Source organism: Allobosea sp. GW821-FHT03A12, assembly GCF_058986765.1.
Window position 1 is genome coordinate 442,936 of record NZ_JBYSVZ010000005.1, and the last position, 56,107, is coordinate 499,042.

The 56,107-nt window shown below is 67.8% G+C and carries 51 protein-coding genes and 1 pseudogene (2 of these 52 running past the window's edge); 28 read left to right on the forward strand and 24 right to left on the reverse strand.

The window, feature by feature from the left end:
* The 5 genes in view from AC3WLC_RS20780 to AC3WLC_RS20800 are tightly spaced (at most 21 nt apart) and all read right to left on the reverse strand, a layout consistent with a single transcriptional unit that may run on beyond the window.
* Window positions 1-1,106: the 5' portion of an ABC transporter substrate-binding protein gene (locus tag AC3WLC_RS20780; RefSeq protein WP_493685811.1), read on the reverse strand. It extends 121 nt beyond the left edge of the window; only the first 1,106 of its 1,227 coding nucleotides appear in the window; its start codon is at window positions 1,104-1,106; the stop codon falls past the left edge of the window.
* A gap of 21 nt (window positions 1,107-1,127) precedes the next feature.
* Entirely contained in the window at window positions 1,128-1,937 is an 810-nt protein-coding gene (locus AC3WLC_RS20785; protein ID WP_493685812.1) for an ABC transporter ATP-binding protein, read from the reverse strand.
* A gap of 11 nt (window positions 1,938-1,948) precedes the next feature.
* Window positions 1,949-2,701, reverse strand: coding sequence for an ABC transporter permease (locus tag AC3WLC_RS20790; RefSeq protein ID WP_493685813.1), 753 nt, complete (start codon window positions 2,699-2,701; stop codon window positions 1,949-1,951).
* Window positions 2,698-3,477: an ABC transporter permease gene (locus tag AC3WLC_RS20795; protein ID WP_493685814.1), complete on the reverse strand. Its 780-nt coding sequence runs from the start codon at window positions 3,475-3,477 to the stop codon at window positions 2,698-2,700. The genes AC3WLC_RS20790 and AC3WLC_RS20795 overlap by 4 nt, the downstream gene beginning before the upstream one ends.
* An 11-nt stretch (window positions 3,478-3,488) precedes the next feature.
* The gene (locus AC3WLC_RS20800; protein WP_493685815.1) at window positions 3,489-4,646 is read right to left on the reverse strand and encodes a UxaA family hydrolase; all 1,158 of its coding nucleotides are present in this window, start codon (window positions 4,644-4,646) and stop codon (window positions 3,489-3,491) included.
* A 162-nt stretch (window positions 4,647-4,808) separates the two neighbouring features.
* Between AC3WLC_RS20800 and AC3WLC_RS20805 the strand changes: the two genes are divergently transcribed.
* Both AC3WLC_RS20805 and AC3WLC_RS20810 read left to right on the forward strand, forming a co-directional pair.
* The gene (locus AC3WLC_RS20805) at window positions 4,809-5,489 is read left to right on the forward strand and encodes a GntR family transcriptional regulator (RefSeq protein WP_493685816.1); all 681 of its coding nucleotides are present in this window, start codon (window positions 4,809-4,811) and stop codon (window positions 5,487-5,489) included.
* Window positions 5,486-6,364, forward strand: a complete 879-nt coding sequence (locus AC3WLC_RS20810; RefSeq protein WP_493685817.1) for an SMP-30/gluconolactonase/LRE family protein — start codon at window positions 5,486-5,488, stop codon at window positions 6,362-6,364. Before AC3WLC_RS20805 ends, AC3WLC_RS20810 begins: the two co-directional genes overlap by 4 nt.
* A 21-nt stretch (window positions 6,365-6,385) precedes the next feature.
* Here AC3WLC_RS20810 and AC3WLC_RS20815 read toward each other — a convergent pair whose 3' ends face one another.
* Window positions 6,386-7,219 (reverse strand): SDR family NAD(P)-dependent oxidoreductase, encoded by an 834-nt coding sequence (locus AC3WLC_RS20815; RefSeq protein ID WP_493685818.1) that lies wholly within the window; start codon window positions 7,217-7,219, stop codon window positions 6,386-6,388.
* A gap of 114 nt (window positions 7,220-7,333) precedes the next feature.
* On the opposite strand from AC3WLC_RS20815, the gene AC3WLC_RS20820 reads away from it, so the two are divergent.
* The 3 genes from AC3WLC_RS20820 (at window position 7,334) to AC3WLC_RS20830 (ending at window position 10,990) form a co-directional block, all read left to right on the forward strand.
* Complete coding sequence (locus tag AC3WLC_RS20820; protein WP_493685819.1) at window positions 7,334-8,785, forward strand: sulfatase family protein; 1,452 nt, start codon at window positions 7,334-7,336, stop codon at window positions 8,783-8,785.
* Window positions 8,782-10,212, forward strand: coding sequence for a sulfatase family protein (locus AC3WLC_RS20825; RefSeq protein ID WP_493685821.1), 1,431 nt, complete (start codon window positions 8,782-8,784; stop codon window positions 10,210-10,212). Before AC3WLC_RS20820 ends, AC3WLC_RS20825 begins: the two co-directional genes overlap by 4 nt.
* A gap of 103 nt (window positions 10,213-10,315) precedes the next feature.
* Entirely contained in the window at window positions 10,316-10,990 is a 675-nt protein-coding gene (locus AC3WLC_RS20830) for a hypothetical protein (RefSeq protein ID WP_493685822.1), read from the forward strand.
* A 37-nt stretch (window positions 10,991-11,027) separates the two neighbouring features.
* On the opposite strand, the gene AC3WLC_RS20835 is transcribed toward AC3WLC_RS20830, so the two are convergent.
* Complete coding sequence (locus AC3WLC_RS20835; RefSeq protein ID WP_493685823.1) at window positions 11,028-11,624, reverse strand: histidine phosphatase family protein; 597 nt, start codon at window positions 11,622-11,624, stop codon at window positions 11,028-11,030.
* A gap of 215 nt (window positions 11,625-11,839) precedes the next feature.
* Window positions 11,840-13,174, reverse strand: coding sequence for a dicarboxylate/amino acid:cation symporter (locus AC3WLC_RS20840; RefSeq protein WP_493685824.1), 1,335 nt, complete (start codon window positions 13,172-13,174; stop codon window positions 11,840-11,842).
* Between the two features lie 211 nt (window positions 13,175-13,385).
* Between AC3WLC_RS20840 and AC3WLC_RS20845 the strand changes: the two genes are divergently transcribed.
* The gene (locus AC3WLC_RS20845) at window positions 13,386-15,209 is read left to right on the forward strand and encodes a sensor histidine kinase (RefSeq protein ID WP_493685825.1); all 1,824 of its coding nucleotides are present in this window, start codon (window positions 13,386-13,388) and stop codon (window positions 15,207-15,209) included.
* Window positions 15,206-16,573: a sigma-54-dependent transcriptional regulator gene (locus AC3WLC_RS20850; RefSeq protein WP_493685826.1), complete on the forward strand. Its 1,368-nt coding sequence runs from the start codon at window positions 15,206-15,208 to the stop codon at window positions 16,571-16,573. Before AC3WLC_RS20845 ends, AC3WLC_RS20850 begins: the two co-directional genes overlap by 4 nt.
* Before the next feature lie 49 nt (window positions 16,574-16,622).
* Here AC3WLC_RS20850 and purU read toward each other — a convergent pair whose 3' ends face one another.
* The 5 genes from purU to AC3WLC_RS20875 form a co-directional block, all read right to left on the reverse strand.
* Window positions 16,623-17,486, reverse strand: coding sequence for a formyltetrahydrofolate deformylase (gene purU / locus AC3WLC_RS20855; protein WP_493685827.1), 864 nt, complete (start codon window positions 17,484-17,486; stop codon window positions 16,623-16,625).
* An 87-nt stretch (window positions 17,487-17,573) separates the two neighbouring features.
* Window positions 17,574-18,194, reverse strand: a complete 621-nt coding sequence (locus AC3WLC_RS20860; RefSeq protein WP_493685828.1) for a sarcosine oxidase subunit gamma — start codon at window positions 18,192-18,194, stop codon at window positions 17,574-17,576.
* Window positions 18,187-21,168 (reverse strand): sarcosine oxidase subunit alpha family protein, encoded by a 2,982-nt coding sequence (locus tag AC3WLC_RS20865; RefSeq protein WP_493685829.1) that lies wholly within the window; start codon window positions 21,166-21,168, stop codon window positions 18,187-18,189. The genes AC3WLC_RS20860 and AC3WLC_RS20865 overlap by 8 nt, the downstream gene beginning before the upstream one ends.
* Window positions 21,165-21,440 carry a sarcosine oxidase subunit delta gene (locus AC3WLC_RS20870; RefSeq protein WP_493686100.1) on the reverse strand — a complete coding sequence of 92 codons (276 nt, stop codon included), beginning with the start codon at window positions 21,438-21,440 and terminating at the stop codon, window positions 21,165-21,167. The genes AC3WLC_RS20865 and AC3WLC_RS20870 overlap by 4 nt, the downstream gene beginning before the upstream one ends.
* Before the next feature lie 159 nt (window positions 21,441-21,599).
* Window positions 21,600-22,850 (reverse strand): sarcosine oxidase subunit beta family protein, encoded by a 1,251-nt coding sequence (locus AC3WLC_RS20875; RefSeq protein WP_493685830.1) that lies wholly within the window; start codon window positions 22,848-22,850, stop codon window positions 21,600-21,602.
* Between the two features lie 55 nt (window positions 22,851-22,905).
* Between AC3WLC_RS20875 and AC3WLC_RS20880 the strand changes: the two genes are divergently transcribed.
* The 8 genes from AC3WLC_RS20880 to AC3WLC_RS20915 all read left to right on the forward strand — a co-directional run bounded on the left by AC3WLC_RS20880 (window position 22,906) and on the right by AC3WLC_RS20915 (window position 31,831).
* The gene (locus AC3WLC_RS20880; RefSeq protein WP_493685831.1) at window positions 22,906-23,907 is read left to right on the forward strand and encodes a GlxA family transcriptional regulator; all 1,002 of its coding nucleotides are present in this window, start codon (window positions 22,906-22,908) and stop codon (window positions 23,905-23,907) included.
* Window positions 23,908-23,995: 88 nt separating this feature from the next.
* Window positions 23,996-24,817, forward strand: coding sequence for a transporter substrate-binding domain-containing protein (locus tag AC3WLC_RS20885; RefSeq protein ID WP_493685832.1), 822 nt, complete (start codon window positions 23,996-23,998; stop codon window positions 24,815-24,817).
* Between the two features lie 109 nt (window positions 24,818-24,926).
* Complete coding sequence (locus AC3WLC_RS20890; RefSeq protein WP_493685833.1) at window positions 24,927-25,676, forward strand: amino acid ABC transporter permease; 750 nt, start codon at window positions 24,927-24,929, stop codon at window positions 25,674-25,676.
* Window positions 25,673-26,524, forward strand: a complete 852-nt coding sequence (locus tag AC3WLC_RS20895; protein WP_493685834.1) for an amino acid ABC transporter permease — start codon at window positions 25,673-25,675, stop codon at window positions 26,522-26,524. Before AC3WLC_RS20890 ends, AC3WLC_RS20895 begins: the two co-directional genes overlap by 4 nt.
* A gap of 2 nt (window positions 26,525-26,526) precedes the next feature.
* Window positions 26,527-27,279, forward strand: coding sequence for an amino acid ABC transporter ATP-binding protein (locus tag AC3WLC_RS20900; protein WP_493685835.1), 753 nt, complete (start codon window positions 26,527-26,529; stop codon window positions 27,277-27,279).
* 96 nt (window positions 27,280-27,375) lie between these two features.
* Window positions 27,376-28,986 (forward strand): FAD-dependent oxidoreductase, encoded by a 1,611-nt coding sequence (locus AC3WLC_RS20905; RefSeq protein ID WP_493685836.1) that lies wholly within the window; start codon window positions 27,376-27,378, stop codon window positions 28,984-28,986.
* 8 nt (window positions 28,987-28,994) lie between these two features.
* The gene (locus AC3WLC_RS20910) at window positions 28,995-30,161 is read left to right on the forward strand and encodes an NAD(P)/FAD-dependent oxidoreductase (RefSeq protein WP_493685837.1); all 1,167 of its coding nucleotides are present in this window, start codon (window positions 28,995-28,997) and stop codon (window positions 30,159-30,161) included.
* A gap of 338 nt (window positions 30,162-30,499) precedes the next feature.
* Window positions 30,500-31,831, forward strand: coding sequence for an MFS transporter (locus tag AC3WLC_RS20915; protein ID WP_493685838.1), 1,332 nt, complete (start codon window positions 30,500-30,502; stop codon window positions 31,829-31,831).
* Between the two features lie 352 nt (window positions 31,832-32,183).
* Here AC3WLC_RS20915 and AC3WLC_RS20920 read toward each other — a convergent pair whose 3' ends face one another.
* Window positions 32,184-33,119 carry a LysR family transcriptional regulator gene (locus tag AC3WLC_RS20920; protein ID WP_493685839.1) on the reverse strand — a complete coding sequence of 312 codons (936 nt, stop codon included), beginning with the start codon at window positions 33,117-33,119 and terminating at the stop codon, window positions 32,184-32,186.
* A 180-nt stretch (window positions 33,120-33,299) separates the two neighbouring features.
* On the opposite strand from AC3WLC_RS20920, the gene uraD reads away from it, so the two are divergent.
* The 5 genes and pseudogenes from uraD to AC3WLC_RS20945 form a co-directional block, all read left to right on the forward strand.
* Complete coding sequence (uraD, locus tag AC3WLC_RS20925; RefSeq protein ID WP_152012513.1) at window positions 33,300-33,860, forward strand: 2-oxo-4-hydroxy-4-carboxy-5-ureidoimidazoline decarboxylase; 561 nt, start codon at window positions 33,300-33,302, stop codon at window positions 33,858-33,860.
* A gap of 33 nt (window positions 33,861-33,893) precedes the next feature.
* Window positions 33,894-34,394, forward strand: a complete 501-nt coding sequence (gene uraH / locus AC3WLC_RS20930; RefSeq protein ID WP_493685840.1) for a hydroxyisourate hydrolase — start codon at window positions 33,894-33,896, stop codon at window positions 34,392-34,394.
* An 11-nt stretch (window positions 34,395-34,405) separates the two neighbouring features.
* A complete protein-coding gene (uraH, locus tag AC3WLC_RS20935; RefSeq protein WP_493685841.1) occupies window positions 34,406-34,759 on the forward strand; it encodes a hydroxyisourate hydrolase in 354 nt (117 codons plus the stop codon).
* Between the two features lie 117 nt (window positions 34,760-34,876).
* Window positions 34,877-35,926 (forward strand): ABC transporter substrate-binding protein, encoded by a 1,050-nt coding sequence (locus AC3WLC_RS20940; protein WP_493685842.1) that lies wholly within the window; start codon window positions 34,877-34,879, stop codon window positions 35,924-35,926.
* Window positions 35,927-36,220: 294 nt separating this feature from the next.
* Window positions 36,221-36,463: pseudogene (locus AC3WLC_RS20945) on the forward strand (allantoinase PuuE); the annotation flags it as partial.
* On the opposite strand, the gene AC3WLC_RS20950 reads toward AC3WLC_RS20945, so the two are convergent.
* Window positions 36,442-37,332, reverse strand: coding sequence for a LysR substrate-binding domain-containing protein (locus AC3WLC_RS20950; protein ID WP_493685843.1), 891 nt, complete (start codon window positions 37,330-37,332; stop codon window positions 36,442-36,444). The pseudogene AC3WLC_RS20945 and the gene AC3WLC_RS20950 overlap by 22 nt on opposite strands.
* Before the next feature lie 143 nt (window positions 37,333-37,475).
* On the opposite strand from AC3WLC_RS20950, the gene gcl reads away from it, so the two are divergent.
* From gcl to AC3WLC_RS20975, 5 genes are all read left to right on the forward strand, one after another.
* Window positions 37,476-39,251 carry a glyoxylate carboligase gene (gene gcl, locus AC3WLC_RS20955; RefSeq protein WP_493685844.1) on the forward strand — a complete coding sequence of 592 codons (1,776 nt, stop codon included), beginning with the start codon at window positions 37,476-37,478 and terminating at the stop codon, window positions 39,249-39,251.
* A gap of 23 nt (window positions 39,252-39,274) precedes the next feature.
* Window positions 39,275-40,054: a hydroxypyruvate isomerase gene (gene hyi / locus AC3WLC_RS20960; RefSeq protein ID WP_493685845.1), complete on the forward strand. Its 780-nt coding sequence runs from the start codon at window positions 39,275-39,277 to the stop codon at window positions 40,052-40,054.
* Window positions 40,055-40,243: 189 nt separating this feature from the next.
* Complete coding sequence (gene glxR, locus AC3WLC_RS20965) at window positions 40,244-41,137, forward strand: 2-hydroxy-3-oxopropionate reductase (protein ID WP_493685846.1); 894 nt, start codon at window positions 40,244-40,246, stop codon at window positions 41,135-41,137.
* A 39-nt stretch (window positions 41,138-41,176) separates the two neighbouring features.
* Window positions 41,177-42,457, forward strand: a complete 1,281-nt coding sequence (locus AC3WLC_RS20970) for an allantoate amidohydrolase (RefSeq protein ID WP_493685847.1) — start codon at window positions 41,177-41,179, stop codon at window positions 42,455-42,457.
* A 14-nt stretch (window positions 42,458-42,471) separates the two neighbouring features.
* Window positions 42,472-44,100 carry an HAL/PAL/TAL family ammonia-lyase gene (locus tag AC3WLC_RS20975; RefSeq protein ID WP_493685848.1) on the forward strand — a complete coding sequence of 543 codons (1,629 nt, stop codon included), beginning with the start codon at window positions 42,472-42,474 and terminating at the stop codon, window positions 44,098-44,100.
* A 48-nt stretch (window positions 44,101-44,148) separates the two neighbouring features.
* Here the strand turns inward: AC3WLC_RS20975 and AC3WLC_RS20980 are convergent, their stop codons facing one another.
* On the reverse strand, window positions 44,149-44,994 hold the full coding sequence (locus AC3WLC_RS20980; RefSeq protein ID WP_493685849.1) for a MurR/RpiR family transcriptional regulator: 846 nt from the start codon (window positions 44,992-44,994) through the stop codon (window positions 44,149-44,151).
* Window positions 44,995-45,394: 400 nt separating this feature from the next.
* Between AC3WLC_RS20980 and AC3WLC_RS20985 the strand changes: the two genes are divergently transcribed.
* The 3 genes from AC3WLC_RS20985 (at window position 45,395) to AC3WLC_RS20995 (ending at window position 48,740) form a co-directional block, all read left to right on the forward strand.
* Window positions 45,395-46,729, forward strand: a complete 1,335-nt coding sequence (locus AC3WLC_RS20985; protein ID WP_493685850.1) for an MFS transporter — start codon at window positions 45,395-45,397, stop codon at window positions 46,727-46,729.
* 119 nt (window positions 46,730-46,848) lie between these two features.
* Window positions 46,849-47,901 (forward strand): DUF6282 family protein, encoded by a 1,053-nt coding sequence (locus tag AC3WLC_RS20990; RefSeq protein ID WP_493685851.1) that lies wholly within the window; start codon window positions 46,849-46,851, stop codon window positions 47,899-47,901.
* A 98-nt stretch (window positions 47,902-47,999) separates the two neighbouring features.
* On the forward strand, window positions 48,000-48,740 hold the full coding sequence (locus AC3WLC_RS20995) for an aspartate/glutamate racemase family protein (RefSeq protein WP_493685852.1): 741 nt from the start codon (window positions 48,000-48,002) through the stop codon (window positions 48,738-48,740).
* A gap of 21 nt (window positions 48,741-48,761) precedes the next feature.
* Here AC3WLC_RS20995 and AC3WLC_RS21000 read toward each other — a convergent pair whose 3' ends face one another.
* The 8 genes from AC3WLC_RS21000 to AC3WLC_RS21035 form a co-directional block, all read right to left on the reverse strand.
* A complete protein-coding gene (locus AC3WLC_RS21000; RefSeq protein WP_493685853.1) occupies window positions 48,762-49,823 on the reverse strand; it encodes an NAD(P)H-dependent flavin oxidoreductase in 1,062 nt (353 codons plus the stop codon).
* 110 nt (window positions 49,824-49,933) lie between these two features.
* Window positions 49,934-50,164, reverse strand: coding sequence for a tautomerase family protein (locus tag AC3WLC_RS21005; protein WP_493685854.1), 231 nt, complete (start codon window positions 50,162-50,164; stop codon window positions 49,934-49,936).
* Between the two features lie 29 nt (window positions 50,165-50,193).
* Window positions 50,194-50,904 (reverse strand): SDR family NAD(P)-dependent oxidoreductase, encoded by a 711-nt coding sequence (locus AC3WLC_RS21010; RefSeq protein ID WP_493685855.1) that lies wholly within the window; start codon window positions 50,902-50,904, stop codon window positions 50,194-50,196.
* Between the two features lie 144 nt (window positions 50,905-51,048).
* Window positions 51,049-51,984 carry a LysR family transcriptional regulator gene (locus tag AC3WLC_RS21015; RefSeq protein WP_493685856.1) on the reverse strand — a complete coding sequence of 312 codons (936 nt, stop codon included), beginning with the start codon at window positions 51,982-51,984 and terminating at the stop codon, window positions 51,049-51,051.
* An 82-nt stretch (window positions 51,985-52,066) separates the two neighbouring features.
* A complete protein-coding gene (locus AC3WLC_RS21020) occupies window positions 52,067-53,785 on the reverse strand; it encodes a Na/Pi cotransporter family protein (RefSeq protein WP_493685857.1) in 1,719 nt (572 codons plus the stop codon).
* 438 nt (window positions 53,786-54,223) lie between these two features.
* A complete protein-coding gene (gene bktB, locus AC3WLC_RS21025) occupies window positions 54,224-55,405 on the reverse strand; it encodes a beta-ketothiolase BktB (protein WP_493685858.1) in 1,182 nt (393 codons plus the stop codon).
* Window positions 55,402-56,091, reverse strand: a complete 690-nt coding sequence (locus tag AC3WLC_RS21030; protein ID WP_493685859.1) for a transglutaminase-like domain-containing protein — start codon at window positions 56,089-56,091, stop codon at window positions 55,402-55,404. The genes bktB and AC3WLC_RS21030 overlap by 4 nt, the downstream gene beginning before the upstream one ends.
* Window positions 56,091-56,107 carry the end of a 2-hydroxychromene-2-carboxylate isomerase gene (locus AC3WLC_RS21035; RefSeq protein ID WP_493685860.1) on the reverse strand. It continues 595 nt past the right edge of the window, so only the last 17 of its 612 coding nucleotides appear in the window; its start codon lies off the right edge, out of view; it ends in the stop codon at window positions 56,091-56,093. The genes AC3WLC_RS21030 and AC3WLC_RS21035 overlap by 1 nt, the downstream gene beginning before the upstream one ends.

Genomic DNA, 56,107 nt, shown 5'->3' on the forward strand with positions numbered 1-56,107 from the left:
AGCAGCGGGCTGGCCTTGGCGAAGGCGGACTTGACCTTGTCCCATTCGAGCGGCTTCGGGATCAGCTTGCCCTCGACCATGAACTGCGAGATCTGCGTGATCGCCGCCGCGTCGCCCTCGGTCGGCCAGGCCCAGCCGCGCTGGAACAGCACTTCGTCCTCCACCGCCTTGGCGCCGAGCTCGGGCGGCAGGCCCCAGTATTTCTGGACCGAGGTCGCGACATCCCCGGGCTTCTCCTTGACCAGCTCGGCGATGGCGCGCTGGCTGGCGACCAGGAAGGCCTCGCCGATCGCGGCATCGGCGCCGACGATGCGGTCGCTGCAGATCCAGAAGGAGCGGTGCAGATAGTAGCCGTCGGGGAAGAATTTCGACTTTTGCGCTCCCGGCAGCAGATGGCCCGCTCCCTTGCCGGCCGGGCCGTCATAGCCGGCCTCGCTGTAGCCGAAGGAGTTCATCACGCCGACGATGCCGATCTCGGCCTGGGCCTTGAGGAAGGCCGGGTAGATCACGACGGAGGCATCCATGCCGTCGGGGATCGAGGCGGCCTGCGCCTGCGTCGGCGTGTTGACCACCTTGATGTCGAAGGAGCGGGGATCGGCATTGCCGAGCTCGCAGAGCAGCATCTGCGACAGGGCGTTGTAGGGGTCGCCGCCGACCAGCGCGCCGACCGTCTTGCCCTTGAGATCGGCGATCGACTTGATCGGCGAATCCTTGCGTACCGCGAGCACGAAGCGCAGATGGCCTTCGCCGACCGAGAGCAGGTTGATCGGCTGTCCCTGCGCCAGGAGCCGCACAATCGGGGTGTTCCCCCACATGCCGATGTCGAGATTGCCGGAGATGAAGGCCTCGACCATCGGCAGCGCGCTCGGGTAGTCGCGCCAGTCGACGGTCAGGTCATAGCCGAGATCGGCGGCGGCCTTCTCCAGCATCTTCTCGCCGATCATGCGCTGGGTCACCGGCGAGTTGCCGGCGGCATAGGGCTGGCGGCCGACCGAGACCTTGGCGCTCTTGCGCCCCTGGGCCCGGACGATGGCCGGCATGGCAACAAGGCTCGCGGCGCCAACGACGAGCTGGCGGCGGGTCGGCGTCAGGCTTCCGGTCTTCATGGCGTTCCTCCCTCTTGTTTTTCAGGTCATCGTGGCGCGGTAGGCTTCCTCGCGGATCGACTGCCAGATCGACTGGCAGAGATCGGCGAAGCCCTTGCTGAGGCGGGTGGCGTCGTCGCGCGGCCGCGGCAGGTCGATCTCGACGATGCGCTTCAGGCGCCCCGGATGGCTCGAGAGCACGACCACCCGGTCGGCCAGGAAGACCGCCTCGTCGATGGAATGGGTGATGTAGACCACGGTGCGGCGCTGGGCGGCGGGCTTGTCCTGCCCCCAGATCCGCAGCAATTCGTCCTGCAGGATGATCCGGGTCTGGGCGTCGAGCGCCGCCAGCGGCTCGTCCATCAGCAGGATCTGCGGCTCGTTGGCCATCAACCGCGCGAGCGCGACGCGCTGGCGCATGCCGCCCGAGAGCTGGTGCGGGTACTTCTCCTCGGACCCCGTCAACCCGACGAGCTCGATCACGCGCCTGACGCGCTCCTCGCGCTCCGCCGCCGATAGGCCCGCACCTGCCGGGCCATGGACGAGACCGAAGCCGATATTGCCGCGCACCGTCTTCCACGGGAACAGGGCGTAGTCTTGGAACATCACGCCGCGCTCGGCGCCGGGCCCGCGGATCGGCCGGCCGTCCAGCGTCATCGTGCCGGTGGTCGGGGTCTCGAGCCCGGCCAGCATGTTGAGCACGGTGGTCTTGCCGCAGCCGGAGGGGCCGACGATGGTCAGGAACTCGCCGGGCCGGATGTCGAGCGACAGGTCCTGGACGGCGACGACCGGTGCGGCCGCTGCCCCGAAGGATTTCCCGATGCCGGAGAGGCGGATCTTTGCGTCTGTCATCCTGGCGTCTGTCATGGGGCGCTCCACGGCACGGCGCGGGCGAGGGCGAAGCGCAGCGCGCGGTCGAGCAACAGCGCGACGATCCCGACCGCGACCATGCAGACGACGATGCCGTTGAGCTCGACGCTGTAGGCGTAGAACACGAACATCATCTGGCCGATGCCGCCCTGGCCGCCGGCCTTGGCGCCGACCGCGAGCTCGGCGGCGATGATCGCCGTCCAGGCGACGCCAAGCCCGATGCGCATGCCGACGAGGATGGCGGGCAGCGCCGCCGGCAGCAGTACCACCCGCATACGTGTCACCGTGCCCACGCCCATCGTGTAGGCCGCCCGCATCAGATTGGGCTCGATGCGCTTCACCCCGGCGATCGTGTTGATCAGGATCGGGAAGAAGGCGGCATAGGCGACGATCGCCACCGCCGCCTGCGTGCCGGTGCCGAGCCAGAGGATGATCAGCGGCAACAGCGCGATGGCGGCGATCGGCCGGAAGCTCTCGACCAGCGGATCGAGATTGCGCTCGACCACGGCGACGCTGCCCATGACGATGCCGAGCGGCACCGCGATCGCGGATGCGGTAGCGAAGCCGAGGAAGACCCGCAGCAGGCTCGTCGCCAGCCCGGTGGGCAGGTCGCCGCTGGCGATCATCGCGATGGCCGCCTGCACCACCGTGCTCGGTCGCGGCGCTCGGGCTGAGCCGCTCGCGAGCAGCTCCCAGGCGAGCAGCAGCAGGATCGGCAAAGCGAGCTTCAGCGCCGCGCGGTTCATCGCCGGCCCTCCGCTCGCGCCCAGGGAGCAAGCGCGTCGCCGAGCCAACGCAAGGCACGGTCGGTCAGGAAGCCGAGCAAACCAATGACGGCGATGAAGGCCATCACGGTCGGGGTCGCCAGCATGCTGCGATAATATTCGATGGCGTAGCCGAGGCCGCTCGGCGCGCCGACCAATTCGGCCGCGACCACGGCGGTCCATGACGCCGCCACCGCCAGCCGCAGCGACACCAGCATGGAGGGGAGGGCGGCCGGCACCACCACCTGCCGCATGATCGTACTGCGCGACAGGCCCATGGTGCGCGCCGCCGCGATCAGGCGCCGGTCGACCGATTGCGCCCCCGCCGCCGTGCCGAGCAGCAGCGGGAAGAAGGCCGTGTAGAACATGATGAAGATCGGCAGGCGCTGCCCGATCCCGAAGATGAACAGCGCCAGCGGAATCCAGGCGATGCCGGCGATCGGCCGCAGCAATTCCACTGGCCATTCCAGGAGGTCGCTGATCGTCTTGCTGCGCCCCATGGCGAGGCCGAGCGGGATGGCGAGCACCGCCGCGGCCGCGACGCTGACCAGAAGGCGCAGCAGGCTGATGCCGGCATTGGCGCTCAGCTCGCCGTCGATCCAGCTCTCGCGCAAGGCCTGCGCGACCGCGAGGGGCGACGGCAGCAGCAGCTTGTTCGGCACGGCCTCGGCGGCGAGGTACCAGGCGAGCAGGAACAGGCCCATGGTGCGGGCATAGATCAGCGCCCCGCCAAACCAGCGGACGAGCTCCCAGGGCATGCCGGCTCGGCTCACAGCGACCCCCGGATGCGCGTCGGCACTTCCAGCCCCTCGCCGACGATCTCGCCAAGGGTGAGGGTGCCGTCGGCGACGTCGAGGATCGCTTCGACGAGGCGCTCGCTGCAGGTATCGACTGTTTCGCCGCCGCCGAGAGCGGGGCTGGCGTCGAAATCGATCTGCGTCGGCAGCCGCATCACCGTCTCTGGATGCGCCGAGACCTTGATCGTCGGCGCGATCGCGCTGGCGAAGCTGTTGCCCGGCCCGGTGGTGAACAGCATGAGCGTGGCGCCCGCCGCGGCGAAGCCCGTCATCGAATCCGGCGAGAAGGACGGTCCGTCCATCAAATAGAGCCCCGGCCCGGGCGGGACTTCGGCGACGCCGAGGACGCCCGCGATCGGGCCTGTGCCCGATTTGACGATGGCGCCCAGTGACTTCTCCTCGATGGTCGACAGGCCGCCCTTGATGTTCTCCTCGCCGGGATTGTTGCCGGTCAGGCTGCGTCCGGAGGCGATTGCGATCTCCTCGCGGCGGGCCACGGCCTCCCGGATCCGGGCAGCGACATCCGCATTGGCGGCGCGGCGCGCGAGCAGATGCTCGGCCCCCAGCCATTCCACCGTCTCGCCGACGATGACGCTGGCGCCGGCGGCGACCAGCCGGTCCACCGCCGCGCCGACGACGGGGTTGCTGGCGAGGCCGGAGGTCGCGTCGGAATGGCCGCATTCGACGGCGACGACGAGGCCGGCCGGCCCGGCCAGAGTCCGGCGTGCCCGCGACGCGGCGCGGCTAAGCTCGGTGGCGCGGCGCAGGCCGAGATCGCTGACGGAAAGCGCATCCTCGCCGCATTCGGCGAAGCTGACGCTGGCGACCGGCTTGCCGGAGGGCGCGATCCGCGCGGCGACATGGTCCGATGTGGCCTGATCGACTCCGACGACGAGGACGGCGCCGACATTGGGATTGCGGCCGAGACCGACGAGTTGATCAAGATGCAGGCCAAGATCGGGCTCGACCTGGCCGCGGCCCGCCGAGGTCGCGACCAGGAGCGAGCCCGGCAGATTGCGCGCGATGCGCTCGCTCGCCCGCAAGGCGAGGCCGTTGATGCCGAGGATCAGCACATGGTTGCGCACGCCGACGCGGCCATCGGCACGCAGATAGCCGTGGAACGGTCTCACCTGGAAAGATCCGGCGACATCACGCAAATCTGCCTCCGACTGGCGTCGGCTTCGGGACGCAATAGCTTTATTTGATCAAATCTGTCTTTGGCAAGCCTGAAATTGACAAGGCTTTCGGGCTATGCGAGCGAGATTTGGTCAAATCCGGGGATCAGGCAGGCCATGGCGAGAGTTCCCGACGTCCAGCAACTCCTGCGCGACGACATCGTCTCCGGCGCGCTTCCCTTCGGTTCCCGCTTGCGCATCGACGAGCTGGCGAGCCGCTACGGCGTCAGTCACATGCCGATCCGTGAGACCTTGCGCCAGCTCAGCGGCGAGGGGCTCGTCATCATCGAGCCGAACCGCGGTGCCCGCGTGCGCCCGATCGATCTCGGCTTCGTCGAGGACCTGTTCGACATCCGCAGCGCCGTCGAGACGATGCTGGCCCGGCGCGCCGCCGAGCGGCGCAATGCCGGCCATATCGCCGCCTTGCGCGCCGCCCAGGAAGAGCTTGAGGCCCATGTCCGCAACGGCGACTTCGAGGCGGTGCGGCCGGTGAACCAGCGCTTCCACGAGGTGATCAACGACGCCGCCGGCAATCCCGGCGCGATGTCGCTGGTCGACAAGCACTGGCTGCTCGCCGCCGCGCTCTGGCAGCGCTACGGCTATGACGATGGCCGCTTCTATGACGAGACCCGCTTCCACGGCGTGATCAACGACCACCAGCATCTGATTCTGGCGATCGAGCGGGGCGATGCGACCTCGGCCCTGCTGCTGATGGGCGCGCATATCGAGAAGGCCAAGCATGACCTGCTGGCGCGGATGGCCGTCCAGCCGGCGGCCGGGCTGGAGCAGCCGGCATGAGGTCCGTCGACCTCATTGTCGCGGCCAATAGCGGCGACGTACTCGGCGAGTCGCCGAGCTGGCTGGCACGCGAGCAGTGCCTGTATTGGATCGACCTGCGAGCCCCGGCGCTGCGGCGGCTCGATCCGGCGAGCGGCGCGGTCGAAAGCTGGGCGATGCCGGATCTGATCGGCGCTGTGGTCGGCCGGCGCTCCGGCGGCCTCGTCGTCGCGGTCCGTCATGCCCTGCTCAGCTTTGATCCGCGCGATGGGGAGTTCGCAGCGATCGCGAACGTCGAAGACGGCCCGCCCGACAACCGCCTCAACGACGCTAAATGCGACCCTGCCGGCCGTATCCTCTGCGGCAGCATGTGGGATTTCGGCCTGCGCACGACCGGGGGCCTCTATTCTGTCGATGCGACGGGTGCCGTGACGCAACTGAGATCGGGCGTGACCGTCGCCAATGCCATCGCCTTCGCTCCGGATGGCCGCGCCCTCTATTTCACCGATACGCGGCAAGGAGCGATCGAGCAGGCCGACTACGATCCCGCCACCGGCGAGATCGGCCCGTGGCGCCTCTTCGCGGCGGCCGATGCCGCGCCGGGCCGCCCCGACGGGGCGACGGTCGACGCCGACGGCTATCTCTGGAATGCCCGCTATCAGGGCGGCTGCCTTGCCCGTTTCGCGCCGGACGGCCGGCTCGACCGATTGATCGAGTTGCCGGTGAGCCAGCCGACCTCCTGCGCCTTCGGCGGGGCCGATCTGCGGACGCTCTATGTGACCACCGCGCGCCAGAAACTGAGCGCCGAGGCCTTGGCGGCCGAGCCGCTGGCCGGCGCGCTGCTGGCGCTCGATGTCGGCGTGGCCGGTCTCGTCGAGCCGTTGTTCGCAGGCTAGCGCGATCTTCGTCGCGCGATGTTACCAGCCGAGATGGCGGCCACCCGTCGCCTGCAGGTCGGCCCCGGTGATGAAGCTCCCGGCCTCGGAGCACAGCAGCAGCGCTGCCCCGGCGAGCTCGCTGACCTCGCCCGCCCGCCGCATCGGCGCCGAGCCCTGCTGGATGCGCTGCCATTGCCAGGCGTCCTCCCGGCGCCAGCGATTGCGCTCGGTGACGATCAGTCCCGGCGACAGGTTGTTCACGGTGACGCCATGGGGCGCGTAATCGGCGGCGAGATTGATGGCGAGGTTGTGCTGGGCGCTCTTCAGCGAGGCATAGATCGCAAGGTCCGGCTCCGGCCGTGTCTGGTTGATCGAGCCGATCGTCAGCACCCGTCCCCATTGCCGCTGCTTCATGTCGGGCAGGGCTTCCTGGAGCAGCTCGATCGTTGCGCGGTAATTGATCCTGAGCTGCCAGTCGATCTCGTCGTCCGGCAAGGCGGTGAATGCGGTGCGCTTCTGCACGGAGGCGCAGACGACCAGCACGTCGATCCCGCCCAGCCCCGCGATCGCCTCGCGCACGCAGCGCCGGGCCTCGCCGGGCACGGAAAAATCGGCCTCGATCGCGAGTGATCGGCCGCCACGCGCCTCGATCTCCGCGACGGTGGTCTCCGACGCCTCCGGCAGGCCAAAGGCGGTGTCGGCTGCGCGCGAGAAATGGATGGCGACATCGGCGCCGGCATCGGCAAAGGCGATCGCGATCTCGCGGCCGAGGCTGACGCTGCCGCCGGTCACCAGGGCGCGGCGCCCTTTCATCGAAAAGCGTTCGGCGACGGCGGCGGCATTCCGGGCCGCGATCTGCTCTGAGGAGGACATGTCAGATCTCTGATTTGATCATGAATTGGATTTAGACGCCATATTGCCTTGCATGATGTCAAGGGATATGACCGGTTCTGTCTGATATTTGATCAAATTATGCGGAGAAGCCGGATGCGCCGACCCAACATCCTGCTGTTTATGCCGGACCAGTTGCGCGGCGATTGGGCCGGGCCGGGCAATGCGGGACGCGTGCGCACGCCGGCACTCGACCGGCTCGCGGCTCGCGGCGTGCGCTTCCTGAAGGCGATCTGTCCGTCGCCGATCTGCGGCCCGTCGCGGGCCTGCCTGGCCTCGGGCTACGAGTACGATCGGGCGGGCGTGCGCAATAACGGCTACAGCGCCTCGCCGGATGCGCCCAACGTCTATCGCCAGCTCCGCGATGCCGGCTATCACGTCATGACCTGCGGCAAGCTCGACCTGCTCAAGGGCGAGCCCGACTGGGGTGAGGACGGCCAGCACGCGCTCCATGGCCTGTCGCGCCTGAAACGCCTCGGCTTCACCGGCGGGCTCGACAGCGCGGGCAAGCACGCCGCGATCTTCGCCCATCGCGACGGCCATCCCGAGCCCTATTTCGCCCATCTGAAGCAGCACGGGCTGGCCGAGACGCACAGCGCGGACTTTGTCGCCCGCAGGTCGCTCGCCCTCGGCGCCGATGCGCTCGATTTCCCCGGCGCCGGGCCGAACTATCGCAATACCGCGCCCACGACCCTGCCGGACGAGGCCTATTGCGACAACTGGATCGGCTCCTGCGCGCTCTCCCTGATCGAGGAGGGCACAAGGAGCGGCAAGCCCTGGTTCCTCCAGGTCAATCTCACCGGTCCGCACGAACCGATGGACGTGACCGCGGCCATGGCGGCAGGCGCCGCCGGCCTTGACCCGCCCGCGCCGGTCGCGCCCGCCGACGACATGACGGCGGCGGAACATGGCGCGATCCGGCGCAATTACGCGGCGATGATCGAGAATATCGATGCGATCTTCGGCCGGCTGCTGGCGCGGCTCGAAGCGCTCGGCCAGACGCAGGACACCGTTATCGTCTTCACCTCCGACCATGGCGAGATGCTGGGCGATTGCGGCTACTGGGAGAAGTTCATCCCGCATCAGGCCTCGCTGCATGTGCCGCTGGTGATCGCCGGCCCGGCCATCGCGCAAGGGGCGACGGTCGAGGATCCCACTACGCTGCTCGATCTGCACGCCACCTTCGTCGAGATCGCTGGGGCGCAGTCCTTGCCGGGGATCGACAGCCGCAGCCTGGTGCATCAACTGGCCGATCCCGCGCGCAATCATCGCGATGTCGTCCATGCCGGCCTCGGCAGCTGGCGGGCCGCCTATGATGGGCGCTTCAAATATGTCGCCGGCTTCGATCCGGGCCTGCCGCGCAAGATCATGGAAGCCGCAGTCTTCGCCGCCGAGCCGGATGAAAGCTGGCGCCTGGTCGAGCCGGAGGCCGATCCCGCGGAGGCGACCGATCTGAGCGCTCGCTATCCCGACATCGCCGCGCGGTTGCAGGCCTCGCTCACGGCGAACGCCTCTGCGTGGCGGCTAGGCGGGGAGGGGCGGGCATGAGCCAGCGTCCGAACATCCTCTGGATCATGGGCGACGAGTTCCGGACCGACGCCCTGTCCTGCTACGGCACGCCGCATCCGGCGATCGCGACGCCCCATATCGACAGGATCGCCTCGGCCGGGGTGCGCTTCGACAACTGCTTCTGCAACTCGCCGATCTGCGTGCCGTCGCGCACCAGCGAGATGACCGCGAACCCGCCCGAGGTCACCGGCGTCTATGGCAATGAGGGCTCCTGGGCGAGCTACCCTTACGAGCGCGACCTGATCACCTTCCCGGAGCATTTCGCCCGGAACGGCTATCGCACCCTGAATTTCGGCAAGACCCATCTGCCGGTGGCGCTGCGCCCCTGGCAAAGCGACGATCATGTCGGCGCCGATCTCGGTGGCTTCTTCGACGGCGTCGAGGATGATGGCGGGCAGATCCTGACGCCGACGCTGAAGGCCGCGATCGGCGGGACCTTTCCCGGCCCCGTCGAATTCCCCGGCAACAAGCTCACGCGGACAGCTGCCGCCTGGCTGCGCAGCGAGGCGGCGGCCGAGCAGCCCTTCCTCGCCCGCGTCAGCTATCTCCAGCCGCACAGCCCGGTCATGCCGCCCGCGCCCTATGACGCGCTCTATCGCGACCTCGACTGGCCGCGCAGCATCGGCGGAGGGCCGCCGGAAAGCGCTTTCGAGCAGAGCTTCGTCGATGTGATGCAGGCGGCGGCGCTCCCGCCCGAAGCGCTCGCCCGGGTGCGCTCGGACTATTACGGTCTGGTCAAATGGCTCGACGACCAGGTCGGGACAATCCTCGATGCGCTGGAGGCAAGCGGCCTCGCCGAACGGACGATCATCGTGCTCGAGGCCGACCATGGCGTCTCGCTGGCCGAGCGCGGCCGCTTGCAGAAGCACACCTTCTTCCCCGAGGTCCATCGCATCCCGCGCCTGATCGCCTGGCGTGGGAACCTGCAGCCGCAGGCGCGGGCGGATTTGTGCGAATCCCTCGACCTCGCCAGGACGCTATGCGGCCTCGCCGGCATCGCGCCGGCGCAGAGCTTCCAGGGGCGGGATCTCTTCCGCGATCCCCCGCCGGACGCGGTCTTCAGCACGGTCGGCTACGGTACGACGGACAGCTACGCTTTGCCCAATCAGGTCGTCGGACGCTGGCCGGACGGCAGTGGCTGGCCGCGCCGCTCCTGCATCAGGACCGCGCGCTATCGTCTCGACATGACGGTCCGGCAGGATGGCATCCCCGTTCCACCGGAGAAGGAAGACCCCTTCCTGGCCGACCTGGCGCTTGACCCTCTGGAGGAGAGGAACCGAGCTGCAGACCCGGCCTTTTCCGCGGTTCTTGCCGAGCTGCGGGCCAGGCTGCGCGCTCACGCGGACGATAGCTATGAGCCGGCCTTCGTACCGATCTTTTCCGCGGCTGGGCGCGGCGTGAACTGAGCGGTTCCGCTGATGACGATGCGGATGTCGGCTCCGGCCGCATCCTGTCCGGAGGCTGATCGATGATCCCATGAGATCCGAAAGGCCAGCACCGATGATCGCCATGGCACCTGACGCGAGCACGCCGCCTCGCCGCCGCATCTCCGGCCTGCGGCAATTCCTCGATCCTGAGCAGCAGCGCGATTGGATCGAGGGCAGGGCCGAGCTGCTCGATGCCGACGAGCGTTCGGAATCGCTCGAGCTGCGCTTCAAATACATTCCACGCTTTCAGAAGCTGCTTCGCCGCCCACAGGCGCAAGACGTTCTGGAGATTCTCGGGCTCTACGGCCGGAACTGCATCCCGATCCCGCGCCGGAGCGAGCGTCACTACTGGTCGGTATCCTGCCTGCCGTCGACCTCCGACAAGCCGCTCATCCGCGTCAATGCGAGCTGGATGGAGCTTTTCACGCTCTATGCAGACGGCGAGGGCATCCGTGCGCGCTTCCTGGTGCATCTGTCGGACTTCACGACGGACCGTTCGCTCGCACAGGAACGTGTGGACGAGGCTTCTATCGAGAGCTGCGTCGCGAGGCCCGAAGACGTCAGCTATTTCGTCCCGCGCGGTGCGGACATGTTCGGCATCAATGTGCGGGGCGCCGCCTCGATCCGCAGTTTCCTTGCGGCCCGCCCGGTTCTTCGCGCCATCCGGACGTTCAACCTGACGCATATGAACCGGGGCCGGAACGCCTACCAGGCGAGCCACTGCTACAATCTCGCGGATTGCATGCTGCAGGGGTGAGCAACCTCCCGCCCGACGCGGCCGGGCCGGGCGGTCGTCAGCCGTCGGTGCAGGCGCCGAGCTTGCCGGTGAGGCCCTGATGGCCGTGCTCGAACGTTGCTCGCGTCGCTTCTCCGTCACGAACGATCCTGACGACATAGATGCTGTCGAAATCGCTGCCCGGCCATTTGCCGATCTGGCGAGGGTCGCCGCCATGATGGTCGAGCAGGCTGCGCGCCAGCTTGACCAGCTGCTTGTGCTCCCATGCGACGAGCAGGGTAGCGCCGCGATAGCTTGGCGACTCCAGCGTCTCTTCGAGCTTGCCGATCTGCTTGTAGCCGAAGCGGGTCTCGACCGGCACGTCCGTCGCCTTGGACAGCGGCGTGATCGTCTCCAGCGGTCGCAGATAGGGATATTTGATGCCCTCGTCCTTCTTCTGCCGATCTGGATCGGGCGCGAAGATCGCATCGAAGCGGCCGAACTGCCTTGCCAGCACCGGCGGCAGCGCCTCGGCACGGTTCAATCCCCGGCAATCGAGCCGGCCCAGCCCGCCCGGCGGCTTTTCGCCATGCCGGATCAGGACGATCGTTTGCGTCACCGGTGCCGCAAGGATGGGACCGCCAGCCGCTCCCCCGAAGACGAGTGCGGCCAGCATGGCTAACGACCTCGCTCGATATGCTCTTCGGCACTGCATCGCGGTCATCATCCTTCTGAGGCCCATCGGCCGCTCGATAATCTACCCAGTCGCCGAGGATCCCGGCAAACTTGCGACGTCGGTGCTGGACCGGCGGCCGCTCGGAAGGGACTCGCAAATGAAAATGGCCCGGGGCAAGCCCGGGCCATCGGAAGGGGCTTCGCGAGCCGGTGCGGTCACTCGGCCGGGGTGAGGAGCGGCTCGTCGAGCAGGTCGGGCAGCTTGCCGCTGAGGGCGGCCTGCAGCTGGTTCTGGTCGAGCTCGCCCTCCCAGCGCGCCACCACGATCGTCGCGACGGCGTTGCCGATGAAGTTGGTCACGGCGCGGCACTCCGACATGAAGCGGTCGATGCCGAGAATCAGCGCCATGCCGGCGACCGGCACGGCCGGGACGACGGAGAGCGTGGCGGCGAGCGTGATGAAGCCCGCGCCGGTGATCCCGGCCGCGCCCTTCGAGCTCAGCATGGCGACGAGCAGCAAGAGGATCTGGTCGCCGAGCGGCAGGTGGATGTCCATCGCCTGGGCAATGAACAGCGCCGCCAGCGTCATGTAGATGTTGGTGCCGTCGAGGTTGAAGGAATAGCCGGTGGGCACCACCAGGCCGACGACCGAGCGCTTGCAGCCGGCGGCCTCCATCTTCTCCATCAGGGTCGGCAGCGCCGCTTCCGAGGAGGAGGTGCCGATCACCAGCAGGATCTCTTCCTTGATGTAGCGGATCAGCGCCAGGATCGAGAAGCCGTTATAGCGGGCGACGGCGCCGAGCACGACGAGCACGAAGATCGCCGCGGTCAGGTAGAAGGTGCCGATCAGCATGGCGAGGTTGGCGACGGAGCCGATGCCGTAGCGGCCGATGGTGAAGGCCATCGCGCCGAAGGCGCCGAGCGGAGCGGCCTTCATCAGGATCGCGACCAGCTTGAAGATCGGGATCGACAGCGTCTGCAGGAAATCGGTCACCGGCTTGGCGCGCTCGCCGACCAGCGAGAGCGACAGGCCGAACAGCACCGAGAAGAACAGAACCTGCAGGATGTCGCCGGAAGCGAAGGCGCCGACGATCGTGTTCGGGATGATGTTCTGCAGGAAGCCGACGATGCTGGAATCATGCGCCTGGGTGGCGTAGCCCTGCACGGACTTGGCGTCGAGGCTGGCCGGGTTGATATGCAGGCCGCTGCCCGGCTGGACCAGGTTGCCGACGATCAGGCCGACGATGAGCGCCAGCGTCGAGAAGGTCAGGAAGTAGATCATCGCCTTGCCGGCGACGCGCCCGACCTTCTGCATGTCGCTCATCCCGGCGATGCCGGTCGAGACGGTCAGGAAGATCACTGGCGCGATGATCATCTTCACCAGCTTGATGAAGGCATCGCCGAGCGGCTTGAGGGCCGCGCCTTGCTCCGGCCAGAAATGCCCGAGCAGGATACCGGCCGCGATGGCCATGAGAACCTGCACATAGAGGTGCTGGTAGAATTTCCGGGGACGAGCCGGCTGCGCCGGCGCCTGGTCAAGCGTGATCGCCATGGTTTCCTCCGTAGGGCCTTGCTCGCGGGTTCTTGCTGTTCTCGACGCCGCTGCAGCCTTGTTGGCAATCGCCGTGCCAGCTTCGGAATTTGAAGTTGATCATGTAATTTCAATAGCTTGCGAGGCAATCGCATAGGCCGGCCCTGAACGTGATGGCGATCGCCCGCACGGGGGCGGGTTGATTTGTGCGAAATTCCGCACATCATGGCGCATGAGCAAAGCCCCGCCTGACGAGCGCAGTCGCTGGATCGCCAGGCGCCGCCTCTGGATCGTCTTCGCGCTGGTCACCGTGGCGATCGCCACCGTCGCCTTCCTGGTTGCGGGCGATGCCGGCCGCAGCCGCGCCATTGCGGCGATGCGCGCCCGCGCCGCCGATGCCGGAACGTTGGCGCTCGCCATCCTGCGCGGCGAGCTGGAGAAGCAGCGCGCGCTGCCGGTGATCCTGGCGCGTGACCCCGACGTACGCTCGGCCCTGAGGGGAGGCGACCGGCACGCGCTCGACCTCAAGCTGGAGGCGATCGCCCGGGAGACCCGCGCGGCGGTAATCTATCTGCTGGGGAAGGACGGTGTCGCGATCGCGGCCAGCAACTGGCGCGAGCCGACGAGCTTCGTCGGCAACGATTACGCGTTCCGGGATTATTTCAGCGGCGCGGTCACCGGCGGCACGGCCGAGCAGTTCGCCCTCGGCACGGTCAGCAAGCGTCCCGGCCTCTACATCACCAGCCGCGTCGACGATGGCGGGGAGCCGCTCGGCGTCGTTGTGGTCAAGATCGAGTTCGATCAGGTCGAGGCCGATTGGCGGGCGCTAGGCGGCCAGACCTATGTCGTCGACCGGCGCGGTGTCGTTCTTGTCTCTACCGTCACGGACTGGCGCTTCCAGACCGAGATCGCGCTCGCCCCGCAGACGGCGGCGGAGATTCGGCAGTCGCTGCAGTTCGGCGCGGCGCCATTGACGCTGTTGCCCTTGCGCCGCGACGGCGAGATCGTCCGCGGCACGGGGGACGCAGCCGGCACGCATGTCGCCTCGCGCATCCCGGTCCCGACGACGGACTGGCAGCTCGAGGTGCTGATGCCGGTCGGCGCGGCGATCCGCGACGAGCAGGTCCGCCTGCAGACACTGATCGCGCTCGTGCTCATGCCTGGCGCCGCGCTCGGCGCGTTCGCGCTGCGCCGCCGCCAGGTCAACCTCGCGCGGCGCAATGCCGAGGCGAGGGTCAAGGCCGAGCTCGAACGGCGGGTCGCCGAGCGCACACTCGCTTTGGCCGGCGCGAACGACCGGCTCGTCGAGGAGATGGCCGAGCGCACGCGGGCGCAGGAGCGCCTGTCCGATGCACGCGAGGAGCTGGCGAAAGCCAACCGCCTCGCGACGCTCGGCCAGGTCACGGCCGGCGTCGCCCATGAGATCAACCAGCCGCTCGCCGCGATGCGCACCTATGCCGAGAATGCCCGCGCCTTCCTCGGCCGCGCCGATGCGGCTGGCGCGGATGGCGCGCTGGTCAAGGTCGTCGGGCTGACCGAGCGGATCGGCGCCATCACCGAAACGCTGCGCGGTTTCGCCCGGCGCGGCGGCGGGCCGCATGGACCGGTCGATCTCCGCGAGGCGATCGATGGCGCGCTGATGATCCTCGACGCCGCGTTGCGCCATGCCGGCGTCGTGCCGACGCTGCCGGCGCCGGCAGAGCCGGTCTTCGTGCTGGCCCGGCTGGTCGAGCTGGAGCAGGTCCTGGTCAACCTGATGCGCAACGCGATCGAGGCCATGGCGGAGGCGCAGGACGGGCGCGCGCCGAAGCTCACGATCGACGTCGCGATCCGGGGCGAGCGGATCGACATCGCCATCATCGACAACGGGCCGGGCCTCGACGACGCCGCGCTGGCCGCGCTCTTCGCGCCGTTCCGCACCACCAAGCCGCGCGGGCTCGGCCTCGGGCTGGTGATCTCGCAGGATATCGTCACCTCTTTCGGCGGCACGCTCTCCGCGACGAGCCGTCCGGGCGAGGGCAGCGCCTTCACGATCAGCCTGAAGAGAGCCGCATGACCGCTCCTGCCAGCGACCCGAGCGCCATCGAGGTCGCCTTCGTCGACGACGATCCGGACCTGCGCGACGCCAACGCCCAGGCGCTGCGGCTCGCCGGCTTCGCCGCGATCCCGCTCGCCTCGGCCCAGGCGGCGCTCGACCGCATCGGCCCGGACTATGCCGGCGTCGTCGTCACCGATGTGCGCATGCCCGGCATGGACGGCATCGAGCTGTTCCGGCGGCTGCGGGCGCTCGACGCCGATATCCCGGTGGTGGTGATCTCCGGCCACGCCGATGTCGCCATGGCGGTCGAGGCGATGAGCGAGGGCGCCTATGACTTCATCGCCAAGCCCTATGCCAGCAATCGCCTGGTCGAGACCCTGAGGCGTGCGGTCGAGAAGCGCGCCCTCGTCCTCGAGAACCGGCGGTTGCGCTCGCTCGCCGAGGCGCCGGGCGAAGAGACCGCGCTGCTCGGCGAGGCGCCGGCGATCATCCGCCTGCGCCAGACCATCCGCGATCTCGCCGATGTCGATGTCGACGTGCTGGTCCTCGGCGAGACCGGCACCGGCAAGGAGGTCGTCGCCAACCTGCTGCACCAGCAGGGGCGGCGGCGCAGCAAGCCCTTCGTAGCCCTGAATTGCGGGGCCTTGCCGGAGAGCGTGATCGAGAGCGAGCTGTTCGGCTACGAGGCCGGTGCCTTCACCGGCGCGCAGAAGAAGCGCGTCGGCCGGATCGAGCATTCCAGCGGCGGCACGCTCTTCCTCGACGAGCTGGAAAGCATGCCGCCGGCGGCGCAGGTCAAGCTTCTGCGGGTGCTGGAGGGGCGCGAGATCTCGCCGCTTGGCTCGAATGAGCGGCGCCGCGTCGATCTGCGTGTCGTCGCCGCGACCAAGCTCGATCTCGGCGATCCCGCCCAGCGCGGCGATTTCCGCGAGGATCTATTCTACCGGCTCAACGTCGTCACCTTGCGGATTCCGCCGCTGCGCGAGCGCCGCCGCGACGTGCCGCTGCTCTTCGCTCAGTTCCTCGCCCGTGCGGCGCGCAAATATGGGCGCGACGTGCCGGCGCTGGATCGCAGCGTCGAGCGCCATCTCGTCGAGAACGCCTGGACGGGCAATGTCCGCGAGCTCGTCCATTTCGCCGAGAGGGTGGCGCTCGGCCTCGTCGCCGACCTGCCGGCTGCGCCGGTCCAGGGTGACGTCGCGGCGGCGAGCCTGCCCGAACGCCTAAACGCGATCGAGGCCAACCTGATCCGGGAGGCGCTGGAGGCCAATCGTGGCGATGTCCGCGCCACCCTCGAGATGCTCGGCATCCCGCGCAAGACCTTCTACGACAAGCTCACCCGCCACGGCATCGACCGCGCCGCCTATGTGGTCACGGAGTAAAGATTGCTGGCAGCATGGCGGGCGCTGATGCCCGCCATGCCGCGTCGCCTCAGTCGGTGAAGACGACGGCCTTCTTGCCGTTGAGCAGCACGCGATCCTCGAGATGGTAGCGCACCGCCCGCGCCAGCACGCGCCGCTCGATGTCGCGGCCCTTGCGGACGAGGTCGTCGGGCGTGTCGCGATGGCTGATGCGCTCGACGTCCTGCTCGATGATCGGCCCTTCGTCCAGATCGGAGGTGACGTAGTGTGCGGTGGCGCCGATCAGCTTCACGCCGCGCTCATGCGCCTGGTGATAGGGCTTGGCGCCCTTGAAGCCGGGCAGGAACGAATGGTGGATGTTGATGCAGCGCCCCGAGAGCTTGGCCGAGAGCCCGTCCGACAGGACTTGCATGTAGCGGGCGAGCACGACGAGATCGCTTTGCGTGTCCTGGATCAGGCGCCAGAGCTCGGCCTCCTGCTCCATCTTGGTCTGCCGATTGACCGGCATGTGGTGGAAGGGCAGGTCGCCGAGATCGGTTGAGGCGATGTGCTCGCGGGCATGGTTCGAGACGATCGCGGTGATCTCCATCGGCAATTCGCCGATGCGCCAGCGATAGATCAAATCGGCCAGGCAATGGTCGAATTTCGAGACCAGCAGCAGCACGCGCTTGTGGGCCGCCGCGTCGCGCAGGGAGACGGTCATCTTGAAGCGCGCCGCCAGCTCGTCGACGAGGCCGCGGATCTCGGCGGCGCTGCGGGCGCCCTCCAGCCGGTCGAACACCACCCGCATGAAGAAGCGGCCGGTTTCGAGGTCGTCGAATTGCTGCGCGTCGCGGATGTTGCAGCCGGCCTCGGCCAGCAGCGTCGAGACGGCGGCGACGATGCCCGGCCGGTCAGGGCAGGACAGAGCAAGGATCATCGGAGAATCGGACATGTGACGGATCGGCCCGCTCGCGCGGGTCCCTGAAAACTTGAGAATCGGGAAAGGTCGAAGGAAGGGACGGCGCGCAGCGCGCTGCCGTCAACCTCGGCCGGTGGAGACCCGGCAGCCGAATTCGGCCGCGGAGGCGGCGAACCAGGACCAGAAGCTTCCTACCATGCTGCGTGCGACCATGATCTCGAACACGGATCCATCCGGCTCGTCAGCGAGCCGCCAAAGATGGACACCGATATAGGCGATGCTTGTCAAGGCGGTATCGCCGACAGCGAAGGCGGCAGGATGCAGATCGAGCATCACGCCCTTGGCCAGAACATCGCGCACATGCGGTCCTGAGAGCCGCATTGCGGCGCGCGCATCGCTCTGGTCGCTGACGGAACCTTGAGCCGACAGCGCATCCAGAAGATCGCCAAAGCGGTCGCGTGTGGCGGCGCGCAGCAGCCACTGATCCGGGCCGGACCAGATCGCATCATGGGACGCATTCGAGATGATCTTCGGCGTCGTCGGCAAGGCGATGCCCAGCCGCCCTTCGACGACCTGCGACAAGGCTGCTGTCCCGCCGGGCGCGGCAATCAGCGTCGCCAGGCCGAAGCCGTCGAGCAGGCTCGCGGTGACGCCGGCCGCTCCGGCCGCGCCGATCTGCCCGGCCTGCGCGATGCCGGCCCAGGCGGCGCGCGGCGCCCATGAACGCGCTGTCTCAGCCATGGAGGCGGGCTCCTTCGAGATCGACGAAGACGGGCGAGCAGATCTCGACGACGACGTCGCCATTGCGCACCGGGTCATAGGCGCGCACGCGCTCGCCGATGCGGTTGGCGCCGCCCTTGATCAGGCCGAGTCCCATCCAGTGGTTGAGATGCGGCGAGTAGGCGACCGAGGTCATGTAGCCCTCGTCATTCTCCATCGCCGCCGGCTTGCCGATGCCGATGAAATGCGCGCCGGCACGCAGGCGCTGGGAGGAATCGACCGGCTTGAAGCCGACGAAGGAGGGCCTGTGCGCTTCGACCAGCGCCTGCCGGCCCGCCATCAGCCGGCCGACGAAATCCTTCTTCGACGACATCATCTTGCTTAAGGCCAGATCGCGCGCCGTGGTCTGGCCGTTGAGTTCGTTGCCGGCGACATGGCCCTTCTCGATGCGCATCACGCCGAGCGCTTCGGTGCCATAGGGCGTGATGCCGAAGGGCGCGCCCGCCTGCATCAGCACGCGCACCATCGCATCGCCGTAGTCCGCGGGAACCGCCAGCTCATAGGCGAGCTCGCCCGAGAAGGAGATGCGGAAGAGCCGGGCCGGGATGCCGCCGCCGACCGTGACGGCGCGCGCCGCGAGATAGGGGAAGGCCTCGTTCGAGAGATCATGCTCGGGGTCGATGACGCCTAGCAGGGTCTCGCGCGCCTTGGGGCCGGCGATGGCGACCTGCGCCCATTGCTCGGAGACCGAGACCATGCGCACGTCCAGCTCCGGCCAGAGCACCTGATGGCAGAATTCGAGATGCTGCATCACCTTGCCGGCATTGGCGGTGGTGGTTGTCATCAGGAAATGCGTCTCGCCGAGGCGCGAGGTGGTGCCGTCATCCATGACGAAGCCGTCCTCGCGCAGCATCAGCCCGTAGCGGGCCTTGCCGATCGGCAGCGCCTTCCAGCCATTGATGTAGACCCGTTCCAGGAACTCGGCGGCGTCGGTGCCCTGGATGTCGATCTTGCCGAGCGTCGAGACGTCGCAGAGGCCGACGCTAGCGCGCACCGCCTTGACCTCGCGGTTGACCGTGGTCAGCCAGTCGGTCTCGCCGGGGCGCGGATAGTATTGCGCCCGCAGCCATTGTCCGGCCTCGATGAAGACGGCGCCTTGCTCCTTCGACCAGTCATGCGTCGGCGCGAGCCGGACCGGCCTGAAATCCTTGCCGCGGTGATGGCCGGCAAGCGCCCCGATCGCGACCGGCGTATAGGGCGGGCGGAAGGTGGTGGTGCCGGTCTGCGGGATCGTCCGGCCGGTCTGCTCGGCCATAATCGCGAGGCCGCCGAGATTCGAGGTCTTGCCCTGGTCGGTCGCCATGCCGAGCGTGGTGTAGCGCTTGAGATGCTCCACCGGCCGGAAGCCCTCGCGGGCGGCGAGCTCGACATCCTTGTCGGTGACGTCGTTCTGGTAGTCGACGAAGGCTTTTCCCTTGCCGCCCGGTACCCGCCAGACCGGCGAAAGGCCGTTGGTCTCCGGATCGGTCGTCGGTGTGGGCTCGGCCGACTTGGCGGCGAAACCAGCTTCGGCGGCGGCTTCGTTCCCCAGCTTCGCGCCGTCTTCAAGCGCCTGCGCAAGCGTGAAACGCCCGGCGGCACTGCCGGCGACCGCAAGTCCGGCCGGCACGGTGCCTGGCACGAAGCATTGCAGACCATCGTCCCAGGCCGGCTTGCCGTTCTGGTGCGAGGTCAGGTGCAGCGTCGGGTTCCAGCCATTGGAGACCGCGAGCAGGTCGCAGGACAGCTCGCTCACCGCGCCCGAGGCGTCGCGGATAGTGACACCGCTGAGCTGCCGCCCGCCGCGCGCGCCCATCACGGCGCCGCCGGCGAAAAGCCGCGCACCGAGCTTGTCGGCAAGCGCCTTGCGCGCCGGATCGGCGGGGCGGGCATCGACGATCGCGGCGATCTTGCCGCCGGCAGCCGCGATATCGCGCGCCGTGGTCCAGCCATCGTCGCCGGCGGTGAACAGCACCGTTTCGCGGCCGGGCAGCACGCCATGGCGATTGACATAGGAGCGCACCGCGCCAGCCAGCATCACGCCCGGCCGGTCATTGCCCGCGAAGACGATCGGCCGCTCCAGCGCGCCGGCGGCGAGGATCGCGCGCTTGGCCTGGATGCGCCAGCCGCGCTGACGCGGCTGATGCGCCGGCGGCTGCGGCAGATGGTCGGCGACCCGTTCGACGGCGCCGTAGATGCCGTGGTCATAGAGGCCGAACACGGTGGTGCGCGACATGATCCGCACCTCCGGCAGGCTTTCGAGCTCGGCCAGCGTCGCGGCGAGCCATTCGGAGGCCGGTTTGCCGCCGATCTCGCGCTTCTCCGCTAGCAGCCGTCCGCCCAGCCGGAAATCCTCGTCGCAGAGGATGACGCGGGCGCCGCTGCGCCCGGCTGCCAAAGCTGCGGCGAGGCCGGCCGGCCCGCCGCCGATCACCAGCAGGTCGCAGAAGGCGAAGGCTTTCTCGTAGTGATCCGGGTCTTCGGTTCCGGCGGCACGGCCGAGGCCAGCCGCGCGGCGGATCAGCGGCTCGTAGAGCTTCTCCCAGAAGGAGGCCGGCCACATGAAGGTCTTGTAGTAGAAGCCGGCGACGAGGGCCGGCGAGACCAGCCCATTGATCGAGAGCAGGTCGAAGGCGAGCGAGGGCCAGCGGTTCTGGCTGGCTGCATCCAGTCCGCCGAACAGTTCGACGACGGTCGCGCGAGTGTTGGGCTCGCGGCGCGCGCCAGAACGCAACTCGACCAGCGCGTTCGGCTCCTCCGGCCCGGCAGAGAGGATGCCGCGTGGGCGATGATACTTGAACGAACGGCCGACCAGGCGCACGCCATTGGCGAGCAGCGCCGAAGCCAGCGTGTCGCCGGCATAGCCGCGATAGGAGGCGCCGTCGAAGCTGAAATCCAGCTGATGGCCGCGATCGATCAGCCCGCCGGAAGCGAGACGGAAAGGCTGGGTGCTCATGCCGCCGCTCCCGCCTTGCGCGCCTTGGCCGACTCGGCCGCAGTGATCACGTGGTTGCGGGTGTCGCGGGTCACCACCAGCCAGGCATGGCAGCCGGCGCCGTGATACCAGAGCTCGCGATGGATGCCGGCCGGGTTGTCGCGCTGGTAGACATAATCAGCCATTGCGGCCTCGCTCGCCGCCATGCCGCCCGGCCGCTGCAAATCGGCGGCGCCGAGATAGCTGAATTCCTGGGCGTCGCGCGCGCCGCAATGGGGACAGGTGATGCGCATGGTCAGGCTTCCAGGATCGTCGGGATGCGATGCGCCGCCACCGTCATGCTCGCCCTTGTGGCGAGCATCCACGTCTTGAACACAGCCTTCGACCAGCGAAGACGTGGATGGTCGGGACAAGCCCGACCATGACGGGAATGGGGAGCGCTGCTTATCATCTCAATGCAGGTTCGGCTGGGCGCCGGCGCCCTTTTCGTCGATCACGCGCCCGGTGGCGAAGCGGTCGAGCCGATAGGCGGTGGCGACCGGGTGCGGCTGGCCCGTCGCGATCAGGTGAGCGAAGCAGAAGCCCGAGGCCGGCGTCGCCTTGAAGCCGCCATAGCACCAGCCGGCATTGAGATAGAGCCCGTCGACCGGTGTCGTATCGATGATCGGCGAGCCGTCCATCGACATGTCCATGACGCCGCCCCAATGGCGCAGCATCCGCACGCGGCCAAGGCCCGGCCAGAGCGCCATGGCGGATTCCATCACGTCCTCGATCACCGGCAGGTTGCCGCGCTGGGCGTAGGAATTGTAGCCGTCGATGTCGCCGCCGAAGACGAGGCCGCCCTTGTCGGACTGGCTGATGTAGAAATGCCCGGCGCCGAAGGTGACGACGCAGTCGATCAGCGGCTTCAGCCCCTCCGAGACGAAGGCCTGCAGGACATGGGTCTCGATCGGCAGGCGCATCCCGGCCATTGCCGCGACGCGCGAGGAATTGCCGGCCACCGCCATGGCGATCTTCTTCGCCCGGATCGGTCCGCGCGAGGTCTCGACGCCGATGGCGCGCCCACCCGACATGGTGATGCCGGTGACCTCGCAGTTCTGGATCATGTCGACGCCGCGGCTGTCGGCGGCGCGCGCAAAACCCCAGGCGACGGCATCGTGCCGGGCCGAGCCGCCGCGCCGCTGCAAGAGCCCACCCTGGATCGGGAAGCGGGCATTGTCGAAATCGAGATAGGGCAGCATCGTCCGAACCTGCCCGGTATCGAGCAGTTCGGCATCGACCCCGGCCAGTCGCATCGCATTGCCGCGCCGCGCGAAGGCGTCGCGCTGCGCGTCGGAATGGTAGAGGTTGAGCACGCCGCGCTGGCTGACCATGGCGTTGTAGTTCAGGTCCTGCTCCAGCCCCTCCCAGAGCTTCATCGAGAGCTCGTAGAACGGTGTATTGCCGGGCAGCAGATAGTTCGAGCGGATGATCGTGGTGTTGCGCCCGACATTGCCGGAGCCGAGATAGCCCTTCTCCAGCACTGCGACATTGGTGATGCCGTGTCGGCTGGCGAGGTAGTGCGCCGTCGCGAGGCCATGGCCGCCGCCGCCGATGATGATGACGTCGTATTCGGACTTCGGCGCAGGATCGCGCCAGGCCGGGGTCCAGCCCTTGTGGCCCTGCAGGGTCTGCGACAGTAGCGAGAAGATGGAATAGCGCATCGATCGGTCCGGGCGGTCTTGTCATCGCGAGATTGACCGACATAGGCTCGCTGACATGCTCGATAGCGACATCAGATTGCCTGAAAGCGACGACAGCGCGCCGACCCATGTCGGCTTCCTGCTGATACCCGACTTCGCGCTGCTGCCTTACGCCTCGGCGATCGAGCCCTTGCGCGCCGCCAACCGGCTCTCGGGCCGGCCGCTCTATCGCTGGAGCCACGTCTCGATCGACGGCGCCGCGGCCCCTGCCTCGAACGGCGTCGCCATCGCGGCCGATGCCAGTGTCGGCGCTGAATTGCGGCTCGACTATCTCTTCGTCTGCGCCGGCGGCAATCCGGCACTCTTTCATCACCAGCCGACCTTCGCCTGGCTGCGCCAGCTGGCGCGGCGCGGGGTCAAGATCGGCGGCGTTTCGGGCGGTCCTTATCTGCTGGCGCGCGCCAACCTGCTCTCCGGCTATCGCTTCACCATCCACTGGGAGCACGCGCCGGCCTTCCTGGAGGAGTATCCCGAGCTCGATCTGCGGCGCTCGCTCTACGAGATCGATCGCGACCGTTTGACCTGCAGCGGCGGCACGGCGCCGCTCGACATGCTGCACGGGGTGATCGCGCGCGAGCACGGCAGCGAGCTGGCGCTCGCGGTCAGCGAATGGTTCCTGCAGACCCATGTCAGGGAAGGGGCGGGGCCGCAGCGCATGCCGCTGCGCGAGCGGCTCGGCATCGCCCATGCGCCCTTGCTGCGCGTGATCGCGCGCATGGAGCAGACGATCGAGACCCCAGAGCCACGGGAGGAGCTGGCCCGGCTCGCCAATGTCTCGCTGCGCCAGCTCGAACGGCTGTTCCGCCAGCATCTCGGCCGCTCGCTCGGCGAACACTATCTCGGCCTGCGGCTCGACCGCGCCCGCGACCTGCTGCGCCAGACCAGCCTCTCGATCCTGGAGACGGCGCTCGCCTGCGGGTTTGCCAGCGCCAGCCATTTCTCGCGCAGCTATCGCGAGCGCTTCGGCCATCCACCACGGGCTGAGCGCGTGCAGGAGGTCCGCCCGGCTCGCCGCTGAGAGTCAAGAAAGCGTCGCACAGGATCAAATCTGTGCGCCGATCCGCCGGAAGCTAGGGCTTCATAATAAGACAAGGGGATCGCGACCGATGAAACGACTGACCGCCCTGGCGTTCGCTCTCGCCGCTACGCTCGCCGCCGTGCCGGCCTTCGCCCAGGATACGCTCGCCAAGATCAAGGAAAAGGGCGTCCTCACCGTCGGTGTCAAGAACGACTACAAGCCCTGGGGCTTCCTCGACCCGTCGGGCAAGATCGTCGGCCTGGAGATCGACCTCGCCCAGGAGGTCGCGAGCAAGATCGGCGTGAAGCTCGAGATGGTGCCGGTGATCGCCGCCAACCGCATCGAGTTCCTGCGCCAGGGCCGCATCGACATGATCCTGGCGACGCTGGGCGACACGCAAGAGCGTCGCAAGCAGATCGGCATGATCGAGCCGAACTACTATGCGGGGGCCACCAATGTGCTGGCGCCCAAGAGTGCTGGCCTGAAGAAATGGGAAGACCTCAAGGGCCGCAAGGTCTGCGCCGTGCAGGGCGCCTACTACAACCGCCGCGTCTCGCAGATGTATTCGCCGGAGATGGTGGTGTTCCCCTCGGTGCCCGACGCCCTCAATGCGCTGCAGGGCAACAACTGCGTCGCCTTCCTGTTCGACGATACGCTGATCGTCTCGACGCTGTCGGGTGGCGATCCGAAATGGGCGAATTACGAGATGCCGCTGACCTCGGAGGACCCGCAGCTCTGGGCGATCGGCGTGCGGCTGGAGGATCTCGACGGCGCCTTCGGCAAGCTGGTCAAGGACATGTCGGTCGACTGGCACAAGAGCGGCAAGCTGCTCGCGCTGGAAACCAAATGGGGCATCAAGCAGAGCCCCTACCTGATCGAGACCAACAAGAAGTTGAAGGGCGGCTCATAGGCGAGGGCGCGTCATTCTCGGGCTAGCCCCGAGAATCTCATGACCAGAGGGTTCTGGTTTTCGAGATGGTCGGATCAAACCCGGCCATGACGCTCCAAGTCATCCCGAGATGTCGGACATGATCGCCGCTTTCTTCGAGCGCCTGAACGAGGTCCACGGCCTCAACTTCTCGATCTTCTACGACGCCTTTGACCGCTCGCGCTTCCTGACCGGGCTATGGACGACGAGCTATATCTGCGTCGTCTCGATCCTGGCCTCACTCGCGATCGGGTTGCTCGGCGTCTGGATCGCTGGCAGCCAGTCGCGGCTCGGCCGGCTCCTGGTGCGGGGGTACGTCCAGTTCTTCCGCAACACCCCGCCGCTGGTGCAGCTCTCCTTCTTTTATTTCGCCGTCGGCGGAATGCTGCCGACCGTCTCGGACGGCTTTGGCGGGCAGTCGCCGCTGGTCAGCGGCACCGGCTGGGCGATCATCGCCTTCTCGCTCTTTGCCGGTGCCTTCAATGTCGAGATCTTCCGCGCCGGCATCGAGGCGGTGCCGGAGACGATGGTCGAGGCAGCGGAATCGCTCGGCTACACCCGCTTCCAGCTCTGGCGCCAGATCGTGCTGCCGCTCGCCTTCCGTATCTGCCTGCCGGCGCTCAACAACAACCTCGTCAACCTCGTGAAGACCACGACGCTCGCTTACGCCATCGGCGTGCCCGAACTGCTCTATGCCGCGTCGCAAATCTGGTCCGAGGTCTTCAACGTCCGCGAGATGATGAACGTGCTGCTCGTCGTCTATGTGCTGCTCGTCGCGGTGCTGGTCTGGGTGATGCATCGCTGGGAGCGAGCCATGCGCATTCCCGGATACATGCCATGAAGGCCGCCGCAACCGATCTTCCGGTGCTGAAGCCGTTCCGTGCAGCGCCGATCGCGCCGAGCGGGCTTGCCGCGCCGATGGTCCTGAGCGCTGGCCTCGTCGCCGGCGTCGCCATCCTCTTCGCCGCCTCGCTGGCCGTGGCGCAGGCGACCGGCCCCGCCGCGCGCGACGGCGCCCTCACCATCCTGCTGCGCTGGGCGCCGCTGATCTTCCAGGGCTTCCTGTTCAACCTGCTGATCAGCGTGCTCTCGATGGCGCTCGGCACCGCGGTCGGCGTGCTGTTCGGCATCGGCCAGGTCTCGCCCTCGGCCATCATGCGCAAGCCGTCCTGGGCGGCGACGCAGTTCTTCCGCAACGCGCCCTGGCTCGTGCTGCTGTTCTACGCAATGTTCCTCTTGCCCTTCGAGATCGGGCTCGGGCCGGTCACCATCGCCTTTCCGGCCTGGGTCAAGGCGATCATCGGGCTGGCGCTGCCTGTCGCGGCCAATGTCTCGGAGATCGTGCGCGGCGGCATCCGCTCGATCCCCTCGGGCCAGTGGGAATCGGCCGAGGCGCTCGCCTTCACCCGCCGCCAGACGATGTGGATGATCATCCTGCCGCAGGCGGTCAAGCGCATGCTGCCACCCTGGATGAACCTCTACGCCATCCTGACGATGGCGACGACGCTGATCTCGGTCGTCGGCATCCAGGACGGGCTCACCATCACCCGCGCCGCCCTCGTCGCCGAAAGCCGGCCCGAACTGATGCTGCCGATGTACCTGCTGCTGCTCCTTATGTTCTTCGCCTACTGCTACCCGATCGCGCGCCTGACCATGGCGCTCGAGCGCCGCTTCAACGTGAAGGGATGACCATGGCTGCCAAGCATGAACTCGGCGAGCCGGTCGTCGTCGTCGAGGGCGTCGAGAAGGCCTTCGGCGCCTTCGTCGTGCTCAAGGATGTCAGCCTCACCATCCGCCGCGGCGAGACCGTCTGCATCATCGGCCCGTCCGGCTCCGGCAAGTCGACGCTGCTGCGCTGCATCAACGCGCTGGTGCCGATCAGCAAGGGCTCGATCACCGTCGCCGGAAGGCAGGTCAACGACCCCGCCCTGGACAAGCTGGCGCTGCGCCGCGACGTCGGCATCGTCTTCCAGCAATACAATCTCTTCCCGCACAAGACCGCGCTTCAGAACGTGATGATGGCGCCGATCCATGTGCTGAAGCAGGACCCTGCCGAGGTCGGGGAGCGGGCCAAGCGCCTCCTCGCCAAGGTCGGCCTCTCGCACAAGCACGACGCCTATCCGGGCGAGCTCTCCGGCGGCCAGCAGCAGCGCGTCGCCATCGCCCGCTCGCTGGCGATGAATCCGAAGGTCATGCTGTTCGACGAGGTCACCGCCGCGCTCGATCCCGAGACCAAGAAGGAGGTGCTCGTCACCATCCGCGACCTCGCCGCCGAGGGCATGACCTGCATCCTCGTCACCCATGAGATGGGTTTTGCGCGCGAGGTCGCCGACCACGTCTATTTCACCGATGGTGGCGTCATCGTCGAGCATGCAGCCCCGGCCGAGTTCTTCGGCGCGCCGCGCGAGACGCGCACCCGCGCCTTCCTCGAACAGGTGCTCTGAGCGAGATGTCGCATCCGGGCGAGACGATGTCGCAAACCGGCCTGCCTCCCGCCTGCCGATGCCGAGACTGAACGCAGCCCCTCGAGAGCGCAGCCCATGAGCATCCCCGCCTCCGACCCCAAATCCGTCACCGGCAAGCCGCTCGCCATCGCCGAGAGCGTCGATGTCCTCGTCGTCGGCGCCGGCCCGGCCGGGCTCGCAGCCGCGATCGGCGCCGCGGCGCGTGGCCTTAGCGTGCTGCTGGTCGACGAGAACCCGGTGCCGTTCAGGACGATGGGCGACGACGTACCGCTGCATTTCGGCCAGGGCATGGCCGCCAGCGCCCGCAACCGCAACGCCATGATGGAGGCCTTCGTCGCCTCCGAACCGCGGATCGCCGAGGCGTTCGAGGCGGGTGTCGATCTGCGCCTCGGCACGGCCTGCTGGGGGCTCTACGCCAACGGCCCGGCGCTCGGCTGGATGCCGGGCCTCGTTGCCGGGCTCGCCGACGAGGACAGCAGCATCCTTGTCCAGGCGCAGCACGTCATTTTGGCCTGCGGCCGCCGCGACATGGGCCTCGGCTTCCCCGGCTGGGAGAAGCCCGGCGTGATGGGCGCCACCGCCGCGCTCAACCTCGCGACCCGCTACGACGCGTTCGGCCCGCGCAAGGTCGTCATCCTCGGCTCCAATACGGAGGCGCTGACCACCGCGCTCGCCCTGCGCGAGGCGGGCGTCATGCTCGCCGCCATCGTCGAGCAGGCGGCCGAGCCGATCGGCGACGCGGATCTGCTGGCGAGCCTCAGCGCCGGCGGCACCGAAATCCTGACCGGCCATGTCGTGCGCGAGGCGACCGGCCGCGACGGCGTTGAAGCGGCTGTTGTCGCAAGGCTGGACGAGGAGGGGCGTCCGGCCGGCGACGAGCGCGCCATCGCCTGCGACGGCATCGTGCTGGCGGTCGGCGCGACGCCGGTCATCGACCTGATCGACGCGGCCAGCTGCAAGGTTGCGTTCCAGGCCGAGCGCGGCGGCTACGCGCCCGTGCTCGATGCAAGCCAGCGCACCAGCCTCGCCAATGTCTACGCCGTCGGCGACTGCGCCGGCGTCTGGGCGGCCAAGACGCGCGACCGCACCATCGCCGAGGCGGAGGCCGCCCGCGCCGTTGCGGCGCTCGGGGACGAAGCAGCCGTTGCGGAAGCCGCAGCGCCACCCGCGCCGGAGTACGACATCTCCACCTATCGCCTCGCCTGGGTCCGGGCGAGCGTGATCGAGGCGCGCGCCGAGTTCCATGTCTGTCAATGCGAGGAGGTCACGGCACGCGAGATCCTCGAGGTCCGCCCGCCACGCTATCTCGATTGGCAGAACGAGCGCCGCAACGACCGCTCGCTCGCGGCACTGCTTGGCGAGGGGCCGCCCAATCCCGACCAGGTCAAGCGCCTGACCCGTGCCGGCATGGGTCCCTGCCAGGGCCGCCGTTGCCGCGAGCAGGTCACAGCCTTGCTGGCGCTAGGCGCGGCTCAGCCGCTCTCGGCGATTCCGCTCGCCGGCTATCGCGCACCGGTCAGGCCGATGTCGCTGGCGATGACCTCCCTTGTCCCTGAAGCGCCCGAGCAGGCCGAGCATTGGGACACCTGGTTCGGCATGCACGCGCAGTGGCGCCCCTTCTGGGAGGTGCCGGCGCGCTACACCGTCGCGGGCAATGACGCGTCTGGCCCTGTCGCGAGCGAGTGAGAGCCATCATGAGCGAGATCAAGGGAGCTTCGGTCGTCATCGTCGGCGGCGGCGTCACCGGCCTCTCCGCTGGCTGGTGGCTGGCGCGGGACGGCGTCGACGTGCTGGTGCTGGAGAAGGGGCTGATCGGCTGGGAGGCCTCAGGCCGCAATGGCGGCGGCTGCTCGCACCATCATTCGCCGCTCTTTGCCGAGGAGCAGCGGCTCTGGCCGATCATGGACGAACTGCTCGGCTACCCCACCGAATTCCGGCCCGAACGCATCCGCCTCGCCGCCAGCGAGCAGCAGATGGCGCTCTATGGCCGCGCCTTGCGCAACGCCGAGCGGCAGGGCTTCCAGTCGCAGGTGCTCGACCTCAAGCAGGCCAAGGAACTGGTGCCGCTGGCGGGCGATACCATTGTCGGCGGCTATCACTACAAGTTCGGGGGCCATGCCAATCCGCACCGCACGCTGCAAGGCTATGCCTGGGCGATGCAGGACCATGGCGGGCGCATCCTTCAGCACACCAGCGTCAACGGCTTCCGCAGCGAGGGCGGCCGCGTCGTTGCAGTCGAGACCGATCGCGGCGAGATCGGCTGCGACAGCCTCGTGCTCGCCGCCGGTCCGCAGACCGGACGTCTCTCCGCCATGCTCGGGCAGGAGGTGCCGGTCCAGTCGGCCCGCTGCGAGATGATCGTGACCGAGCCGCTGCCGCTGATGCCGCTCGGCGGCGTCGATGGCTGCGGCCTCTATGGCCGCCAGACTCTGCGGGGCAACCTTGCCTATGGCGGCGGCCCGCATGAATGGCTGGCGATGGCGGAGGAAGGCACGCCGGCAAAGCCAACGACGCCGTTGATGCTGCATATGGGCCGGCGCCTCGCGCAATTGCTGCCCAAGGCGGCGCATGCCCGCATCATCCGCTCCTGGGCCGGCGTCATCGAGAACACGCCTGACGGCCGTCCGGTGATCGATCGGCTCGCCACCCAGGCCAACGTCGTGGTGGCGACTTTGTCGAGCGTCGGCTTCGGCCTCTCGCCGGCGAGCGGGCGGGCGATCCGCGATCTCGTCGTCGACGGCGCCTGCGGCTTCGCCGACATCTCCAGCTTCAGCCTGGCGCGCTTCGCCGAGTTGGAGCCGAACTGGCGCGAATTGCAGGGCTGGCAGGCGACTGCGGCGACCGAGGCGCTGGCGGCGTAGAAGGGGCGGGGAGCCGTCAGGCTCGGGATTATCCGAGAGCTGCGGAACCTCGACAGGCCCTCTCTCGCGGCACGGGGGAGAGATGGAGAGGGGGCCGGCGCGACATCGAACCAGCGTCAGTGCCAATGCCCCCTCCCAACCCTCCCCCGTTCCGGGAGAGGGCTCCCGCGCATGCCTCGTGAAGGCCGATCGTCCTCACCCGGCAAAGCATATTCAATCTGCAAATAATGGGCATTTCGGAACCGGTCTCACCGTGAGCCGCCGTTCGGACTATTCGGCATGATCGGAGCCAGTGGTCAGGCCGAACCTGAAGACCGCGGCATACAGGGGAGGTCATCATGTCGACAGCCGTCACTCACGGAGCGGATATCTCCGAGAGCACGTCACCACAACAATTGGACGCGGCCTTCAGCAAGGTCACCTGGCGTCTCATTCCGTTCCTGATGATCCTCTGGATCCTCGCCTGGATCGACCGGGTCAACATCGGTTTCGCCAAGCTGCAGATGCTGAACGACCTCAAGTTCAGCGAAGCGATCTACGGCCTGGGCGCCGGCATCTTCTTCATCGGCTACTTCCTGTTCGAAGTCCCGAGCAACCTGCTCCTCGAACGGATCGGCGCGCGCAAGACCGTCGCCCGCATCACCATGCTCTGGGGCATCACCTGCATCGCGATGATGTTCGTGACGACGCCGATGCAGTTCTATGTCCTGCGCTTCCTGCTGGGCGTGTTCGAGGCCGGCTTCTATCCCGGCATCATCCTCTATCTGACCTATTGGTATCCGACGCAGCGGCGCGCCAAGGCCTTCGGCCTGTTCATGTCCGCCTCGGCCCTGGCCGGCGTGCTCGGCGGGCCGCTGGCCGGCACGATCATGACCGAGCTCAATCACGTCAATGGCTGGGCCGGCTGGCAGTGGGTCTTCCTGATCGAGGGCATTCCCTCGGTGATCGCCGGCATCGTGACCCTGTTCTACATGACCGACAAGCCCGAGAAGGCGAACTGGCTCACCGACAAGGAGAAGAGCCTGATCCTCGCCGACCTGGAGCGCGACCGCGCCGCCCTCGGCCCGCGCGAGCACAAGATCATGAAGTCGCTGCGCGACCCGCGGGTCTGGCAGTTCATCGCGATCTACTTCTGCATCATCCTTGCGAACTCGACCCTGACCTTCTGGGGCCCGACCGCGGTGCGTGAGCTCGGCTTCACCAGTCCGGCCGCCGTCGGCTGGATCATGGCGGCCTGCTATCTCTGCGGCGCCGCCGGCATGATCATGATCGGCCGCAGCTCGGACCGTCACCGGGAAGCCCGCCTGCACACCGGCATCGCCGCCCTGGTTGGCGCGGTGTCGATGGCGGCGCTCGGCTTCCTGATCCCGCACGGCTCCTATCTCGCTCTGGTCGCATTGGCCTTCGCCATCATCGGCACGATGAGCGCCATCCCGGTGTTCTGGCAGATGCCCAACCTGTTCCTCTCGGGTTCTGCTGCGGCGGCCGGCGTCGCCCTGATCAACTCGGTGGCGAACCTCGCCGGCTTCGGCGCCCCCTTCGCCATGGGCGTGATCAAGGATGCGACGGGGCTGATGTCGCCCGGCCTCTGGATGGTCGCCCTGTTCGAAGCGGCCACCGTGCTCCTGATCATCAAGTTCATCCCCGCTTCCATGAAGGCCGGGAAATAGGGAGGCTGGGGAGGCCGCGGCCGCAGAAGCCGCGAGCGTCGCAAGACGCTACCTTGGCGGAAGCTGTTTTGCGTCGCAGACGGCGGAAAGCAGCTCCCGTCTGACTAGGCCGCTCGCCCGGTGCCAATCACCGGCGGGCGGTCGTTTTCGTTTGCGGGGGCGATCCAGCGCGTGGACCCTAAAAGGGTCTTGAAGGTCCATCTGAAAACCCACAGCCCTCATCCTGAGGAGCCGCGTCAGCGGCGTCTCGAAGGATGGTTCGGATGTCTCCGGAGCCTCCTGGAGCATCCTTCGAGACGCAGCCTTCAGCTGCTCCTCAGGACGAGGGCTGAGAAAACTCCAGAAACGACGCCTACGTGCCCGCAGCCGGCTCGCTCGGGAGGCGGTTGCGGGTCAGGACCTGGCGCAGCCAGTGATGGATCGGCGAGTGCTGGGTACGGTCGTGCCAGAGCTGGTAGAAGCGCATGCGCGGGAATTCGAGCGGCGGCTCGACGATCGCCAGCGGCAGGATCGTGGTGAAATAGCGCGCGAAATGCCGGCTGGTGGTGAAGACCAGGTCGGTCCCGACCAGCATGTAAGGCGCCATCGCGAAATAGGAGATCACCAGGCGGCGTTCGCGGCTGATCCGCATCTTGGTCAGGTGCGTCTCGACCACGCCGCGATGGGCGATCGAATAGGGCGTCGGCGCGATGTGGTTGGCCGCCAGGAACTCCGCGCGCGACGGGACCTCCTGGGCGAAGGCATGCTCGCGGTCGACCAGCGAGACGACATCGTCCTCGAACAGCGTCGATGTCCGCAGATAGGGCGGCGGCGAGGGCCAGTTCCCGATGACGATGTCGACGGTTCCGGCGGCGAGCGCGCCTTCGAAATCGAAATCGGCGCCGAGCGAGCGCAGCGTGAGCCGGGCATGGGGCGCACGCTGGCGGAATTCACGCACGGCGCCGGCGAGGTAGGCTGGCGCGACATAGTCGGGCAGGGCGATGGTGAAGCTCTGATGGCTCGAGGCCGGATCGACCCGGTTCGGATCGACCAGCAGGTTGTCGAGCTCCTCCAGCGCCTTGATCGCGGTCTGCTGCAGCGCGATCGCCCGCTCGGTCGGCACCATGCCGTCGCGGCCGCGCACCAGGAGCTGGTCGCCGAAGATCTCGCGCAGGCGCTTCAGGGCAAGGCTCGTGGCCGGTTGCGACAGGTTCAGCCGCGTGGCCGTCCGGGTGACGCTGCGTTCCGCCATCAGGATGCAGAAGACCCGCAGGAGCTGTGCGTCGAGGGGGTTCTCCTGAGGCTGCATGGTCGATGGTCCCTGCGACGGAACGGCCTCTAATAGGCCGATCCTCTCAGGCTCTATTCGGGTTTGCAAATAATGGGAATTGGCGGCGCCCGATCTCAATGAGGAGCGGCTTGCGGTACACCGGGGATGTCGATGCGAGCCGCTCGCGCCGGCCATGTATCCGAAGGACAGGACACCGAGATGACGCCCTCTTCCAAAGCAACGCAGCCGCCCTTCACGCTGGCGGCGATCAACGCCATGGATCGGCCTGCTTTCGTATCCGCCTTCGGCGCGATCTTCGAGCACTCGTCCTGGGTCGCCGAGGCGGCCTTCGCGGCGCGCCCCTTCGCCAGCGTCGACGCGATGCACGCGGCGATGATAGCCGCCGTCCGCGGCAGCGACGAGGCGAAGCTGATCGCGCTGCTCTGCGCCCATCCGGAGCTTGCCGGGCGCGAGGCGAAGCGGGGCGAGCTGACCCAGTCCTCGGACGTCGAGCAGGCCAGCGCCGGCCTCACCAGCCTGACTCAGGCGGAGGTCCGGCTGATCGACACGCTCAACCGCGCCTATCGCGAGCGCCACGGCTTCCCGTTCATCGCCTGCGTCAGGCACTACACCAAGGCCGGCATCTATGCCGAGCTCGCCCGCCGCGCGGCGCGCGACACCGCCCCGGAACGCGAGGAAGCGCTCGCCCAGATCAGCTTCATCACCCGCAGCCGCCTGGCGCAGGTGACCGATGAATCGCAGGCCTCGCGCGCGGCCTGAGACCAGCAAGCGCATGACATCGAGGGAGCACTCATGGATCGCCTGATCACCGACCGGCGACGGATCCTGGCGGCTGGGGCGGCGGTGGTCGCCGCTCCGGCTCTCGCCCGGGCCCAGAGCCCGCAACCTGGCCAGCAGCCCGGCGCGCTGACGGTCGCGCCGGTCTCGCAGACAGGCTTGAGCCCGCGCCTGACCATGCACGCGATCGATACCTTCCATGGCCTGCCGGGCGCAGGCATGACTTGCGACCTTTCCGTGCTCGACGGCGATCGCTACCGCCCGCTCAAGACGGTGGTGACGGCGCAGAATGGACGCACCGACGAGCCGCTGCTCGTCGACGAGGCGCTGAAGGCCGGGCGCTACGAGCTCCTGCTGCATGTCGAGGATTATTTCCGGGCACGGGGCGCGCAATTGCCGACGCCGAACTTCCTCAAGACCGTCCCGATCCGCTTCGTCATCGCCGATCTCGGGCAGCGCTACCACCTGCCCGTGCTGTTCTCGCCCTGGGGCTATTCCTACTACCGCGGCAGCTGAGGAGTACGGTCATGGCAGGCATCACCACGCATATCCTCGATTCCAACCGCGGCCGGCCGGTGGCGGGCGTCCGGATCGACCTCTCGATCAGGCAGGGCGAGGGCTGGATCCTGGTCAAATCGGCGACGACCAACCAGGACGGGCGCACCGACGCGCCGCTCGTCCGCCGGGAGGACGCCAAGCTCGGCGAATACGAGCTCGTCTTCCGTGTCGACGAGTATCTTCGCAGCCAGGCTGGCGCGGGCGATCCGGCGCCGTTCATCGATCGCCCGGCGGTCCGCTTCTCCGTCTTCGACGTGAAGCAGCACTATCACGTGCCGCTGCTGTGCACGCCGGGAAGCTGCTCGACCTATCGCGGCAGCTGAGACCGCCCCGCTCGCCGAAGCGGCAGGGCACAGGCATCCCACGTCCAAGAGCGATGTGAAGCGGGGCGCGTCGCCCCGGCATCGCGAGTTCAGCGTCATCTTGCAGGAGGAACCATCGTGCCGCGCATCAACCGCAGGGTCTTTTCCGCCGGCCTCGCCGCCAGCGCGGCCGCCATCCCGCTGACCGTTTCCGCCCAGGCGCAGCGCTACAAGCTGCTGCTCAACACTTCGCTGTCGGGCCCGGTCTCGTTCTTCCTCCTGGCCGAGGATCGCGGCTATCTGCGCGAGGAGGGGCTCGACATAGCCTTCTCGCCCGGCGAGGGGGCGGCGGCGATCATCCCGCAGGTCAAGGCCGGCAGTTTCGATGTCGGCTACGGCGATATCTCGGCGCTGATCGAGCGCATCGCCCGCAGCGCTCCGAATGAGGGGCCGGTGGCGATCTGGACCACTTTCAACAGCGTGCCCTTCACCATCGCCGTTCCCGCCGACAGCTCGATCCGCTCGCCCAAGGATTTCGAGGGCAAGACGATCTCCGGCCATCCGGTCGATGCCGCGCTGATCACCTTCGACATGTTCGCGCGCGCCAACGGCGTCGACGCCAGCAAGGTGAAGGTCGTCGAGTCGCCGGCGGCGATGGGCAACCAGGTCGCCGACATGCTGAAGGGCAAGGGCGCGCAGGGCGTGTTCGGCTTCGTCAACACGATCATCGCCTCGGTGGCGCCGCTCGGCATCGACGGGCGCAAGGAGCTGCGCTTCCTGAACTACGCCGACCACCTGCCGGACATGTACGGCAACACCCTGTTCGTGACGCGCGAACTCTACGGCGCCAATCCGCGGGCGCTCTCTGGCATGGTGCGCGCCTTCAACCGGGCCTTGAGCGACACGACGAAGGACCCGAACCTCGCGATCGAGGCGCTGGCCAAGCGCGAGCCGTCGATCCGGCGCGACGTCAACCTGACACGCCTCGTCGGCACGCTGAAGAGCGAGATGGCGCATCCGGAAGGCAGGCGGATCGGCGTCGGCGACATGGATGATGCCCGCCTCGGCCGGCTGATCGCCCTGATCGTCGAGACCAAGAAGCTGCCGCGCACACCGTCCCTGCGCGAGGTCTTCGACCGCTCCTTCCTGCCGCCGGACCAGGAGCGGATCCGCTCGCTCGCAGGGTAGGGCGCCGGGGCAACTGGTGCTGCCGTTCCGGGCGAAGCCTCCACCGTCATTCCGGGGCAGGCCGACAGGCCTGAGCCCGGAATCCAGAACAGATGCCATCTTCGAAAAAGGAGTGGTCGCTCCAAGGCTTTCGATCAAGCGCATCGATTCTGGGTTCCGGGCTCACCGCTGCGCGGTGCCCCGGAATGACGGCGCGGGTCCTGATCATATGGCAGCCTGCTTGCAAAAATGCGCCTTCTGCCAAAGCTTTAAGTCACGTCCTTGAATCACCGTCGCATGAACTTGAATCACCTGATGAGCACTTCCTACCGGCGCGATCTCGTCGGCTACGGCCGGAGCGCCCCGCATCCGCACTGGCCGGGGCAGGCCCGGATCGCGCCGCAGTTCGTGGTCAATTACGAGGAGGGCGGCGAGAACTGCATCCTGCATGGCGATGCCGCCTCGGAGGCCTTCCTCTCCGAGATCGTCGGCGCCGCGCCCTGGCCCGGCCAGCGCCACATGAACATGGAGTCGATCTACGAATACGGCTCGCGCGCCTTTGCCTGCGTGGCGAAGGCGATGAACTGGTCGATGATCGGATCGGCATCGTCTTGCGTCACGGCATGGACGTCCGCGACCGGGCAGGGGCCGGTGATGCGCAGATAGCGCAGGCCGGGCAGGCCTTGCCTGCCGACCGATTCCGGCACGAAGCCGATCCCAAGGCCGGCCGAGACCAGGCTGGCGATCGACATCGACTCGACCACCTGCTGCACGATCTTCGGCAGGAAGCCGAGCTGCGCGCAGAAGGATTGCAGATGCGCGGCGAAGGCGGAATCGCGCAGCCGATAGAAGACGAAGTCCTCGTCCTTCAGCTCCAGGATCGTGGTCGCCTTCTTGCCCGCCAGCTTATGGCCGGCCGGAACAGCCAGGCCGATCCGCTCGCTCCAGACCCGGCGGACGACGAGGTCGCGATCGTCGGGAGCAAGGCGCAGGAAGCAGATGTCGACCCGCCGCGCCTTGAGCGCCGCGACCTGCTCCTGCGGCGGCATCTCGTCGATGGTGATCTCGACATCCGGATGCATGCGCTGGAACTCGGCGATCGCCAGGGACAGGCCGCTCAGCAGCACCGAATTCGTCGTCGCCAGGTGGATGATGCCGGCGCGGCCCTGTCCGATCGCACTGACCTGCGCTGCCGCCTGCCGCGTCTGCGCCAGGATGGCGAGCGCGTGGCGGCGAAAGGCGTGGCCGGCGGCGGTGAGCTCGACCTGCCGGCTGCTGCGGCGGAACAATTCGGTCTTCAGCTCGTGCTCGAGGTCGCGGATCTGCTGGCTCAGCGGCGGCTGGGAGATGTTCAGCTTCTGGGCGGCCGCGGTGAAGCTGAGCTCCTCGGCCAGGGCCACGAAGTAGCGCAGGTGACGCAGTTCCATCTTTGGCTCCCGCGGTGGCGGTCAGGTTCCGATCTATATGTCATGCATATAGATCGGAACGAACAATATATTGGACCAATTGGTTCCCGGCTGCCATTCCTCTCCCGACAACAGGCGCCGAGACGCCGAACGGAGGACAGGCCATGCCGAAGATGACCGCTGCCGAAGCCGCCGTGCTGATCCTGGAGCTGGAGGGCGTGAAGCAGGCCTTCGGCGTCCCCGGCGCCGCGATCAACCCGTTCTATGCCGCGCTGAGGCCGCGCAACCGCATCGGCCATATCCTGGCGCGCCATGTCGAGGCCGCCTCGCACATGGCCGAGGGCTATACCCGCGCCGAGGCCGGCAATATCGGCGTCTGCATCGGCACGTCGGGGCCGGCCGGCACCGACATGATCACCGGGCTCTATTCGGCCTGGGCGGATTCGATCCCGATCCTGTGCATCACCGGCCAGGCGCCGCGCGCCCGGTTGCACAAGGAGGATTTCCAGGCCGTCGACATCGAGTCGATCGCCAAGCCCGTGACCAAATGGGCGGTGATGGCGCGCGAGCCGGGCCAGGTCCCGGGCATCTTCCAGCAGGCTTTCCACCTGATGCGCAGCGGCCGGCCCGGCCCGGTGCTGATCGACCTGCCCTTCGACGTCCAGACCGCCGAGATCGAGTTCGATCCCGACACCTATCAGCCGCTGCCGGTCTACAAGCCGGCGGCGAGCCGCGCCCAGATCGAGAAGGCGCTGACCATGCTGAACGCGGCCGAGCGGCCGCTGATCGTCGCCGGCGGCGGCATCATCAATGCCGATGCCTCCGATCTCCTGGTCGAATTCGCCGAGGTCACCGGCGTGCCGGTCGTCCCGACCCTGATGGGCTGGGGCACGATCCCGGACGATCATCCGCTGATGGTCGGCATGGCCGGCCTGCAGACCAGCCATCGCTACGGCAACGCGACCATGCTCGCCTCGGACCATGTCCTGGGCATCGGCAACCGCTGGGCCAACCGCCACACCGGCAATGTCGACGTCTACACCAAGGGCCGCAGCTTCACCCATGTCGACATCGAGCCGACGCAGATCGGCCGCGTCTTCACGCCCGATTTCGGCATCGCCTCGGATGCGGGCAAGGCGCTGGAGCTGTTCGTGGAGGTCGCCACGGAATGGCGCGCCGCCGGCAAGCTCAAGGACCGGACGGCCTGGGTCGAGGAGTGCCGCGAGCGCAAGCGCACCATGCTGCGCCGGACGCATTTCGAGGAAAGCCCGATCAAGCCGCAGCGCGTCTATGAGGAGATGAACAAGGCCTTCGGCCGCGACACCACCTATGTCAGCACGATCGGCCTGTCGCAGATCGCTGCCGCCCAGTTCCTGCACGTCTACAAGCCGCGCGGCTGGATCAATTGCGGGCAGGCGGGGCCGCTCGGCTGGACGATCCCCGCGGCGCTCGGCGTCTGCGCCGCGACGCCCGGCACGCCGGTGGTCGCGATCTCCGGCGACTATGATTTCCAGTTCCTGATCGAGGAACTGGCGGTCGGCGCCCAGTTCCGCACGCCCTACATCCATGTCCTCGTCAACAACTCCTATCTCGGGCTGATCCGCCAGTCGCAGCGCGGCTTCAACATGGACTACTGCGTGCAGCTGTCCTTCGAGAACCTCAATGCGCCCGAGCTCGGCGTCTACGGCGTCGACCATGTCAAGGTCGTCGAAGGGCTCGGCTGCAAGGCGATCCGGGTCACCGAGGTGCAGGACATCCTGCCGGCCTTCGAGCGGGCCAAGGCGATGCTCGATGAGTTCCGCGTGCCTGTCGTCGTCGAGATCATCCTCGAGCGCGTCACCAACGTCTCGATGGGGACGGACATCGACAAGGTGACGGAGTTCGAGGACCTCGCGCTCGCCGCCGAGGACGCGCCGACCGCCATCGCGTTGCTCGACTGATACCGACCGGGAGGTTTCAAGCCATGCCGAAGTTCTGTGCCAACCTGACGATGCTCTTCAACGAGCATCCCTTCCTCGACCGCTTCGACGCCGCCGCCAAGGCCGGCTTCAAGGGCGTCGAGTTCCTCTTCCCCTACGCCTTCGCCAAGGGCGACATCGCCGAGCGGCTCCAGAAGAACGACCTGACCCAGGTGCTGTTCAACCTGCCGGCCGGCGACTGGGACAAGGGTGAGCGCGGCATCGCCTGCCACCCCGATCGCGTCGGCGAGTTCCAGGACGGCGTCGGCAAGGCGATCGACTACGCCAAGGCGCTCGGCGGCACCATGGTCAACTGTCTGGCGGGCCTGGCGCCGGCCGGGGTCGAGCGCGACAAGGCGGCGCAGACGCTGGTCGACAACCTCGCCTTCGCGGCGGCGGCGCTGAAGCGGGAGGGCATCCTGCTGATCATGGAGCCGATCAACAGTTACGACATCCCCGGCTATTTCGTGAACCGCTCGGCCGAGGGCATCGCCATCATCGACGCGACCGGCTCCGACAATCTCAAGCTGCAATACGACATCTATCACATGCAGCGCATGGAAGGTGAGCTGGCGGCGACGATCGAGAAGCTGCTGCCGCGCATCGCCCATATGCAGCTCGCCGACAATCCCGGCCGCAACGAGCCCGGCACCGGCGAGATCAATTACGGCTTCCTGTTCGGGCTCATCGACCGGCTCGGCTACGCCGGCTGGATCGGCTGCGAATACAAGCCGAAGGCCGGCACGGTCGACGGGCTCGGCTGGCTTCAGAACGCAACGCGCTGACGCTAAGAGCCCGTTTGACAACGTCTCAGCCCTCATCCTGAGGAGCCATTCCGTTGGGAATGGCGTCTCGAAGGATGCTCCAGGAGGCTCCCGAACCATCTGGAGCATCCTTCGAGACGCGATCTTGCGATCGCTCCTCAGGATGAGGGCTGAGTTTCCAAACAGACTTTAAGGACCGGAGGACACGTCATGAAGATCGGATTCATCGGGCTCGGCATCATGGGCGCGCCGATGGCGGGCCAGCTGATCAAGGGTGGGCATGAGGTCCATCTCTACAGCCGCACGCAGGTTCCGCAGGAGCTGACCGCTGCCGGCGGGCGCTCCTGCGCCTCCGCCACCGAGGTTGCGCAGAACGCTGACATCATCATCACCATGGTGCCGGACACCCCGCATGTCGAGGATGTGCTGTTCGGCGAGACCGGTGTCGCCAAGGGCCTGTCGCGCGGCAAGATCGTCGTCGACATGAGCTCGATCTCGCCGGTGGCGACCAAGGAGTTCGCCAAGCGGATCAATACGCTCGGTTGCGACTATCTCGACGCGCCGGTCTCGGGCGGCGAGGTCGGCGCCAAGGCCGGCACGCTTTCGATCATGGTCGGTGGGCCGCAGGGCGCCTTCGACACGGTCAAGCCGCTCTTCGGCCTGATGGGCAAGAACATCACCCTCGTCGGCGGCAATGGCGACGGCCAGACCACCAAGGTCGCCAACCAGATCATCGTCGCGCTCAACATCGAGGCGGTGGGCGAGGCGCTGCTGTTCGCTGCGAAAGCGGGCGCCGATCCGGCCAAGGTCCGCCAGGCGCTGATGGGCGGCTTTGCCTCCTCGCGCATCCTGGAGGTGCATGGCGAGCGCATGATCAAGCGCACCTTCGCGCCGGGCTTCCGCATCGAACTGCACCAGAAGGACCTGAATCTGGCCTTGTCGACGGCGCGTGCGCTCGGCGTCTCCCTGCCGAACACGGCGACGGCGCAGGAACTGTTCAACGCCTGTGCGGCCCATGGCGGCGGCGCCTGGGACCACTCCGGCATGGTGCGCGCGCTTGAGACGCTGGCGAATTTCGAGATCGGCCAGGACGCGAAGGCCTGATCCGGGCAGGCGAGGGGCCGGTCGAGGGGGACGTGCATCATGACGCTCTTACAGAACACATCCCATGACGATCGCTCCAACGCGGCGCCGGATGGCGTCGAGGTCATGCGCCGCCTCGACGATCTCGCGCGCTTCTCCGCCGACCAGGGCGCGCTGACGCGGCTCTTCCTGACGCCGGAGCATCGCCAGGCCATCGGCCAGGTCGAGGCCTGGATGCAGGAAGCCGGCCTTGCGACCCATGTCGACGACATCGGCAACCTCGTCGGCCGCAGCGAGGGCGGCGGCGAAGGCCTGCCGACCCTGCTGCTCGGCTCGCATATCGACACCGTCCGCAACGCCGGAAAATACGACGGCAATCTCGGTGTCGTCGCCGCGATCCAGGCCGTCAGGCGACTGCGGGCGGACAGGGTCGAACTGCCCTTCGCCATCGAGGTGCTCGCCTTCGGCGACGAGGAGGGCGTGCGCTTCCCGGTGACGCTGAACGGCTCGCGCGCCGTCGCCGGCCGCTTCGACCCCGCCGCGCTCGATGTCTGCGATACCGACGGCGTCTCGCTGCGCCGGGCGCTGACCGAGTTCGGCCTCGACCCGGCGGCCATCCCCGGCATCCGGCGCGATCCGGCCGGTATCCTCGGCTATGTCGAGGTGCATATCGAGCAGGGGCCGGTGCTGGAGGAGCGCGACCTGCCGGTCGGCGTCGTCACCGCGATCAGCGGCGCCAGTCGCTTCACCATCACCATCGACGGCGTCGCCGGCCATGCCGGCACGGTGCCGATGAACCTGCGCCGTGACGCCTGCGCCGCCGCCGCGGAGATGCTCCTGGCGGTCGAGCGGGTCGCGTCGATGCGGCGCGACGTGGTCGCCACGGTCGGGCGCATCGCCATCGCCCCGAGCGCGGTCAACGTCATCGCGTCAAAGGCCGAGTTCTCGCTAGACCTGCGCAGCCCCTCGGATGAGGCGCGCCACGCTGCTGTCCGCGACCTCAAGCGCGCCTTCGAGGCGATCGCAGCCTATCGCAATGTGAGCTCGACGATCGTCGCCTTCTACGAGGAGGACGCGGCGGTCTGCTCGCCGGCGATCGTCGCGGCGCTGGAGAAATCGGTCGCGTCGCAAGGCGTCGCGCCGCTGCGGCTGCCGAGCGGAGCGGGGCATGACGGCCTCGCCATGGCCAATCTCTGTCCGTTCGGCATGCTGTTCATGCGCTGCGCCGGCGGCATCAGCCACAACCCGGCGGAGGCGGTCGAGGCCGCCGACGTGCAAATGGCGGTCGACGTGCTCGTCGACTTCCTGCGCACCGCTTCCCCCGAAACCTTCAGGACCTGAGCAGGAGACCGACCATGAGCGTCGCGATCGACGGAACGACACTGACCGCGGAGCAGGTGGTGCGCGTCGCGCGCGCCGACGGCGAGGCCGGCTTCGCCGCCGCGACGCTCGCGCCGGAGGCGCGCGAGCGCATCGCCGAGGCGCGCGACTATATCGACACGAACTTCATGAGCGACGATGCGCCGTTCATGTATTCGTTCAACACCGGCGTCGGCCTGTTCAAGGACCAGCGCGTGCTGATGTCGGAGATGACCGACTATCAGCGCAACACCGTCTATGCCCATGCGACCGGCATCGGCGAGCCGCTGTCCGAGGACGCGACCCGCGCCACCATGCTGCTGCGCGCCAACGCCTTCGCCTCGAACTATTCCGGCCCGCGCGTCGAGGTGGTCGAGCGCCTGCTCGAATGCCTGAATGCCGGTCTGCACCCGGTGATCCCGTCCAAGGGCTCGGTCGGCGCCTCCGGCGACCTTGCGCCGCTCGCCCATATGTCGGGCGCGATCTGCGGCTTCCCGGAAGCGGAGATGATCTACAAGGGCGTGCGCATGCCGGCCCGCGAGGCGCTGCAGCGTGCTGGGCTCTCGACCGAGTTCCCGCTCGCAGCCAAGGATGCCTCGGCGCTGATCAACGGCTCCACCGTCTCGCTCGCCGTCGGCGTGCTGGCGATGGAGGATGCGCGCCGGCTGCAGAAGCATGCCGACATCGCGCTTTCGCTGACGCTGGAGTGCATCCGCGGCGAGCTCGCCGCCTTCGATCCGCGCGTCCACAAGGCGCGCCCGCATCCCGGCCAGGCGGCAACGGCGCGCAACATCCTGCGCATCGCCGGCGATTCCAAGCGCTGCGGCGAGGCGGCCCGGCAGCTCGTCTTCCCGGACGAGGCTCGTGCCCCCGGCAGCAAGGCGCCGCCGCGCGTGCAGGACGTCTACTCGATCCGCTGCGGCCCGCAGGTCCACGGCCCGGTGCGCGAGGCGATGGAGTTCGTCACGAGGGTGATGACCACCGAGATCAACTCGGCCACCGACAACCCGCTGATCTGCAAGGACGGCGACGGCTATGTCTGCATCTCGGCCGGCCATTTCCACGGCGCCTATGTCGCGCAGGCCATGGACCTGCTCGCCATCGCCGCCACCGATCTCGGCTCGATCTCCGAGCGCCGGCTGGCGCGCCTGATCGATCCGACTATGAGCTACGGCCTGCCGCGCAACCTGCTCGCCGGCAAGCGCGGCCTCAACACCGGCTTTGCCACCGTGCAGTGCTCGATGTCGGCGCTGGTGATGGAGAACCGCCACCTCTCGACACCGGGCTCGGTCGACTCGATTCCCGGCAAGTCGAATGCCGAGGACCATGTCTCGAACTCGACCTGGTGCGCCCGCAAGGCCCGCACCGTGGTCGAGAATGTCGAGCAGATCCTTGCCTGCGAGATCCTGATGGCCTGCCAGGCGCTCAGCCTCGTCGACGATCTCGCCAAGGATTACCCGATCGCCAAGGGCAGCCGCGCCGCGCTCGATGCGGTGCGAGCGGTCATCCCGCCCGCGCTCCAGGGCGACCGCTGGTACGCCACCGAGATCAACCAGGCGCTGGCGCTGCTGCGCTCCGGCTCGATCGTCGAAGCGGTCGAGAGCGCCGTCGGCCCGCTGGAGTAAGGCTCGGACGCGCCCGGCTCCGGCCGGGCGCAATCGCGGCGGGAGCCGTCACATCTCCTGAAGGGCGTCGTGGAGCGCCTCGATCGTCGACAGGCGTCGGCGCCGACTTGCGCCGGCGAGGTCCAGCACCCTTGTCGCCAGGAGATGGGTTAGCACCATTACGGCTGCATGGTTGTAGAGCGGGCCGGAGGCGGCGGTCTGGCAGCGGAAATGCCAGGTGACCGGCTGGGCCTTGCGGCTGTCGTCGTCGGTGATCAGGAGGATCTTGGCCGAAGTCTTCGAGATCTGCTCGACGATGCGCGGGAAGGTTCGGATTTGCCGGCGAATGCCGAAGATGATGACGCAGTCATCCTTGCGGATGCTGGCGATATGCTCGGCCAGGGTCTGGCCGGACTGGGGGATGTACGACGAGTTCTCCAGGATCTGCAGCGTTTGCCAGTGCAGATAGGTGGCGAAGGACTGGCTGGTCCGGAATCCCATGATCCAGACCCGGTGCGCTGACAGCATCGCCTGGGCGACCGCATCGATTTCCGGAAGCGAGATCGTCTCGAAGGAGCGGTCGATATTGGCGTGCGCCTGGTGCAGATGCGCCTGCAGGATCTGGTCGGGCTCGTCGACCGGCGACACGACCCTGAACAGCGCCGCGCCCGACCTCTGCTCGGAGCGGACATGGCGGCGTGCCTCGTCATAGTTCGTGTATCCGAGCCTCTGGACGAAGCGCGACACGGTGGCGTTCGAGACGTTCGCGAGCCGCGCCAGCTCCGAGGCGGTGTAGCTCGCCAGTTCCCCCGGAAAGCTCAGCACGAAATTGGCCAGCCGCCGCTCGGTCGGGTGCATCTGGTGCAACTCGCGGCGAATGCGCTGGAGGAAGGATTTGTCTTCGGCAGGCTTCACGTCTCGCCTCATGAAAGACGATTTTCACAGAAATTAGATTCGTTCTCTCATTTACGAAATCTCTCATTTTTGGCGCAGTTGCAACCGTCGGTATTGGTTTTTGCTGCCAGAAAAGTGAGATTTTCTGCGCGATCGCGCGTTCAGATGCAGCGTGGCACGGTCGAAAGAAATTTTTGTAGACGAGTTATATGAAAAGTGTTTTTCATAGCGTGTCGCAAGCAAAGGTGCGGCCGCGTCGAGAACGATAAGGCGAAACGCCGCCGTTTCAGTGGCGGCACGACGTGGGGAGCTGCACCGGAGCCGATCTCGGGCCTTGCGGGCCAGTCTTGGCGACGGTCCTGCAAAGGCACATCGCTATGGGAGGATAGCAGTGAGCACACCATTTTCGACGGCATCGACGATGTCGACCGCGGACGAGCGAACGGAGACCTTCCGGAAGATCCTGTTCCGCATCCTGCCGTTCGCCACCATCGTCTACATTCTGGCCTGGATCGACCGCGTCAACGTCGGTTTCGCCAAGCTCACCATGCTGAGCGACCTCGGCTGGAGCGAGGCCGTCTACGGTGCCGGCGCCGGCATCTTCTTCCTGGGCTATTTCCTGTTCGAGGTCCCCAGCAACCTCGTCCTCGAAAGGATCGGCGCTCCCAAGACGATCATGCGGATCGCGGTGGGGTGGGGCGTTGCCTCCGTTCTCATGGCCTTCTGCACCGAGCCCTGGCACTTCTATGTACTGCGCTTCTTCCAGGGCGCCTTCGAAGCCGGGCTTCATCCCGGGCTCATCCTCTATCTGACCTATTGGCTGCCGGCGGCCCGGCGTACCCGGGCGATCGCGATCATCATGTCCGCTTCTCCCATCGCCCTGTTGGTCGGCAGCCCCCTGGCGGCCTACATCATGACCGCTACGGGTGGGGTGATGGGCGCCAAGGACTGGCAGTGGCTGTTCATCATCGAGGGCGTCCCCTCGATCATCCTCGGCCTGATGGCGGTCTATGTCATGACCGACAAGCCGGGCAACGCCAGCTGGCTCAGCGCCAGGGAGAAGGCTCACGTCACCTTCGAGCTGGAGCAGGAGGCCAGGGACAACAGCCACAGGGAGCACAACTTCTTCGCGCTGCTGCGCTCCGGCGCGATCTGGATCCTGATCCCGACGCTGTTCTGCATCATCGCCGGAAACGCGACCCTGTTCTTCTATGGCCCGAGCCTGATCACGGCGGCCGGCTTCACGGATATCAGGGTGGTCGGCTGGATCATGTCGGGCATCTTCCTGTTCGGCTGGCTCGGCATGATGGTCAACAGCTGGCTGTCGGGACGCCGCCAGGAATCGCGCTGGCATACGGCCTGCGCCGCGACCCTCGGCGCCTCGGGCCTGGTGCTCGCGGCGCTTGCCCAGGGGGCCGGAAGCCCGATCGGCGTGATCATCGCCCTGGCGCTCTCGGCGGCCGGAACCATGGGCTCGATCCCGGTGTTCTGGAACCTGCCGCCGCGGTTCATGTCGGGAACCGCGCTGGCCGCGGGCCTGGCGCTGATCAACTCGATCGCCAACCTCGCCGGCTATTTCGCTCCGCAGCTGCTGGGCGCGATCAAGACGGCGACGGGCGGCTATTCGACCGGCCTGTACATCATCGCCGGCGTCGAGATGATCGCCGTCGTGCTGATCCTCTTCTGCATCCGCAAGGAATCGGCCTCGGCCGCCGACGCCCTGCCGTCGCAGACCGGGTCGGCGGTGACGCCGTGACACCGGGCGCGATCGCGAAGGCGAGGCATCGCTGAGTGCCACGCCGAACGGAGCCGGAAAGCCGATTGCCGCTCTCCGGCTCCGATGCCCGAACCATCTTTAATCGAGGAGACGAGATCTTGAGTTCCGTTCAAATGCCGTCCGGCGGCGAAACGCAGAAGCTTCCCGGCGAGACCTATTTCGATCGCTCGATGGATCTGCCGGATGTGCTGATCCGCGGGACCTCCGACATCCATATCCACAGTGGCCCCTGGCTCAAATCCTGTCCCGGGCGGCTCGACCCGTTCCAGATCGCCGAGCAGGCCAAGGCGGCCGGCATGAAGGCCCTGATGTTCTATGACCACACCCTCGGCGTCAGCACCGGCACCGCCGAATTGGTGAGCCGGCAGGTTCCGGGGATCGAGATCTTCGGCGGGATCATCCTGACGTCGAATCTGGGGGGGCTCAATCCGCGCGCCGTCAAGACCGCGCTCTACTACGGAGCCGGCGCCAAATTCGTGCATTTCGGCGCGCACTGCACCCATTTCATGGCGAGCCATGAGGGCTCGTTTGTCGACGGCAAGCCGGTCCTGTTCAAGGATCGCTATCCCAAATTTGCCAAGGACGAACTCTCGCGCGCGGTCCGCATTCCCTTGGATGGCCCGGTCCCAGACGAGCTGGCGGAAATCCTCCAGCTGATCGCCGATCATCCGCACGTCCACCTGAACACCGGCCATGTCTCGGCCGAGGAAACGATCCGGCTCGTCGACCTCGCCGTGCAGTTCGGCATCAGGAAGATCGTCGTCGCCCATCCCGCCCGCGTCAGGCTGACGACGGAGCAGCAGAAGCAGCTAGCAGGGAAGGGCGCCTTGCTGGAGGGCTGCGTCTCCGACTGGATGTTCCATCGCGGGCTGCCGCGGAGCAACTACTATGTCGAGCGCGAATGGCGCGATGAGATCGCCGGCATCGCCAGCTCGCCGGACGCATTCAGCGGCATCGTGCCCTGGGCGAGGCAGATGCGGGAGATCGGACTCGAGCATTTCGTGGTCGGCACCGATTACGGCATCCGCTCGGGGCCGACGCCGGTCGAGGGCATGCGGATCCTGATCTCCTCGCTTCTCGATCTCGAGTTCACCTCGGAAGAAATCCACCGTCTCGTCAAAGGCAATGTCGAGAAGCTGCTCGACCTCTGACGGCATTGCCCCGCGCTGTCTGCGCATCATCCAGGATAGTGGCCGGGCGGTCGCGGCATCGCCGATCGACCGCCCATGCCGCGAGCGAGGACCATCCCATGAGGCCGCTTCTACTGATCAACCCGAACACCAACAGCAAGACGACGCAGGAGATGGTCGAGATCGCGCAACGCTCGGCCGGCCCCGGCCAGCGCGTCGAAGGGGCGACGGCAGCGAGCGGCGCGCCGCTGATCTCGGACAGCGAGAAGCTCTCGGCCAGCGCCGCGGAGGTGATCAGCCTGGCCGGACAGGCGGATCCCGAGACCTATTCGGGCATCATCATCTCGGCTTTCGGCGACCCCGGGCTCGGGCATCTGCAGAAAAGCCTGTCGATCCCGGTCACCGGCATCGCTGAGGCCGGGATCATCGAGGCTGCCCGGGGCGGGCGGCGCTTCTCCATCGTGACCACGACGCCGGATCTGGTCGCGGCGATCGGCCAGCTCGTCGAGAATTATGGCTACGCCGATCAGTTCGCCGGCGTCCGGCTGACCGAAGGCGATGTCGACAGCGTCATGAGCCAGCCGGCGCTGCTGGAGGCGAGCCTTGCGCAGGCATGCGAGATCGCAATCCTGGAGGACGCAGCCGAGGCGATCATCATCGGCGGCGGGCCGCTCGCCGTGCACGCCGCCGCCCTGAGATCGCGCTTTTCCGTGCCGATCATCGAGCCGGTCCCCGCGGCCGTGCGTCTCGCCGTCGAACGCGCGCGGGCCCTGCCTGTTTCAGGGCATCGCGTCGCCGGCAGCGAGCACCCGGCCGATCGGAACGCCGCCGCCTTCGCCGGCGGGGCAAGGGCCAGGTGACGTCGAGCCCAGCCGTCCTCGTCAGGCGTCGAGGCCGGCGAGCATCCGCGTCAACGCCGCCGCCGACATCGGCTTGGCGAGCGGGAAGGATTGCCCGGCCCAGAGCAGGGTGAAATCGTCGCGGCCGGCGGCTTCCGCGGCGCTGCGCAGCGGTCCCAGCGCCGTGCCGGCGGTCGGGAAGGCCGGGGCGAGCTCCGAGATCGGGCCGAGCTCCGCCATGGCGCGGTTGACGATGCCGCGCGCCGGCCGCCCGGTGAACAAGTTGGTGAGCGCGGTCGGCCGCTCGCTCATGCCGAGCGCCTTGCGGTAGATCGCCGAGATCTTGGCCTCGGCCTCGGGCGTGAACAGATAGGCGGTGCCGACCTGGACGGCAGCGGCTCCCAGCGCGAAGGCGGCTTTCACGCCGCGCCGGTCGGTGACGCCGCCGGCGGCGATCACCGGGACGGAGACCGCATCGACAACCTGCGGCACCAGCGAAAAGGTGCCGACCTGCTCGGAGATCCGGTCGTTCAGGAAGATGCCGCGATGGCCGCCGGCCTCGGCGCCCATGGCGATGACCGCGTCGACACCGCGCTCGGCCAGCCAGCGCGCTTCGGGCACGGTCGTGGCGGAGGCGATGATCTTGGCGCCGGTCCGCTTGACGCGGTCGAACAGCTCCGGCGCCGGCAGGCCGAAATGGAAGCTGACGATCTCGGGGCGATACTCCTCGACCACGCCTGCCAGGCCTGCGTCAAAGGGCGTGCGCCCGCTCGGCGTCTTCGGCATGTCCGGGTCGAGACCGGCCTCGGCATAGTAGCCGTCGAGGCGCTTCAGCCAGGCCGCCTGCCGGGCAGGATCGGCGGCCGGGGGCGTGTGGCAGAAGAAGTTGACATTGATCGGCCGGCGCGTCCCGGCCCGCACCGTGTCGAACGCGGCGCGCAGGCCCGCCGCATCGTATTGCGCGCCGGCCAGTGAGCCCAGGCCGCCGGCTTCGCTGACGGCGATCACCATCTCGGGCGTGCTCGCGAGGGCCATCGGACCCTGGATGATCGGCAGTTCGATGCCGAACAGGTCGAGCAGTCGCGCTTGTACGGGGCTGGTCATGATCGTTCCTCGCGAGGGATGAGCGGGCAGCGGCCAATCTCCGCCGCGGCCCGCTGATTTCAAAGGCGAAGGTCAGCCCATCCGCAGTGCAGGATTGGGCTGGAGCTGGTTCAGCCAGCGGCGCGTTGCTTGCGGTACTCCGCGGCCGGCAGGCCGCCCCAGCCCCAATTGTCGAGCTCGACCTCCTCGATCACGACGAAGGTCGCATCGAGCGGCTTGCCCAGGACATCGAGCAGCAACTGGCTGGTGCCGGCGATGAGCCTGGCTTTCTCCTCGGCGGTGGCGGCGCTGCGGCCCGGGCCGGAGCCCTCGCGGGTGATCTGGATGGTGACGATCGGCATGGCAGCCTCCTATCGCTTGGCGTGATGTGTCAGTGGCCGGCGCTCTGGCCGCCGTCGACATGCAGGATCTCGCCGGTGACGAAGGGAGCGCTCTCCAGGAACAGCACGGCGTCGACGATGTCCTTGATCTCGCCCATGCGCTTGACCGGATGCAGGCCCGCCAGGAACTCGTGAGTCTGCGGCGCATGCATCGGGGTCCTGATGATGCCGGGCGAGACCGCATTCACCCGGATGCCTCGGGTGGCGTATTCGATCGCCAGCGCCTTTGTCGCCGAGTTGATGCCGCCCTTGGTCAGGTTGGCGAGGGCGGCGGGCACGCTCGTGACCGCATGGTCGGTCAAGCTGGTGGTGATGCTGACGATGTGGCCGGAGCCCTGCTTCAGCATGGCGGCTGCGGCCTGCTGGGTGATGTGGAAGAAGCCGGCGAGGTTCGTCGCGATCTTGGCCTGGAAATCCTCGGCCGTGTAGTCGGTGAAGGGCTTGGCGATGAAGATGCCGGCATTGTTGACCAGCGTGTCGACGCGCCCGAAGCGGGCCTGCGCCTCGCGGACGACCCGCTCGGCGGTCGCCGGGTCGGCGATGTCGCCGGGCACGGCGAGAATGTCGGAGTCGTTGCCCTGCTTGATCGAGCGCGATGTCGCGACGACCCGATAATTGCGGTCGCGGAACCCCTTCACCAGCGCAGCGCCGATGCCCTGCGAGGCGCCGGTGACGATGGCGACCTTCCGTTCATTGCTCATGATGTTCCTCACTGTCTCGTCAGCGAGCGGGAGCGCCGCTGAGGGCCTGTCCGGCCTGGTGAGGGGAATTTGGAGTGTCCCGCGTTTCGGTTGAATGCTCGCTGACAGGCAGGCATTCTTCCTTCAAGTGGAATAATGAGGCCGTCAGGATCGCAGCGCGGCCGACTCGGCTGAAAGCCGCGCGAACTCGGCGCGCAGCCGCGGCACGGCGAAATCGAGGAAGGCCCGGACCTTCGGGACGCTGGAGCGGCCCTGCGGCATCACCAGGTTGACCGGCCGCGCCGGCGGCTCGGCATCCCGCAGCAGGAGCTGCAGCGCGCCATCCTGGACCTGCTCGGCGACATGGTAGGTGAGGAGGCGGGTGACGCCGAGCCCGCCGAGCACGGCTCCCCGCACGGCGCGAACGCTGTTGACGACGAGCCGCGGCTTGAACTGGACGGAGCGGGGAACCGATCCGCCCTTGGCAGGGGGGAAGGTCCAGGAATCGCGCCCGAAATCAGTGCAAGCGATGATGCTGTGCTTGGCGAGATCGCCGGGCTCGTCGATGCGCGGATGCTGGCTGAGATAGCGCGGCGAGGCGACGGTCACCAGCCGAACCTCGCCGCCGATGCGGATCGCGGTCATCGCGGAATCCGGCAGGTCGAGGATGCGCAAGGCGATGTCGATCCCTTCCTCGACCAGGTTGGCGCCGCGCACCAGCAGGACGAGATTGACCGATACGGCGGGGTGAGCCTCGACGAAGGCGTCGATGATCGGCCGCAGGATCTCCTCGCCGCTGATCGGTGGCGCGGTGATCGTCAAGGTGCCGCGCGGTGTCGCTTGCTCACCGGCGCCGACCGCCTCCAGCTCCTGCAGGTCCGCGAGCACACGCCGGCAGAGATCGGCATAGCGCTCGCCGATCTCGCTCAGCCGGATCGAGCGGGTCGTGCGGTAGAGCAGCGGCGCGCCGGCCTGCTGCTCCAGGAAGGCGACGGCCCGGCTGACGGCGGCCGGGGAGCGGCCGAGCAGGCGTCCCGCTCCGGCGAGGCTGCCCTCGTCCAGCGCGGCGATGAATACCTTCATCGCGTCGATGCGATCCATGATGCTCCCGAGCCTCGGGCCTTAAGCTCGGTCAATCCCGCGGGCTGTCAAGCGCAGGCGCGCCAGCCGGGGCCTCTCCGCGTCAGGCGGGCTTGTGCGGCAGGGCGAGGCCGTAGCTGTCGTTGCTAGGCTGCTCTTCCGCCTTGCGCAGCCTGGTCTCGCGGAGCTCGTCGGCGGCCTCCAGGATCGGATAGGCGATCGAGGTGATGTGGCCGTGGATGCGCTTCAGGTCGCGCAGCACGTCGAGATGGATCGAAGAGGTCTCGAGCGACTCCGTCACCCCGCTGCGCAGGCGCTCATAGTGCTTCTCGGTCGCGATGCGCTCGGCGAGACGCATCGCGCTCTTCTCGTCGAAGAGCTGGCGGGCGAGGCCGATGTCGCGCGTGGCCAGCACGTTGAGCGCCAGCTGCAGGCTGTGGCTGACCCGCGCGTGGAAATCGCGGATCTCGGCGAGGCCGTCCTCGGAAAAGCGGTAGCGCTTGCGGATCTTCTTCTCGGCGAGCTCGCGCAGGTTCTTGTCGATGATGTCGCCGATATGCTCGAGATTGGTGGTCGCCGTGATGATCTCGAACAGGCGCCGGCTGTCCTCCTCGCCGAGTGGGCGGCGCGAGAGCTTGACGAGATAGAGCTTGATCGCCTCGTGGATCGTGTCGACGCCGTCGTCCGCGGCCGCGATCTCGCGCGAGAGGGCGAGCTTGTCCTGCTCCAGCAGGACCTGCAGGTCCTTCAGCATGGCACCGACCCGGTCGCCGAGATGCAGCGTCTCGCGCATTGCGCTGGCAAGGGCTTCGGGCGGGCTGTCGAGCAGGCCGGGGTCGAGATAGAGCGGCCGGATGCGCTGCTCGGCTTCGGGCTTGGCCGGGGTCAGGCGCGTGACCAGCGCCGCGATCGGTTTGACGAAGGGCAGGAAGGCGATGGCGCCGATGATGTTTAGCGCCAGATGGATCTCGACCGCCAGGCGCGACGGATCATGCGACAGCGCCGAGAACCAGACCGAGAGCGGCTTGGCGAAGGGGATGACGACCAGTGCGATCAGGATGCGCGTCAGCAGGTTGGCGAGCGCGACGCGGCGCTGCACGACGGGCGCGCCGAGCTGGTCGAGCACCGGCACCAGCGCATTGCCGAGATTGGCGCCGACGATCAGGATCAGCGCGGTCGGCGCCGGGAAGAGGCCGCCGGCCCAGAACGAGGCGATCAGCAGGACGATGGCGAGGCTGGAATGGGTCAGCCAGGTCGCCGCGACGGTGATCGCGACGGCGAGCAGCGGCTCGCTCGCCAGCGCCTCGAACACCGAGCGGAACACCGGCGACTGTGCCAGCGGCGCCGAGGCGGTTTTGAGCTCGGCGAGCGAGAGCAGGATCAGGCCGATGCCGACGATCAGGCGCCCGATATTGCGGGCGCGGTTCATCGCCTCGTTGGCGAGATAGAGCGCGACGCCGACGGCAAGGCACGCCCCCCAGAGCCAGCCGAGCTCGAACGAGACCAGGAAGGCCGCGATCGCCGTGCCGACATTGGCGCCGAGCAGCACGGCGAAGGCCATGGGCAGGCCGATCAGCGCCTGCCCGGCGAAGGAGGAGAGCAGCAGCGTCGTCGCCGTCGAGCTCTGCAGGATCAGCGTCACCACCGCCCCGCTCGCCATTGCCGAGGCGCGGTTGCCGGCGAAGCGGGCGAGGCCCTGCCGCAGCGAGGGACCGAAAGCCCGCGTCGCGCCGGTCCGCACGAGCCTGACCGCCCAGATCAGCAGCGCCACCGAACCGGCGAGGTGGATCAGGATGGCGGTGGTGCTCTCGGCGGCGTTCATCGTGGGGAGGGCGCTCCTTCAGGCGGGAATCGAAGAGGTCAAGCGGCGGATTATGCCGCGAAATTCGTTAGCCGTCTTATAAAATCGGCGGCGAAAAAGGTCTACTTTTGCGTGTGTTCTGATCGGGATGGGAGGAATGGTCTACGGACGACCGCCAATCTTCCAGCCGGCGGCAAGCCGCAAGACCGGGATGGCCGCCGGCAAACGCCAGCGAAGCGTGCTGCGTAGCTGCTCAGTGTGGAGGAATTGCGATCGGAGCGAGCGCCGCCTGCCCACCCTCGACCGAGTCGTCCTGGGCGTAGCGGAGCGAAGACCCGGGACCCATTCCTGAACCTCGTTCGGAAAGGCTCAGGAATGGATCCCGGATCAGAGCCGCTTCGCAGCTTGTCCGGGATGACGCGGACTGTTCGTTTCCGCGCTGAAACCTAGCGCCCGCCCTCAGAGGCGCTCGATTGCCAGCGCGATGCCCTGGCCGCCGCCGATGCACATGGTGATCAGGCCGTAGCGCCCGCCGGTGCGGCGCAGATGCGACAGCGCCTTGACGATCAGGATCGCGCCGGTCGCGCCGACCGGGTGGCCGAGCGCGATCGCGCCGCCATCGGGATTGGTGCGGGCCGGATCGAGGCCGAGCTCGCGCGAGACGGCGAGCGCCTGCGCAGCGAAGGCCTCATTCGATTCGACGACGTCGAAATCGCCGATCGACAGCCCGGTCCGCTTCAGCAGCGCCCGCACGGCCGGGATCGGGCCGATGCCCATCAGGCCCGGCTCGACGCCGGCATGGGCGTAGCCGACGATGCGGGCGAGCGGGGTCATGCCGCCGGCCTTGGCGCGCCGCTCCGAGGCGAGGGCGATCGCCGCCGCCCCGTCATTGATGCCCGAGGCGTTGCCTGGAGTGACGCTGCCGCCCTTCTTGAACACCGTCGGCAGCTTGGCGAGGCTCTCCGTCGTCGTCTCCGGCTTGGGATATTCGTCGGTGGCGAAGGAGATCTGCGCGCGCCCCTTGGTCACCTCGATCGGCAGGATCTGGTCGGCGAAGCGGCCCTCGGCGATGGCGACGCCGGCCCGGCGCTGGCTCTCGGCGGCGAAGGCGTCCTGCTCGTCGCGTGAGATGCCGTATTTCTCGGCGACGTTCTCGGCGGTGATGCCCATGATGCCGTTGCCGAACGGGTCGGTCAGCACGCCGGTGAGGCCGTCGAGCATGGTCGTGTCGCCGAGGCGCTGGCCGAAGCGGGCGACGGTGAGGTGGTGCGGGGCGCGGCTCATCACCTCGGCGCCGCCGGCGAGCGCGGTCTCGGCGTCGCCGAGCATGATCGATTGGGCTGCCGAGACGACCGCCTGCGCGCCTGAGCCGCAGAGCCGGTTCAGCGTCAGCGCCGGCGTCTCGACCGGGATGCCGGCCTCGACCGCCGCGACGCGGGCGAGATAGGCGTCCCGCGGCCCGGTCGGGATGACGTTGCCGAAGACGACATGGCCGACCTCGCCGGGTTCGAGCTTCGCCCGCCGCAGGGCCTCACCGGCGACGAGCCCACCCAGCGCCGCAGGAGCATGGCCGGACAGCGAGCCGCCGAAGCTGCCGATCGCGCTGCGGGCCGCGCCGACGATGACGACTGTTTCGGTCATGACTGTTCTCCCAGGACGGGTTTCGGATGGGACTTGCCGGCGAGGGCGGCGCGCTCGGCCGCCATCGCCGTGATCAGGCGAGGATAGGCTTGCTGCATCGCATCGCGAAAGGCCTCGAACGGCATCTCGTCATGATCCCCGCGGTCGAGCACATAGTCCATGTGCTGGCGGCCTGCCGCGTCGAAGGGCTGGAAGATCGAGTCCGTGCTGCCGTCGAAATCGAGCGGTTCGACTTCGAAGCGGGCGCAGAAGGCAAGGTCGAAGGCCGGCGTCGCCTTGACCCAGCGCCCTTCGAGATGGAGCAGCGTATAGGCGTGCCAGCGGAAGACGTCGGTGCCCATCAGCTCGAGGATGCGCGGCGAAGCGAGGTGGTTACGCACATCGGCGAAGCCGACGCGGGACGGGATGCCGGCGGCGCGGCAAACCGCGGCGAGCGTCACCGCCTTGGGCACGCAAAACGAGCCCTTCGCCTCCAGGCAGCGCGAGGCGACGAAGATGTCGCGCTCGATGCCGAAATAGCGCAGGTCGTAGGGGATCGCGTCGCGGACGGCGTAGTAGAGCCGCACGGCGCGGTAGCGGTCCGGGCCGGTGCCGGCATGCCGCTCGACGAACGCGCGGATCGCCGGCGCATTGGCATCGATGAAGGGCGTCGCCTTCAGCGCCCCGGCGAGCCTGTCGTCGCTCATCACACTCTCCTGTTCG

Coding starts and splice junctions, on each gene's coding strand:
- AC3WLC_RS20785 (WP_493685812.1), bottom strand. CDS start 1,937: ATGACAGACGCAAAGATCCGCCTCTCCGGCATCGGGAAATCCTTCGGG.
- AC3WLC_RS20790 (WP_493685813.1), bottom strand. CDS start 2,701: ATGAACCGCGCGGCGCTGAAGCTCGCTTTGCCGATCCTGCTGCTGCTC.
- AC3WLC_RS20795 (WP_493685814.1), bottom strand. CDS start 3,477: ATGCCCTGGGAGCTCGTCCGCTGGTTTGGCGGGGCGCTGATCTATGCC.
- AC3WLC_RS20805 (WP_493685816.1), top strand. CDS start 4,809: ATGGCGAGAGTTCCCGACGTCCAGCAACTCCTGCGCGACGACATCGTC.
- AC3WLC_RS20810 (WP_493685817.1), top strand. CDS start 5,486: ATGAGGTCCGTCGACCTCATTGTCGCGGCCAATAGCGGCGACGTACTC.
- AC3WLC_RS20815 (WP_493685818.1), bottom strand. CDS start 7,219: ATGTCCTCCTCAGAGCAGATCGCGGCCCGGAATGCCGCCGCCGTCGCC.
- AC3WLC_RS20820 (WP_493685819.1), top strand. CDS start 7,334: ATGCGCCGACCCAACATCCTGCTGTTTATGCCGGACCAGTTGCGCGGC.
- AC3WLC_RS20825 (WP_493685821.1), top strand. CDS start 8,782: ATGAGCCAGCGTCCGAACATCCTCTGGATCATGGGCGACGAGTTCCGG.
- AC3WLC_RS20830 (WP_493685822.1), top strand. CDS start 10,316: ATGGCACCTGACGCGAGCACGCCGCCTCGCCGCCGCATCTCCGGCCTG.
- AC3WLC_RS20835 (WP_493685823.1), bottom strand. CDS start 11,624: ATGCTGGCCGCACTCGTCTTCGGGGGAGCGGCTGGCGGTCCCATCCTT.
- AC3WLC_RS20840 (WP_493685824.1), bottom strand. CDS start 13,174: ATGGCGATCACGCTTGACCAGGCGCCGGCGCAGCCGGCTCGTCCCCGG.
- AC3WLC_RS20845 (WP_493685825.1), top strand. CDS start 13,386: ATGAGCAAAGCCCCGCCTGACGAGCGCAGTCGCTGGATCGCCAGGCGC.
- AC3WLC_RS20850 (WP_493685826.1), top strand. CDS start 15,206: ATGACCGCTCCTGCCAGCGACCCGAGCGCCATCGAGGTCGCCTTCGTC.
- purU (WP_493685827.1), bottom strand. CDS start 17,486: ATGTCCGATTCTCCGATGATCCTTGCTCTGTCCTGCCCTGACCGGCCG.
- AC3WLC_RS20860 (WP_493685828.1), bottom strand. CDS start 18,194: ATGGCTGAGACAGCGCGTTCATGGGCGCCGCGCGCCGCCTGGGCCGGC.
- AC3WLC_RS20865 (WP_493685829.1), bottom strand. CDS start 21,168: ATGAGCACCCAGCCTTTCCGTCTCGCTTCCGGCGGGCTGATCGATCGC.
- AC3WLC_RS20870 (WP_493686100.1), bottom strand. CDS start 21,440: ATGCGCATCACCTGTCCCCATTGCGGCGCGCGCGACGCCCAGGAATTC.
- AC3WLC_RS20875 (WP_493685830.1), bottom strand. CDS start 22,850: ATGCGCTATTCCATCTTCTCGCTACTGTCGCAGACCCTGCAGGGCCAC.
- AC3WLC_RS20880 (WP_493685831.1), top strand. CDS start 22,906: ATGCTCGATAGCGACATCAGATTGCCTGAAAGCGACGACAGCGCGCCG.
- AC3WLC_RS20885 (WP_493685832.1), top strand. CDS start 23,996: ATGAAACGACTGACCGCCCTGGCGTTCGCTCTCGCCGCTACGCTCGCC.
- AC3WLC_RS20890 (WP_493685833.1), top strand. CDS start 24,927: ATGTCGGACATGATCGCCGCTTTCTTCGAGCGCCTGAACGAGGTCCAC.
- AC3WLC_RS20895 (WP_493685834.1), top strand. CDS start 25,673: ATGAAGGCCGCCGCAACCGATCTTCCGGTGCTGAAGCCGTTCCGTGCA.
- AC3WLC_RS20900 (WP_493685835.1), top strand. CDS start 26,527: ATGGCTGCCAAGCATGAACTCGGCGAGCCGGTCGTCGTCGTCGAGGGC.
- AC3WLC_RS20905 (WP_493685836.1), top strand. CDS start 27,376: ATGAGCATCCCCGCCTCCGACCCCAAATCCGTCACCGGCAAGCCGCTC.
- AC3WLC_RS20910 (WP_493685837.1), top strand. CDS start 28,995: ATGAGCGAGATCAAGGGAGCTTCGGTCGTCATCGTCGGCGGCGGCGTC.
- AC3WLC_RS20915 (WP_493685838.1), top strand. CDS start 30,500: ATGTCGACAGCCGTCACTCACGGAGCGGATATCTCCGAGAGCACGTCA.
- AC3WLC_RS20920 (WP_493685839.1), bottom strand. CDS start 33,119: ATGCAGCCTCAGGAGAACCCCCTCGACGCACAGCTCCTGCGGGTCTTC.
- uraD (WP_152012513.1), top strand. CDS start 33,300: ATGACGCCCTCTTCCAAAGCAACGCAGCCGCCCTTCACGCTGGCGGCG.
- uraH (WP_493685840.1), top strand. CDS start 33,894: ATGGATCGCCTGATCACCGACCGGCGACGGATCCTGGCGGCTGGGGCG.
- uraH (WP_493685841.1), top strand. CDS start 34,406: ATGGCAGGCATCACCACGCATATCCTCGATTCCAACCGCGGCCGGCCG.
- AC3WLC_RS20950 (WP_493685843.1), bottom strand. CDS start 37,332: ATGGAACTGCGTCACCTGCGCTACTTCGTGGCCCTGGCCGAGGAGCTC.
- gcl (WP_493685844.1), top strand. CDS start 37,476: ATGCCGAAGATGACCGCTGCCGAAGCCGCCGTGCTGATCCTGGAGCTG.
- hyi (WP_493685845.1), top strand. CDS start 39,275: ATGCCGAAGTTCTGTGCCAACCTGACGATGCTCTTCAACGAGCATCCC.
- glxR (WP_493685846.1), top strand. CDS start 40,244: ATGAAGATCGGATTCATCGGGCTCGGCATCATGGGCGCGCCGATGGCG.
- AC3WLC_RS20970 (WP_493685847.1), top strand. CDS start 41,177: ATGACGCTCTTACAGAACACATCCCATGACGATCGCTCCAACGCGGCG.
- AC3WLC_RS20975 (WP_493685848.1), top strand. CDS start 42,472: ATGAGCGTCGCGATCGACGGAACGACACTGACCGCGGAGCAGGTGGTG.
- AC3WLC_RS20985 (WP_493685850.1), top strand. CDS start 45,395: ATGTCGACCGCGGACGAGCGAACGGAGACCTTCCGGAAGATCCTGTTC.
- AC3WLC_RS20995 (WP_493685852.1), top strand. CDS start 48,000: ATGAGGCCGCTTCTACTGATCAACCCGAACACCAACAGCAAGACGACG.
- AC3WLC_RS21000 (WP_493685853.1), bottom strand. CDS start 49,823: ATGACCAGCCCCGTACAAGCGCGACTGCTCGACCTGTTCGGCATCGAA.
- AC3WLC_RS21005 (WP_493685854.1), bottom strand. CDS start 50,164: ATGCCGATCGTCACCATCCAGATCACCCGCGAGGGCTCCGGCCCGGGC.
- AC3WLC_RS21010 (WP_493685855.1), bottom strand. CDS start 50,904: ATGAGCAATGAACGGAAGGTCGCCATCGTCACCGGCGCCTCGCAGGGC.
- AC3WLC_RS21015 (WP_493685856.1), bottom strand. CDS start 51,984: ATGGATCGCATCGACGCGATGAAGGTATTCATCGCCGCGCTGGACGAG.
- AC3WLC_RS21020 (WP_493685857.1), bottom strand. CDS start 53,785: ATGAACGCCGCCGAGAGCACCACCGCCATCCTGATCCACCTCGCCGGT.
- bktB (WP_493685858.1), bottom strand. CDS start 55,405: ATGACCGAAACAGTCGTCATCGTCGGCGCGGCCCGCAGCGCGATCGGC.
- AC3WLC_RS21030 (WP_493685859.1), bottom strand. CDS start 56,091: ATGAGCGACGACAGGCTCGCCGGGGCGCTGAAGGCGACGCCCTTCATC.